Here is a 44,203-nt window from a genome sequence, read left to right on the forward strand (position 1 = left end):
CGCTACGCAGCTTTAGTTAAGCAAAAAGGCGGCAAAGTTATTGTGGCTTGTCATGTCTTGCTGAAGCGTTTATTTGAAGGAATTGCCGGAGTCGATCGAATTGGAGTCAAGCCGAGCGATTTGATTGATTTTCAAGTGCAAGCCCCGCTGCTAAGTTTGCCCAGAATTCTGGGAACTACTTGGGAAAATATACCGGCGAATATTCCTTATTTAGCACCGCCACAGGATTTTAAAATTTATTTAAAGCCGAACAATAAACTCAAAGTAGGTATCGTGTGGGCGGGCGGCCCGCTGCACCGCAACAACCATCGGCGATCGTGTAAATTGAGCGATTTTGTGAAGTTTGTAGATGTTCCTGGAGTGAATTTTTACAGTCTTCAGAAAGATTTGTCAGGGGGCGATATTACTTTATTAAAGCAACACAAAATTGAAGATTTGAGCGAAAATTGCGTCGATTTTGCCGACACAGCAGCAATTATTTCGCAACTCGATTTAGTAATTTGTGTAGATACTTCTGTCGCGCATTTGGCTGGTGCTTTGGGCAAACCAGTCTGGATTTTGTTGTCTTTTGTGCCCGATTGGCGCTGGATGCTGGAACGCGAAGATAGCCCTTGGTATCCCACTGTGCGTCTGTTTAGGCAACAAAAAGCCGGTGATTGGGATGGAGTGTGCGATCGTATAAAAGCAGCCTTGCTAGAGAGGGCGGGCACGGAGGCACCGCCCCTACAATCTACTCGTTACCAAGCTCTGCCTGGTAACGCATATTCAGAGGCTCCGCCTCGGCTTCAACCCCCAGAAACTCCCCCACAAATTACCGGAATGGGCATCAGTTGGCCGATCGGCATCACCAGCGGCTGGGGAATTTACGCCCTGAATTTAACACTACAACTGCGGCAAAATCCTGCCTGGGAAGTTGCACTTTTAACACCGCCATCAATCACCTCAGAATCGATGAATCCGCTGCATAAATCGCTGTTGTTACCTGTCATTGAAAAGCACAAAAGTTTTCAGGAATTAGTAGCAACCAATTCCGACAAACAAATCAGTTGTAATTTTCCCGTACTTTACGCTTTAGGGAATAATTTAGCATCCTCTGGAGTTGACAATCAAATTACCAGCGATTGTCAAATAGGAGTCATATTTTTTGAAGACACGCGAATCACAGCAGAAGCACTAGAAACAGCCAAAAAATATAGCGTGATTGTCGCCGGTTCCAACTGGAATGCCGATGTTTTGAGAAGCTGCGGCTTGACTAATGTGGCGATGGTACATCAAGGAATTGATCCCACAATTTTCCATCCTGCACCCAAATCTAATCTATTTGGCGATCGCTTCGTCATTTTCTCCGGCGGCAAACTGGAATATCGCAAAGGTCAAGATATTGTAATTGCCGCTTTCAAACGATTTCGCGCCAAACATCCAGAGGCTTTGTTACTAACAACATGGCACAACTTCTGGCCTCAGTATATGCTAGGAATCGAACAAACTGGAAACGTTGCGGGACTTCCCAATATCAACCGGGACGGAAGTTTAGGAATTTCGCAATGGTTAGTGGCTAACGGTTTGCCCGTTGACTCTTTTATCGACATAGGCTTAATTCCCAATCACCTCACCGGACAAATTTTGCGAGAAGCCGACTGCGCTGTTTTCACCAACCGCTGTGAAGGCGGTACTAATTTAGTCGCGATGGAAAGTATGGCCTGCGGAATTCCGACTATTTTATCAGCAAATACTGGTCATTTAGACTTGATTTACAGCCACATTTGCTATCCTTTATGGAGTCAAGGACGAGTTAAACTAACTCCTCCTTTTTCCGGTGTAGAAGGTTGGGGAGAGTCTGATGTGGCAGAAGTTGTCGAGGCTTTGGAGCAAGTTTATACTAATCGGCAACAAGCTAAAAGTCGCGGTTTAGCAGCGGCTAATTTCATGCTGGATTGGACTTGGGAAAAACAGGTTAAGCGTTTTTTGGATGTTATATCAAATTCGATTTAACAATCATCTTTTTACGGCGAATAGAATTCGATCCTCCACAAACAAAGTTTGTTTTTGTGGACTCAATAATAAAGAATCATATCATGTCCGATCGATCGCCCATAATACAATTGCCGGGGCGGGTTTGTGAGATTGTCCGTTTTTGGCAAATATTATTGGTGAACCCGCCCCTACAGGAATCAGGGTAATCCACCGGACATGATATCAAGATTAACTTGCGATTAGTTCCAATAGCTTTTCAGCATTATTCACGCTTTCCATATCGTAAAGTTCCCGGTTGTAACAAACAATTTGTGCTACTAATTTGTGATGATATTGTTGAGCTTTTTCATTTCTAGAACCATGAACCTGACGATAATTAAGAACTATTTCTCTCGTTCCAAAAAAAGGAATGCTATGTTTGTGACAATTAACCCAAAATTCCCAATCCTCATAACCTTCTTTCATCTCTGCTTTGTAACCGTTGACCAAATTCCAAACTGATTTGTGATACAATGAAGACGTGCAAATCATATTAGATTGTTTGATATTTTTGGGTGAATATAAATCATAACTGGGTATTGTGTGATTTTCATTGCCGCCAAAAAGTTGATAAGAACCAAATGCTATGCAAGGTACTTTGGATTTTAGACATATTTCTAAAAGACAAATCAAGGCATTGGGATCTAAAATATCATCGGCATCTAAGGGAATTATGTATTCGCCGTTTGCTGCCGATATGCCAGTATTTCTAGCCCTTGATATCCCTTGATTAGCTTGTTCTATTAGCCTAATTTGATGCTGGGGATTTGTTGCTATCAAATTTTTGGCGGCTGTGCTAGTAGTATCTAAGCTGCCATCATTAACAATGATTATTTCCCAATTTTTGTAAGTTTGATTGATAACGCTAGTTACTGCTTGCGACAAAAAATGAGCTTGATTGTAACAGGGAATAATCACAGATATTAAAGGTCGATCTGCCAATTGTGGCGATGCTGAAACTTGTTTGACACTTTCTGATTGTAAATTCTGTGCCGAATTTCTAGCAGCTTGCAAGCTGTAAAAATAAATCTTGGGATGGACGATCGCTAATTGATTCAGCTCGGTATTTTGATACTCATTTACTAACCTCGGATATCCCGGCAAGTATTCTTGTTTAACAAAAATCAAGATATTCTGAGCGTACCAAGGCTCTACTTTGTCATTGTTCCATATTTTTTTTCTCAAGCAATCAATGACTGCATAGCCCTTTTTCTGAAAGTAATAAACCCAATATTCTGGCCACTGTTCGTTAACGTGTTCGACGCCTCCTTGAAATGGTATCGCAGCCGAAAACAGAATCACTGGTGCTAGTTGAGTGAGAGAATTAACAAAGTTTTCGGCACAGGTAGCGGGCAAATGTTCGGCAACTTCCAGAGAAATTGCTAAGTCAAACTTTCTGTTTATTTGCAGCGGTTGCTTTAAATCGGCGGATTGAAACTGATTTAAAGGAATTTGTAAAATAGTGCGATCGACATAATCGCCATCTATTCCCAAACAATCAGCAATTCCCAACTTCTGAAACGCAGCTAACCAGCTTCCCGTACCGCAGCCCACATCCACTACACTTTTAGGTAAAATCGGTTGCAGCAAGTCTAACAGCAGGGGAATAATTTCTCTAGCAGAAGTGCGAGTTCCTTCTCCGATTAATTGGTAAAAATCTCTTGTATAAGATGACTGTTGGTTTTGATGGGTTTGGCTGCCTGTTGGAGAATTAATTGTCTCTAAACTGCTAATATTGTAGCCGTGCAAATGTGCTGGCAACTGCCAGGAAATCTTGGGGTCTGGTTGATGTTTTACTGGCTCGACATTGCCCCGCCAAGCAGCACCCATAATTTGCATTGTTTGATATACTACCGTTTGCCATCCCCTTTGCTTCAAGTAATCTAAACCTTGAGCAACATCGGGAGCGGTTAAATCGTGAAATAAAATTATTGCATCTTCCTCCGCCAATTTTTCACACGCAATGGCATCATTTAACGGCCCATCACCTCCGTGTTCTCCGTCAATAAAAATTAACGACCATTTGCGGTTGAATTGAGCGGAATATTCTTCTACTCGTTGGGGGCTATAGCCCGGTATTAGCTCGACTGATGTTTGAACGCCCGACGCATTTAGAGCACTTTGAATTGAATCGATTACACTTTGTCTGATATCTTCTCTTTCTAACAGCGGATCGACGACATCTAACTCAACTCCTGCGAGGGCTATGTGACAAGCAGACCAACCCAGCCAGCAACCTATTTCTAATGCTTTTTTACCCTTGAATTGCAAAGCAGTATTGTAAAGAATATGTGCTTCGTCGCGATTCAAAAACCCGATAAATGGATAGCGCTTGTCTGCATACCAATTATGCGGAACTTCCCGGCGCAAATAAGGCCAGTTACTCGTATTTGGATCGGCAATAATCATATTGGGGAAATAGGAGTCAGGTATAATTATTTGGAACCCTGGCGAGACATAATCCCCTGGATGTAATAAATTATTTTTGCTAATTTCCGGTTGTTGGTAAGTCATTTTGGGTTTTTGAAATATTTGGACTGCTTCCTGTTTTTTAGGTTGGTAACGGACGCTAATTTCCAGTATATCGCCGTCAGTTGCCATCAATTGTACTCGGTCAAACTGCTGGCGGCCAGCTAAATGCAAAATGCCGATCGCCTCCTGCGGCAAGTACGGCTCCACAAAACAGCCTCGCTGCTTGTCCCAAACCGGAAAACCGTTGAATATCCAATTGCACCAAGCTGGGAGCATTTCAGTGAGATTGAACAATTCGCCACTGTAAACAGCGAGGTTGAGGGCAAATTGATCTGTCATGACACAGCCGGATCTTTGCAATCCTTGATTGATTTTTTCTGCCCAGATTTCCCAGTGCAAAGCATCTTGTCGGAGTGCGAAAACTCCGGCATTTAATATCGGATAAGTGTAGAATTTATTAGCAATTTCTTCACCAAAGTTAGCTTCATATTGTTGATAAACCCACGGCCAAAACTGAGGAAGTTGCCCGTACTGCTGCAAGCTTGCCCTGTGAACTTCGGGAACAATTGCCAGCCCCCGGCGCGATGCTCCTTCAACCAACAAATTAATTGCTCTCCAGTCTTGAACCCAAGCATCTGCATCTATCCAAAGGTATATATCAAAATTGGGAAAGTATTTTCGCAAACAAGGTCTAACTAATAGTCCTTTTAAATGTTCTGGAGATTCATTTCTACCGGGAAAATCAAAATCCCAGTCCGGTTTTTTAATAAAAGTTACTTGCCTTTCTAGCCACTGCAACTGTTCGGGAGTGCAGCCGAGATCGAAAAAGCCGATCGCCACATTTTCACCCTCTGGTTTTTCCCGCACCGATAAAATAGTACCTTGCACCAATTCAAAGTAATTTGCATCGGCGGCCGTGATGATGATAATCTGCATAAATAGTAACGGGTGCATCTCGTTGGGTGGGGCGGGTTTATTTAACCTGTTTGCACCGTTGAGGGGAAGGGGTGAACCCGCCCCTACAGGCTGCTTGAAAAGTCTGATTAAATTATAGAGTAGGGTAGGGTGCGCCGCAGCACCGCAATATTCATAAAACTATACTATCGAGACGATCGAGGAGGAATTGTGAAAAACCATAAAGGGAAAGTTTATCTAGTCGGTGCGGGGCCCGGAGATTGTAACTTGATGACAGTGCGATCGCACAAACTGCTATCCCAGGCCGAAGTCTTAATCTACGATGCCCTCATCGACATCCCGCAACTCGAATTAATCCCAGTAACTTGTCGGAAAATCGAAGTCGGGAAACGCGGAGGCAAACCTTCCACCCAGCAGGAAGAAATTAACCGTTTGCTGGTAGAACATTGCCAACTTGGAAAACAAGTGATCCGCTTAAAAAGTGGCGATCCGTTTATTTTTGGTCGTTCTAGTTCGGAAATTCAAGCATTAATTACAGCGGGCTGCGACTTTGAAGTAATACCCGGAATATCCTCCGCCTTAGCCGCACCTTTACTAGCAGGAATTCCCCTCACAGATCCGGTAATGAGTCGCTGTTTTGCAGTGATGAGCGCCCACGAACCGGATGCTTTGGAATGGGAAGCATTAGTGCAGATAGAAACTTTGGTAATATTGATGGGAGGGCGCAATTTAAGCGAGATAATTTGGCAATTGCAAAAGCACGGACGATCGCCCGAAACTCCGATCGCCATTATCCGAAATTGCGGCCGCCCCGAACAGCAAATTTGGCTAGGCACTCTCTTCAACATTGTACAGCAAACAGCAGGTCAATCTCTGTCGCCTTGCGTAATCGTAATTGGGGAAGTAGTTAGATTGCGCGAATATTTAATCCAGCCAGAAAGCACAAATATGATCGATACACCAGTCACCATTAATAACAGCCAATTGCCGCTAGCAGGAAAAACCATTTTAGTCACGCGATCGGTTTCTCAGTCTGCTGAATTTAGCGATCGACTCCAGCAACAAGGAGCCCGCGCGATCGAAATGCCCGCCTTGGTAATTGGGCCCCCGTCCACTTGGGAACCATTAGACAGTGCGATCGCACAATTGTCAAGCTTTCACTGGTTAATTCTCACTTCCCACAACGCTGTAGACTGCTTTTTTCAAAGATTACAAGCAAAAGGCAAAGACGCCCGCAGCTTGTTTGGTATTAAAATCGCAGTTGTCGGGAAAAAAACAGCAGAAAGTTTGCGATCGCACTCTCTACAACCCGACTTTATTCCCCCCAACTTTGTCGCCGATTCCCTAGTCGAGAACTTCCCCTGGCAGGGCGGGCACGGGGGCACCGCCCCTACAAACTGCAAAATCCTATTTCCGAGAGTAGAAAGCGGCGGCAGAGAAGTTTTAGTTAAAGAATTCACCGCCAAAGGAGCGCAAGTAATAGAAGTGCCAGCTTACCAATCTTGCTGTCCCGAAACTATCGATCCGATCGCCCTATCCGCACTCCAAAACCAAGCCGTAAATATCATAACCTTTGCCAGTTCCAAAACCGTGCATAACTTTTGCAATCTCCTCGAAAAAAGCCCAGAATTATCCCTGTCTAAGGATTGGTTGGAAAACGTTTGCATCGCATCCATCGGGCCGGAAACTTCCAAAAGCTGTCAGAATTTATTGGGTAAGTTAGATGTGGAAGCCAAAGAATATACCTTAGACGGATTGACTGAGGCGATCGTCCAATGGGCACAAGCGAGGTTGTAAAATAGTTGTACGATCATTAGGAGGAAAGAAACATGACCGCAAAAGACCAACTTCTTCAAGAACTAGACCAAGTACCAGAACCCGTGCTGCTGAAAGTGCTTGAATTTGTCCGTTCCTTAAAGACTGAAGAAGAACAACAAAAACTAGAAGCCAAAGCATGGCAGGCATATCTAAATTCCGAACACGAAAGAAAGGAGGTTTACCGTCGCCTTGCCAACTCCTAATTTTGTCAGCAAAAGTATGGTTTTAAGTATCCACGCCAGACAGATAGAGAGGTTTGGCGGCACTCCCGGCGTTAGAGATGAAGGTTTGTTAGAGTCGGCTTTGGCTCAACCGCAAGCAACTTTTGGCGGTCAATTTTTGCATTCAACGATTAGCGAACAAGCTGCCGCCTATCTCTATCACATAGCGATGAATCATCCCTTTATTGACGGCAATAAACGATCGGCTTTTGCAGTGACAGATACCTTTTTGCGTTTGAATGGTGGCGCTTTGAATTTGACCGACGATGAAGTATATGATTTAGTCATGCGAGTCGCGCGGGGAACGATGACTAAGGAAGAACTAACCACCGAGTTGGAGTCATGTATTGTTGAGGTTTAATAAGTAAGTTTGGCAGTGCGCTACATTGAGATTAAGTAAGATGCGCCGATAAGCGCCCTACAGTGAAATAGCGAATCGCGGAACAAAAAAGCGAGTAAAGTTATCACTAAAGAACAAAGCCGAGATCCCTTGCGTCAAGCCAGTAATAAAACTAAACAGAAAATAGCACCAACCGCCGATCGCCCTTCCTCCACCAAATCCCGCTACCCAGCTACTAATTAGCAATAGCCATGAATATAAATTTTTCTCGTTACGACACCTTAACCACCCTGCTAGCAGGAACTACCGCAGCCTTAACCATAGTCATCAGTCAGCCCGCGATCGCCAAAACCCCCCAAGAAGTCGCCAGCATTGCCGGGCCGCTGACAGTACAAATTAACAGTGCTCTCGGAGACGGTTCTGGGGTAATTATTGCCAAAACAGGCAAAACTTACACAGTTTTAACAGTCAACCACGTCGTAGAAAAAGCAGACGTGAAATACACCGTTCGCACGTCTAAAGGCAAAAACTATCAAGCAACCTCCGTCACCCGTTTGCAAACCGCCGAAACTGACCCGGATTTAGCCGTAGTCAAATTTGAAAGCCCCGAAGAATATCCAGTCGCGACGATCGCAGATTCCGATCAAGCCGTCATCGGCACTCAAATCTTCGTTTACGGCTATCCCGCTACCGGCGGACTTTTCGGCGCTGAACGAGAACCCGAACTCTCTCCCGGACTCGTTACCAGCCGCCCCAGCAACCGCCCGGAAGGTTACACTTTGCGGTATCAGGCCGTAACTTGGAGTGGCATGAGTGGCGGCCCAGTTTTTGACTCCGAAGGCCGAGTCATCGGTTTACACGGACAAGGGGAATTCGGTTTTGCTCAAACCAGTTCCGGCGAAGTCGCCCCAATTAAAACCGGATTTAACGCAGCAGTTCCCATCAATACATTTATCGCCAAGCTAGTGGCGGCGGGAATAAACAAATCCGAGTTGAAAGTAGACAATACTCCCGCAACGATCGGCCCGGTATCCACCGCCAATCCCCAAGACGCCCAAGCCTATTATTTTCGAGGACTTTCGCTGTTAGATCAAGGAGATGCTTGGGAGGCGATCGCGGATTTCAACAGAGCACTCGCTTTCAAGCCCAAATATACCCCTGAATTGTATTTTAATATCGGTAATGCCCGCACTTTCATCACCGCCGGCTTAGCCCAACTCGAACCCACACGCGGTTCCAATGCTATTCAAGCATACACCCTGGCGATCGAAGCCAATCCCGGTTTTGCCGACGCTTACTACAACCGAGCTTTAGCTTACCTGGACAACAAAGACCAACCGAAAGCAATTGCCGACTTCCAAAAAGCAGCAGAACTTTACAAGCAAGGCGGCAGAACCAGCGCCTATCAAGACGCGCTCAACAGAATCAAGCAATTGCAGTAGACTTACAAGTTAAGAATTAAGAATTAAAAATGGGATTATTCATTTTTAATTCTTAATCACGTTCATACAAACAGCAGGTAAATAACCATGACTGCTATCACCTTAAACCTCAACTCCCTGATTAAACTAACTTCAGAACAGTTTTATCAACTGTGCGAAGAAAACCCTGACTTGAAACTCGAACGCAACGCCAACGGAGAATTAATCGCCATGCCGCCAACCGGAGGAGAAACAGGGAAACGCAATGTCAAATTGACTACACAATTGGATGTGTGGAACGAACAAACCGAACTCGGCGAAGTGTTTGATTCCTCCACAGGATTTACTCTGCCCAACAAAGCCGATCGATCTCCTGATGTCTCCTGGGTAGAAAAATCCCGCTGGTCAGCTTTGACGCCCGAACAAAGAGAAAAATTCATCCCGCTTTGTCCCGATTTTGTCATTGAATTAGTCTCGCCCAGCGACAGTTTGAAAAAAAGTCAGGAAAAAATGCAAGAATATATGGAAAATGGCTGCCGTTTGGGTTGGCTAATTAACCGCAAAAAACGGGAAGTTGAAATTTATCGCCCCGGTCAAGATGTGGAAGTTTTACAATCTCCTCTCATTCTTTCTGGGGAAAATGTTTTGCCGGGATTTGTTCTCAATTTGCAAAAAATTTGGAATTAGCAGAATTTAATTTTGACTTATATCATCTTCTGTAAAATAACCTTTACCATTTCTTAGGGAGGAATGCCAGTCCGAGCGATTTGGATTAGGACTCTCAGTCCTCATTACAAACCAATTTTGTTATAATCTTTCGAGGGGACATAATATTAGCTGGAAATTGATAAAATTGTAATTACTCATAAAATTAACTGGCTCGAATTATGGTTCAAACAATTCAAGCTAAAAATGTCACATTAGAAGAATTAAAAACAGTTTTTGACCTTCAACTTGTCACAGACGACCAATTTTTCCGAGAATGGCAAGATGAGTTACCAGAAATTACCGACTTTCAAAAACGACAGCTAGATCAGATGAAAGCGGGTTACTTCAACTTGTTAGAGTATCCGCCGATGCTGGAAAAAACCATTAGTTTGTCAATTGTCTCTCCGCTGTTATTTGCAGGCGAGTTTTATCTGCATCCTTTCTACATTAAACCAGAAAAATCCGTCGAATTTTCCGAAGAAGATGAAGGGGTTATCATCAAAGGCAGCATCGACACTTTAGTTTTAAAAGAGCAGTTGTGGCTGATGGTAATAGAATCGAAACTCGTTTCGTTTTCGATCGAAGCGGGATTGGCGCAAATTTTAGCTTATATGCTGGCAAATCCCAACCCGGACAAACCTAGTTACGGCATGATTGCTACAGGCGGCAGTTTCATCTTTGTCAAATTAGTTAACGGAGAATCACCTCGATATAGCACATCTAAGGGGTATCTCACCCGGAACCCCGGCAACGAACTTTATGACGTGCTCCGCATCCTCAAACGGCTGACTCAATTAGTGATTAGTCAGTAGTTATTGGCAATTGGGAATTGGCCCGCGCAGGGAATTAGGCATTAATCTTCCTTCTTCCCTCTTCCTTCTTCCTTCTTCCTTCTTCCTTCTATCTTCAGAATTACCACGGCGAACCGATCATTGTAAAAGCGGCCCAATAATAAGGATGCGACAAATTTCGATCGCCCCTGGCGGCCAACTCCGACGGCAAAGGCAGAGCTTGATTGTTGCCCGATCGTACCAAATAACCATCTTGCAACCGCACTTCACCCCGCAACATCGCCAACTGCGCTTGCCGCAAAGCCTCAGCCTTAATCGGCGCTGTACGCAACTGCTGGTAAAACTCAGTCATCAGCCCCAAAGTACCGACATCGCTGACATACCACAAACTCGCCAAAGCCGATTTTACCCCCGCGTGCACCGCCAACCCCGCAAACCCCAACTCAGCTTGTTCGTCTCCCACCGCCGTAGTACACGCACTCAAAACCAATAACTCCACCTGCGGGTTAGATAACTTCAACTGATCCAACTGATTCAACCGCAACTTAGTATCCCAAAACTGAATGTAAGAATTTTGGGCCCCCCCAGGCTGAAAATCGCCGTGAGTAGCTAAATGAATAATTTTGTATTGCGATTGATTGCGCTTCTGCTTCAAATTTGCCAAAGTAAAAGCTTCATTAAGAAAAGACGAACCAGGCCAAATCTTGCCCACAATTGTCGATATTTCCAACGGCACCGCAGGCAAAGGATTTTGATCGTATTTGGCGGGAAAATTCGACGCACCCATCGCTAAAACTTCAGAACCCTTAACATCGGCATAGCGAGTATCAGTTAAACTCAAACTCGGAATCAGCCCCAAACTGTACTTTTCTACCAAAAACTGCTTGCCGTCGTAAAGAGCAGCTAAAGGCAAAGTTCGCAAACCGGCATCCATCGAAAACACCAAAGTGTCAATCTTGTTAGCCTCCAATTCCGGTTGCAGCGGTGCAATTAACCACTGGTAAAGTTCCTCGGCAGGTTGCTTGTAATCAACAGCATTCAATCTCCTGGGACTTCTGATAGCATTAGTAAATTCTTTAGCAACTTTGAGCACTGTCTCGCGGCTTGCCGGCACACTTTTAAAAACATTTTTGCCGTCTGGCAACAACAACACAAGTTCTAAATGTTTGTCTTTTGCCCATACGTAAAGGATGGCGGGTTTAACCCCAGTCAATTGATTGACACTGCTGAGAGTATCTCGAATACTTTGCTGTGTGACTGACTTTTCAGTCACAGTGCCCCCAAAGTAACGTTCAAAGTCCCGCCCCTGAGTTCTATCCCTTTGCTGCACTGCGTCGATCGGATTTATTTGCGCGATCGAGTTCGATCGAGAAATCTCAGGAACCCTCACATTCCCGATACCTTCTGACGTTACCGCACTCCCCGGCTTCTGTGGAGTTTTTGCCACGCTGGCGTTTTCTGTCACCGCAGGCGCGGGCAAATTGTCTTTTAACACCGACGGCGATCGCACTACCGGGCCGGCAGCAGTCTGGTTAGACTGCGCCTCAACAGACGCAACAGCAGGTTCTGGCGAGACATTTGCGTTACTGAGCTTTGGCGCAGACACTGGGGGGCCGAGACTCACCTGAGTCACAATTTGTTGAGAATTCTCTGTAGTTTGCAGTTCCACAGTGGTAGTTGGTGCCGGAGTCGGCACGATCGCCAGCGGCCCGATCGCAGTTGAGGAAGTGGCAGTATTCGACTTCGAGTTTCCAGTCCCAACAGTCGCCGCCGTGCAGGTTCCCGACGGGCAAGAGCTTTGCAGCAGCGTCTGTGAACCCGATTGAGCCAGCCCTTCTGTAGAAATGCTGACCTGGGCGGGTTCAGCAGCCGTTCCTGTTCCCGGTGGCCGAAATGCTCCCCCAGCCTCGATCGCCACATCGCCGCCGGTATTGCCGCGAGCTTTGATCGAAACAACTTCAACATCTTTCTGGCCAGTAATTTGGCTCGAACCGGCACTTCCCGATTGCGAACTCGAGTTAATCACCCCTGTAACGATCCGGCCCGGCGCAGCAATCGAAATATCTCCCCCGCTTCTGGCACCAAAAGCATCGATATTGCCGGTTTCTACCGCACCGGCGCTGCGAATATTGATAGGGCCCGCCACCCCGGAAGTTGAGCGAGATGAAACCGTACCAGCAGTCAAATTGCCTTGGGTGCTAGTGATATTAATCCCCGCAATCGAGGTAACGTCTCCGACGGCTACAGTACCGCCCATCAGAGAGATCGTGGCGTTATCAGTACCGACGATCGCACCCGTTCCCACGATCGCGCCGGTATCCAACGGCGAGCGAATCGTCATCGGATCTTGAAATGTCACCGCCACTGGCGTGGAATTTGGCGTTGAATTTGGCGTTGGAGAACCAATCGAGATCGCACCGCTACCGTCAGCGCGCCCGATCGTCATCGAAGCAAACCCATTCCGAAAAGTGTTCAATTCAGCAGCAGTCAAGTTCAGAGCTTCTGTATCGCCAGAACCTTGAATTATAATATTTTGACTGGGATCGGCAGGTTGCAGCACCAGATTGCCGTTGCTGGCGATCGAATTTTTGTCACCCGTCAAGTCAATTTCGTTGCCAGTTAAAGTAATATTTCCCGGTGTTTGCGAGCCGCCAGCTTCGATCGCCCCTGCAGTGACTCCATTGCGCCCCGTTAGCGTCACATTCCCCGCGCGATCGCCCCTCGTGTCGATCGCCCCAGCAGTCACCGTACCCTGTGCAGTAACACTCACATCTCCCGCCGAATTGCCTATATCTTCGGGAGGATTGACAGAAGTGTTGATGGTGCGGGCAGTTCCAGTAAGTAGCTGACCGGTTGTGACATTGCCTGCGGTGCTGACGATGCGAATTTCCTGATTGTTGGTAGTGATATTTCCGGTTCTGATATTGCCGTCAGCTTTGAGAGTAATTGAGGCCTTGTCTGCCCCTGTCAGGGAACTTGTAGTAGTGATTGTCCCCAAACCCGCTGGCGATTGAATAATTAGCGGATCGTAAAATGTGAAATCGTTAGCAATCAGAATTGAACCGATACCGTTGCTGCGCCCGATCGTAATTCCAGCAAACCCATTTTCCAAACTTCCGAGGTCGTTTGCGGTCAGATTCAAATAAATATTAGTACCGACATCTCCAGAACCGCCGATCGCAATATTTTGACCAGGACTCCAAGGTTGCAGTACCAAAAAGCCAGTACCGCTGACTGAATTTTTGTCACCTTTAAAATTAATTTCATTACCAGTCAAAGTAATGTTTCCCGAACCCCCTGCGATCGAGCTCACTCCCAGAACATTTCGAGCCGTCACAGTGACATTTCCCGTCGCTTCCGGGCCGCTGGCATCAAGTTTTTGCGCCGTTACATTCAGGCCTTCGAGCAAAATATTTCCGCTGCTGCCAGTGCTGGGATTGGATGAAGAAATCTTGTTGGCAACAGTCGAACCCGGACTAATCAAACTAATATTTCCGCCGTTACTTGACAAATTGCCCGCTGTAATTTGACTTCCCGAAATGGTTATAGCACCGCCAGCCGTGCTAATTGTATCGGCCGCATTCATCGAAAAAGCACCCGCACCATTGCCATCCGCATCTGCTCTAAATGTTACCGAACCAGTAGTTGCTTGAAAGCTCAACTGATTGTCCGCCAAATCAGCAATTGTAATATCATTGAGCGCTTCGAGAACCACATTTGCAGTCGCCGACATACTTTCCAAAGCTCTAGCCGAAATTGTCAGCGAAGGCTCAGAATTGTTTTCCTGTCCTGGTAGCGTTCCTGTTGCCAAAATATTATTGTTAGCAATTATTTCCGCATCGCCCGCAGCTTCTGGGGAATCTGTAATGAAAATATTTTCAGGATCTAACAGCAAAGTCCCCAAACCGTTTGTCCCAGAGGTATCAACAGTACCGTTAAAAATCAATCTTTGCTTACCCGAAACTTCCACAAACCCCCCAACACCTGCGGTTCCCGTTGCAGAAACGCCATTGGCGCTGATGCTGCCCAAAAATGCTGTTGTGTTGTCAGCCCAGACAACAACTCTGCCGCCGTTGCCTGATTCAGTTGCGTTGGCTGCGATCGAACTTTTGCCATCCACGTAAGTCATCCCGGCAGTCGGCACAGTTCCCTCGCCTCGGTAATCTCCCCCGATCCGCACCGTTCCGCCACCGTCCGGGCCCGAAGCCTCAATCTTCGCTCCCAATAGCCCTACCTTGTCACCCAACACGTTGACGCTTCCTCCGACGCCCCCCCTGGCAGACACGTCTGCAGCACCCCCTACCAGAGCATTTCCAGCCCCTGCAGGCACTGTTTGGCCGCCTGTGAGCACCACTTCACCTTGAGCGTTCGTAGTTATACCCGTAGCGTGAGCCACGCCGGGGCCAGAGAGCAGCCGAGGTAAACTCAGCCCAGAGAAGGGAACAGCTTCCGAACCCGACACTGCTGCTGCCGGAGAAACTTCTAAACTCAGCAAAAGTCCGTTTTGACTCAACCGCACCAGATTTTCGCCCGGAACAGCCGCCACAGTAATTTGACCGCCTGGGGCTGAAAGTTGTCCTGTACTGATGACCGTACCGCCCAGCAAAGTCAAATTTTGCCCGGTGCCGACAGCCAAGTTACCGGCATTGACAATACTCCCCGGCTGTGGGCCAAAAGCAAAAGCATTGGGCGTTCCGACGAGGGCCGCGAAGTCGTTCGCCCCAGTACCGTTGAACCAACCGTCGTCAAAACCGATACCGCTAGCGGTGGTAGCCAAAAAAGACCCGGACACGTCGAGTCGGGCATTTGTTCCGAAGATAATGCCTGCGGGATTCATCAGCAACAAATTAGAATTGCCGCCACTAACTTGAATTAGACCATTAATTAAGGAAGCATCGCCCCCGACAACACGGCCGAGGATATTTTTAACGCTTGGGTTGGAGATGAAATTGGCAGTTTCGCCCGAATTCAGATTGAACCGAGTAAAACTGTGGAACAAATTTGCTCCGTCTCTGGAGGTAGTGCCGCCCTGAATGTCGTAGCGAGGAGGCGACGCTGTACGTGGGGCGGTGACATTGGTTCCGGTGCCGTCTGGGGCTGGAGTAATAGATTGTGCCGCAGCAATTTGAGATTGGGGATAAATTGCCACGAGTACCCATCCGTTGCTGTTTTCTTTGAGGAAAACCAGGTTGGGGAAAAAATCTAATATCAAAAATCCAGCAATGGGAATTGCTGCCAAAATCGACCGCACAGCACGTTGAGCATTCATAAGTTTGCCTCGGTCTAGACCTTAATTCGAGTTTAAAATTGAGATTTTAGGTAAAAAAGAGTCGATCGCACCCAATGCTGACACTTCCTAACGCGAACTCTCGATCGCAAATCTTAAAATTTAAGTCTAAATTTGATTGTGTCACCAACATAGCAAAGACTGACAGTAAGTGTCGAAACACAGTTCCGTTTAAACGCCTGAAAATTATGAGCGATCGAATTGTCCGTCTGATCGGTTTAACTGGGGGCATCGCCACCGGTAAAACCGCTATATCTAATTATCTGGCCGATGCCTGTGGATTTCCGATTTTAGATGCCGATATTTTTGCCCGCGAAGCTGTGAACCCCGGTTCGCCAATACTTGACTCTATTGTAAAACGATACGGCGCGGGTATTTTGCTCCCGGACGGCAATTTAAATCGGCCAGAGTTGGGAAGTATTATTTTTTGTAACGCAGACGAGCGGCAGTGGTTGGAACAACAGATTCACCCTTACGTGCGCCGCCGATTAGTTGAGGAAACTCAAAGCTACATTGCTGCATCGAGTTTGGTATCCCAAGACACACAGGATTTAGGTACAAAGACTCAAGAAACCGGCTTGTTTCACCAAAAGCTAGAACGAAGTATTGTGGAAAAAAAATCCGGTTTCTGTGCCAAGGCTGACACGTTGACTTTGGTTTTGGTAGTGCCGCTGCTGTTTGAAGCTAACATGACTGACTTGTGTACCGAAATTTGGGTAGTGTACTGTTCACCCGAAGTGCAGTTAGAACGACTAATGCAGCGAGATGGCTTAAGTTACGATCGAGCTAATGCCCGCATTAACGCCCAGTTGCCGCTAGCTCAAAAGTGTCAACAAGCTGATGTTGTTTTGGACAACTCGTCAACCCTCGACTCGCTATTCCAGCAGGTAGATGTGCAAGTCAGTCGCTGTGAGATTTGAGATGTGAGATTGACTCCGCGATAGCGGTTTTAAAACCATGTTTTTTTAATCCCTGCGCGCCAGTTAGTCCATTTTAGAGGTGAGATTTGAGATTGAATCCACGATTTTGCGAAGGGGCTTTTTTCCCTCAACCGCTTTCGACTCCTCCTTGAGAATGGCGCGTCACCGCTCTTGTCACAAAGCCAGATCAGAAAAGATCCGAAAAAATCAAAGATGCACAATTTATTTAAAAATACAAGAGCAACCATTTATGAAGTTAATGTGAAAATTAGGCATTGCCTCCTTTAAGGAATCTCATTCACCAAGATATTTATATGTAATACCAATTCTCCCAACTCTTGCAACAATTATGAGTTTTTGGTTTGTTTACGCTCACGCTTCAGGTAAGGTTCGTCGCTTGGAGATTGTCGCTCTTTTTTAGGATTGGCAGGTGGCGACGCACCCGGAGCGCTACTGTTGCATGAGTTTTGAGAATTAGTATAACGTCCTGATGGCGCGCCTGGGTACTCTCTTGTTGTGTCTGTAATCCCCGGTTGCCACTTCAACTCAATAAATTATCAAGTTAATCATAAAAGTAGTAAAACTTTACAATTGGCGCTTTTTGTTTCTTTCTTGGAAGACTGTTTCCAGAGGATTCCAGAGGCGATACCATTTTAGATTTTAGATTTTAGATTTTAGATTGGGGAATGATTTATAACTACCAGGGCTGGGAACACGGGCATAGAAGAGTAGCATTTTTTTTGTGAACATGGTCTTGAATTCTGCTGGTTGCCCGCAACTAGCAGAGAACTAGAAATTACCAGCGAAAAAGCGAGCTAGATGAGGGATTTAATCCGCTTTTAACCAAAATTCAAAAAAATTGCAGGTGCCGTCACTTACTAATTGATGATTTCACCACAATTATTTTTTTTATCCTGATAGCAGAGTACAGACTGCGTATCAAGAAGGGAAAATACACCCACCAAAATTTATGATGCGCGTTTACTCTTCCATCCTGATGTCAAGCCTGTTACTGAGTGCTGGCGCAGTTAATGCTCAAAGCTTAGAAACTCGATCGACCTTTTTTGCTCAAGACAACTCTGCTCCCGAAATTTTAACCGCCATAGCCGACTCTCAGACCTTTTACGATAAGGAGCCAGATAATAAGCCGCCACAACGAGGAAGCGGGAGATAAAGCCGAAAAAAGCGATAATTGCAGGGAATTAGGGGGAGAATGGGAGAAAAGAAAATTGGGATAAGAAGAGAAAAATTGAATATTTCGAGCCATTAATTGCGGACTTACGTACTGCGTAGCAAAAAACCGATTTTTCAGCAGTATTTGACGAGTCAAGGCATAATTGTTCGCTATTCCGATTTTTTGGCCAAGCGTCCTCAAGATATCAGACACCACCAACGGGCGGGAAATGTTGCACTCAAAAAAAAAGAAAGGTAAAGCGCGAGTAGGAATCTTACGCTTTACCTTTTTTTTTAAACTTTTGCAGATTTAATCTTCTTCCGCAGCTTCGCCACCAACAACGACATCGCGAATCCGCAAACTCGGGCCGCCGCAGCCCACGGGCAAACCGCTTTGCCCTGCCTTGCCGCAGCCCCCGGATTCATCCCAGTAGAAATCGTCGCCGATCGCCTCAATATCGGCTAAAGTGCTGAAAACATTACCCGAAAGAGTAACATCCCGCACCGGATTGTCTAATTTTCCGTCGCGGATCATCCAAGCTTCGCCGGCACTGAAAGTAAACATTTCGCCGTTAGTCATGCCGCCTTGCCAATTGCGCGCATAAACTCCTTCTTTGATACCAGAAAATAAGTCAGCAACTGGCGTGTCACCCCGTTCGATCCAAGTATTCGTCATGCGAACGATCGGCGGATAATGATAATTCAAACAGCGAGCATTGCCAGTAGGCGTTTCTCCCAACTTGCCCGCCGTTTCCCGCGAGTGCAGTCGCCCGACTAAAGCGCCGTCTTTAATTAACTGAGTAGTAGTCGCGGGAGTGCCTTCGTCGTCGTAGAAATAGCTGCCCCGGTGTCCCTCTGGCGATGCACCGTCGAAAATTTGCAAGTTTTCTGGGCCGAACTGGCGGCCGAGGGTCATAATTTCCAAAATGTCGGGATTTTCGTAGGCCATGTCGGCTTCGGAAAGGTGTCCGAAGGCTTCATGGACAAACAATCCGGTCAAAATCGGGTCGATGACGACGGTGTAGGTGTTGCCTTGGACGGGGGGTAAGGCTAGGGAATCTACGGCTCTCTGGGCGGCGCTGCGAACTTGAATATCGAGATCCGTTAAGTCTTCGTAAGCTTTGCGGGAACCGGTGGTTTCGCGGCCGGTTTGTACGGTTTCCCCGCTGCGGGCTGTGGCGGCAAAGCGCATTTCCATGTCTGCCCAACCTTGTTCGAGCATGGTGCCTTCGGAGGTGGCGAGGATGATCCGCTGGGTGCTGTCGCCGTAGCGCACGGAGATTGTGGCGATGCGCGGGTCAATGCTGCGGAGGATGGCCGCGTAACGATCGCACAATTGCTTTTTGTCAATTAGGGGAACCAGACGGGGGTCTGTTCCTGTCAGCGGCAGCAAGCAAATGTCTTGTACTGGCGTAACTGGCGCCAGGATCGTTTCTTCTTCGCCGATCAGTTTGGCCGCGGCGATGGCTTCTTCGATTCTTTCGGCGAGGGTGGAAAGTCTGTTAAAACTGGCAAAGCCCCAACCACCTTTGTGGCAAGCTCTGACTTGGCCGCCAATTGAGACTCCTTCGCTGAGGGTTTCAATTTTTTCGCCTCGCAGCAGGATGTCGGTGCCTTCGGCTTCTTCCAGTCGAATTGCCAGATAATCGACTTGGTGGCGGTAGCGTGCCATTAAGTCTGACAGCAGATTTTTCGAGTCGGCGATCGAGGTGGGCATAAGGAAAGCACGGTGTTTAACTTACTTCATTTTGCACTGTTGTCAGGGCGATCGTACAAAATACCGCCGCAAGCGCGGAGATTGCGACTTATTGGTACGGTTCTGCCAATATCCTTAGTTGACAAATGTGGATATCCTGTGAGTTAGGAGGAAGGCGCAAGAAATTATGCGGGATTTTTCGATCGTGCTGGTGCTTGACCCAGCCCAAAAACGGATACCGTGCCACGTACTCCTGTCGTGGAAAGATAAAAATTTTAGACCAAAGTTCAATCTCCCAGATTGCATCTGTGGGGTAAATCTAAAATCTAAAATCTAAAATCTAAAATCGACTGACTCCTAACTCCTGAACTTTCCTATACATAAATACTTCACCCTTCATGCCTCCGAAGGTGGGTTTATAACTACTATGAATACTTACTTTTTACCGACAATAAGCGAAATTTTAGCCTCCGAAGGCCAAGAAAATGACCTGAGTCTCTTTGATGCTAAGTTGGCGGGAGGAAACAACCGCCATCGGTGTCCTGCAAGCCGTGGGGCTTCTCGGCTGAAAGCTGAACAGGAATGGTATGGGGCGATCGCAGCTTTGAATCAAATGCTCGACCGGCAAAAAGCAGGACAAAAAACAGATGCCGATCGAGCAAATGGTCGATCGACAATCTCCAATTCCTGTCAGGGATTGGTGTTGTCCGGCCCGTCTTCGGTTTTGACTGACCCCGCTTTGGCCGACGGCTTTGCCAATTGCATTTTTACCAGTATTCCCGACAACGATGCGGCTTTGTGGTCTTTTCGGGCCAGACAAACTTTAGCTTTACTGCCGGCGGCCCAGGTGCAAATATCAGTGCCTGCGGCGGCCCCGGCTTTGGCTTTGGCAAGTGGCGATCCCTTAGCCAACGAGCAGTTTTGTTTGGTTTTAACTGCTAGTTTTAGCCTGGTGATGGTTTTGGGTGAAAATTCTGCGGGAATTCCGGCTTTTCTATTTTCTTTCGATCCGCAAGTAGTCGCCAAAGCTTGGGAAGTTTTGCGGCGCAGGGTGACTGAAAGCGAATGTTTGCTTGCCAATTCTGACGGTAGCTTCAATTTACCAGTTAGCAAATTAACTAATAATTCTACTAAATTAGACGCGCTGTTCCAGCAGTTTTTGCCTGTGGAGCCAAAGTATCAAACTGTGATGCAGTTCAGCCGCTTGCTGTTGCATAATTTGCCAATTGGGAAAGATGAAGCAGGCAGGATCAAGGATGAAAGAATTGATGAGGGTTTGAACCATAGACATCACAAGTTATCTGCTGCAGATATCAACTGCAAATCTTCAATTCCTCTGGCTACTAAAGAGGTGGAATTGCTACAGGCGATCGCCCACGAAGTCCGCACACCTTTGGCTACCATTCGCACGCTGACCCGATTGCTGCTGAAACGTCCCAAACTCGATCCGGTGGTAGTCAAGCGTTTGGAAATGATTGATGCTGAGTGTACCGCTCAGATCGATCGCTTCGGTTTAATTTTCCGCGCCGTGGAATTGGAAATGTCGCAAGCCAAAAATTCCTGCGTCCAGCTAACAGCAATGTCCCTCGGTGAAGTGCTGCTTCATAGCATTCCGCGCTGGCAAAAACAGGCTGCTGTGCGAAACCACACTTTGGAAGTTATTGTGCCGAAAAAGTTGCCTGCGGTAGTCAGCGATCCGACGATGCTGGATCAGGTTTTAACTAATTTAATTGAGAATTTTACTCGAACTTTGCCATCGGGGAGTCGCATTCAGGTGGAGGTGACATTAGCTGGCGATCGGGTCAAGTTGCAGTTGGAATCGGAACATTTACCTGAAGGTAATGGCGCATCGACTTTTGCAGAAGCGGCGAATGCTCCTTTGCGATCGATCGGGCCTTTGTTGATGGTGCAGCCGGAGACGGGAAGTTTGAGTTTAAATTTGAGCGTGACTAAGAATTTATTTCGGGCTGCTGGCGGGAAGTTGGTAATTCGCCAGCGCCCTCAAAAGGGTGAGGTGATGACGGTATTTTTGCCGCTGCAATAGTTATTAGTCATTAGTCATTAGTCAATTAAAATCTCAATGACAAACTCAGTTCCTTCTCCCAGTGCAGAAATACAACAGTCAATGAGTTTGAGTTGTTTAGTCTCAGGATTAATCAGATATAATCTAGTGCCAATCAGATTCTATCGTCCTATCAATACTTAAAAATACAACAAATTTCACAGCCCACGAACAGCTAACAGTTAACTGTTAACAGTTAACTGTTAACCGAATTCATTTAACCTAATTCATTCTGGCTTTCAAGGCATCTCGCGCTTGTTCTCGATCGTCAAAATGGACTTTTTCGGTGCCCAAAATTTGATAATCTTCGTGTCCCTTTCCTGCAATCAGCACACCGTCTCCCGGTTGAGCGTCCATAATAGCAGTGCGAATTGCAGCGGCTCGATCGCACATCACGACGGGCTTTACTGCGGCGGGAATTCCTGCTAAAACATCCTCCAAAATGCGATCGGGATTTTCCGTGCGCGGATTGTCGGAAGTAACAACAGCTAAATCGGCTAATTCTGCAACGATTTTACCCATAATCGGGCGCTTAGTGCGATCGCGATCGCCACCGCAGCCAAACACGCAAATCATCTTACCCGGAATAAACGGCCGCGACGCCTTCAACAAGTTCTCCAAACTGTCGGGAGTGTGCGCGTAATCAACAATAACGCTAATATCTTGTTCCGGGCTAATTTGCACACGTTCCATCCGTCCCGGAACTCCCGAAAACTGAGATAATTTCTCCACAATGGCGGACAAATCTAAACCCAATTCTAAAACAGCACCAACAGCAGCCAACATATTTGATAAATTGAACTGACCGACTAAAGGCAAAGAAAAAGCTGTTTCACCCTTCGGAGTGTGCAGCATTCCCTTAACTCCATTAGGCTGATACTGCAAATCTGAAGCATACAAATCAGCAGTTTTGTCGCTAGTGCTGTAACTCCAAACTAGGTCAGATTTGAGGGTTTCAACTATCCGCTGCCCGTAGGTATCGTCAATATTAATCACAGCGCGATTTGCGAGGTAATCGGAACCAAATAAAAGCGATTTAGCCTCAAAATAATCCTCCATATCGCGGTGATAATCGAGATGGTCTTGAGTCAAATTTGTAAAGACAGCAACTTCAAAACTACACCCCAAAACTCGCTGCTGCGCTAGGGCGTGGGAACTGACTTCCATCACGCCGTGTTTGCATCCGGCGACTACAGCTTCTGCTAATTGCTTTTGCAGGTCAACTGCAAAAGGTGTGGTGTAAAGTGCAGTTTGTTGGAAGCCCGGCCAGCGAGTGTAAAGCGTGCCAAAAATCGCCGTCGGCAACTGCATTTCATTGAGCAAAAATTCGATTAAATGAGTGGTTGTAGTTTTGCCGTTAGTGCCCGTAACGCCGACAAGTTTTAATTTGCTAGCTGGATTGCCGTAAAAAGCAGTGGCTATTTGACCGCAAACTTGAGCCATATCCGCTGCTGCGATGACGCAACTACCCCCGCCTTTGGAAGGTGTTTTCTCGGCTGCTTGGGTGGAAATTATGGCGGCAACTGCACCAGAGTCGATCGCACTTTGCCAAAAATCTCCGCCATCTACCCGAGTTCCCGGCATTCCCAAAAACAAATCGCCCGCCTGACAAGCGTGGGAATTAGTGGATAAACCCTTGACTTCGACATCGAGGGCGGGATGTTGGGCGTCAAAGGAAATGCTGGGAACTGCTGCTAATAATTCTCTCAATTTCATCTGAAAAACTCCTCACTTGGATGTCTTGAATATGACTGGCGGAACACATTGTTTGAGCCACTCTCTACAGGTTTTTGCTGTGGGCGGTGCAAAGCCTAAGTTTTTTTGGTGCGCGGTGTAAAAGCTCTCGCCCTAGAGTAAGCTGCACACCGAGCACCCCGAAGTCAGGATTAAAACCTGAGTTTTTGGGTAAATTGTATTATTGTGACAGATCGATTTGCAAATATTTCTGTAACATTTGCTCCAATTGGGCGACACTACAGCGGGGAGAAGGACGGGGTAAAAGTTCTTCAGGGGAGAATGCAGCCTCGCCAGCAGAATTTGTTGGTTGGGGCTGCGCTTTAAACAAAACTGGAACTTCGTACTGATAAGCTTGAAACCAGTCATCGCGTTCGGTAATATCTCGGACTTCGAGTTGAAACTTCAGGCTTTCAATCTGTTCGAGTTTTTCTTGCAACCCTTCGCACAAGTGGCATCCGGGTTTGGTGTACAAAATCAATCGCATCATAAGAGTACAATTAAACTCGATCTTAAATTATCAAACCTGCGATCGCCATTGGGCTAACTCAACGCGAGTAAGACACAACTCACGGCTTTATTGGTCGCAATGCGCGATCCGATGTTATCTTAGCATTGACGGCAAACCGATTACGGTAATTTGCCATCTCAATGTAAATACAGGTCGATCTATCCATACACTCGGTCAGTAAAAAATGCAAATTACGCCTGAAATTTCTGGGAAAATTAAATTATTACGTCTCCCCCTAATTATTGGGATTGTTACTATTCACTCGTCTATAAATTCTGTGGGATATGCTGACAATTTTTTCCAGACTTTTATTGCGAGCACTTGGGGTGGTTCCTGCGTTTCTTTTTTGTTTGTTATTTCAGGATTTCTTTTTTTCAAAAGTTTTAACTTATCGCTAAATTCTTACCAAGAAAAGCTCAAGTCTCGGTTTTGGACTCTCCTGGTTCCCTATTTATTTTGGAACTTAGCTTTATTGGCAATGGTCTTAATTGTCTTGAACATACCGGCAACAACTTCTATTATTCAAGGTCATTACAAAAAATACATTGAAGACTACAGCTTCGCCAATTTTATAGATTGTTTGACGGGGTACAGAAACGGTTATCCGATCGCATTTCATTTCTGGTATGTCCGGGACTTAATCGCGATGGTGATTCTATCTCCGGTATTTTTACTGGTAGCTAGAAAGATACCCTATCTAGGTTTGGCTTTGTTTGCCGCGCCTTGGTTGCTGAAATTACAACTTGGTTTTATTAAAATCCAGTGGTTGGGGCCACTGTTCTTTTATTTGGGATGTCTGATTGCTGTTCAAAAATTGGATTTAACTTGGATCAATCGACGAAAAAGTTTGATCGTAAGCATATACTTAGCGATGGCTGTTGTGCTGGCAATAATGAAAACATCCGAAATAGAAACTTTCCAACACCTGTTTGAATGCTGCACCAGAGTAGTAGGTACGATGGCGATTTGGTGCGCTGCCGATTTGGTAGGTGGGAAGCTGCAAAAGGTGTGTTTAAATCTTTCGGGTTTGGCATTTTTTGTTTATGCTTCTCACGAACCGACGGTAACAGTTTTGAAGGAAGTTTTTGAGAAATTGTCAAAAACGCCAAATTCGATAACTGTCATGATACACTATTTGTTGATATTGACAATTTCCACTTTACTAACGCTGGCTGCGGGTAGTCTTTTACAAAGGTACACGCCTAAATTTTTCCAAGTGATAACAGGTGCCAGGGGATAATCATACAATTTTAGATTTTAGATTTTAGATTTTAGATTTTAGATTAGGGAGGGATGATTATCATCGTTTCGCTCTTGCCTACAGTAGCATTTTTTGGGGCTACCTAATATCAATTTTAGATTGGGGATTAGAGAGTTTAGATTACTCTCTTTCTGCTCTTCCTCTGTGCCCTCTGCGCCTCTGCGGTAAAAAAATAAATCTAGTTCACCAATGAAAAAGTTAAATTTATTCACACCAACTAATTTTCCAATTACGATTGACTAATAAATCAAGCTTTAGTATAGTATAGAAATAGCCCTACATAAAGGAGGCAGTATGGACTGCACCGAATACGCAGAAGCCAAGCGAAAAGCAGCCAAAAAAATTAGCGGCGACATTCGAGAACGCTGGAACAATCGCATTGTTCAGCGAGAATTGCACTTGATGGGAGAAGCGGGGGCAGTGCAGTATTTAGCTGATTACGGGCGCGGCATCGGTACGGCAAAAGTTATTGGTTTTGCACTGTGCGCGGAGTCGGAAGGATACCCGGAAATGGCGATCGGCTTTTGGAAAAGAGCGTTTGAATTGGAAACAGGAGAAAAGCCGATCGCCCTCAATACTCCAAACAAATCTACCACCAATCTTGCTCCTGCTGCAAAATCAACTACCGCTGCCAGAATAGAGACTGTTAATGACCCCGTAGTTCCCGAATTGCCACCGCATTTGCAGCCGGGAAGGATTGTCACCATGCAGCCGGTGGACGCGCCGAGCGAACGTTCTTATTACATCGAAAATCCCGATTATTGGGGACAGCCAAAGCGCGACGGCAATCGAGTAGTGGTCATCGCGACGCCAGATAAAGCATACTACCAATCGCGATCGACTAACCTGCGGCAACAAGCATCGATTGAAATTGAACAGGCATTAATCGACACAGCCGCTAAAATTGGCACCTTTATTTTAGACGGCGAACTGTATTACAAAAGCTGTACCGGCAGCGAACACCGCACCGGCGCGCAAGCTGCTACAGTTAATATTGAAAGCGGTTTTCCCACAATCCAGCCCAGCGCAATTTATGCCATTTTTAAAAGTTTGTTTTTCAAAGGCAATGATTTAACTACCGTGGCAGAATCCGAACGAATTGCAGCGGGAGTTGAAGTTGGCGAAATTCTGGCAAATATATCCCCAGCCTTTGAAGTTGTACCGACATTTCGCACCACCGCCGAAAAACTCGTCCTGGCAAATCAGCAGGAATCTGAAAATAGAGAAGGCGAAGTTTGGGTGTTGCACAACTGCCAGTATGTCGGCGGCAAAGATGTTAAGAAATATCCGATGGTGAGGACTAAATACTGTCAAGAACACGATTTATTTATTGTGGGTTTGACGGCGACAAAAGTTGCGGGGCGGCCGTTTAGCGCCGTCAAAGTAGCGCAAGAAATTGATGGCAAATTAGTCCCAGTAGGAACCGTGGGAACCGGGTTTAGCGCGGAGGAAATGCAGGAAATTGCCCGACTCTACGAGGCTAACCCCAAAAATGTCAAAATTAAAGTGCGATCGCAGGGTTTGACGGAAAGCGGCAAACTGTGGCACGCCCGATTTCTGGAGTTTTGTTAAATTTGTAGGGAAACTGCAGTGACGTTTCCCAGCCTGGTGTGCGATTATTAACCAATAGTGGTAAATAAAAAGGTTGGAGGAAACATCAATGTTTGTTAGCAAAAATAATTTTTACATCTCCCCAGAAGAGTACCTAGAAGGCGAGCGAGTAAGCCCCATCAAACACGAATACAGACGCGGACACGTTTATGCAATGACGGGGGCAAAAAAGCCTCACATTATTATTGCTAGCAACTTAGTAAGGCGACTGGGAAATCACTTAGATAACACTGACTGCTTAGTTTTATCATCAGATATAAAAGTCCGACTGGAAGAGGCAAATTGCTATTACTATCCTGATGTAGCGGTGACTTGCGACGAAAGGGATACCTCAACTACTGAAGATTTCATTTTATATCCATCTTTAGTAGTTGAGGTATTGTCGCCCTCAACAGCAGCTTTTGACAGGGGGGATAAATTTGTCGATTACCAAACTTCTCCGAGTTTGCAAGAATACGTGTTAATCACTCAATCCGAAATCAAAATTGAATGTTTTAGACTCAATGCTGAGGGGAACTGGGTTTCTCAGATTTACCGACAAGGAGATAGAGTAGAATTTGTTAGTGCGGATTTTAGTTGTGCAATTAGCGAAATTTATCAAAAAGTCCCAGGCATCATATTGTGATGTATGAAAAAAACCTTTCTTAGGTTCGTAGTGAGGAATGCAAGTCCTGATTCTGATGACTTCATATGATGTCCGATCGATTAACCATAATATCTCGGTCGGGGCGGGTTTTGGAGATTGTCAATTATTGGCAGGTATTGTTGGTGAACCCGCCCCTACAAAAATCGATCTCGCTCGACCGGACATGATATCAGTCCTCACTCCGAACCAAAACGATAGCTAACAAATAGAAAAAACAATGATTAAAATCTTACACCTTTCAGATATCCACATGGGCAGCGGCTTTTCCCACGGGCGGATTAATCCAGAAACCGGTTTAAATACGCGGCTGGAAGACTTTGCGGCGACGCTGAGTAAATGTATGGACAGAGCAATTTCTGAACCCGTAGATTTAGTCATATTCGGCGGCGATGCTTTCCCGGATTCGACGCCTCCACCGTTTGTAAAAGAGGCTTTTGCCCGCCAATTCAGCCGCTTGGTGGACGCGCAAATTCCGACGGTTTTGCTAGTAGGAAATCACGACCAACATTCTCAGGGACAAGGCGGCGCGAGTTTGGGAATTTACCGGACTTTGGGGATACCTAAGTTTATTGTAGGCGATCGCCTGGACACTCACCTGATTCAAACCCGCAGCGGGCCCGTACAGGTGGTAACATTGCCTTGGTTGACTCGATCGACCTTAATGACACGTTCCGAGACTGAAAGCCTGTCTATGGGCGATGTTAACCAATTATTAACCGAAAAACTGACGATCGCAATGGAAGGCGAAATCCGCCGCCTCAACCCCGACATACCAACCGTACTTTTAGCGCACTTAATGGCAGATAAAGCAAGTCTGGGCGCCGAACGTTTTTTAGCAGTTGGCAAAGGTTTTAACATTCCCGTTTCCATGCTAACTCGTCCTTGTTTTGATTACGTTGCTCTCGGCCACGTACACAAACACCAAAATCTCAACGCTGACAACAATCCGCCCGTAATTTATCCCGGAAGTATCGAACGAGTTGACTTTAGCGAAGAGAAAGAAGATAAAGGTTTTGTGTTAGTTAATTTGGAACGGGGGAAAGCAGAGTGGGAATTTTGCGCTTTGCCAGTGCGGGTGTTTCAGACGATTAAAGTGAATGTTTCCGAATCGGAAAATCCGCAAGCCGAGTTAGTTAAAGCTATTAGCAAGAAAGAGATACAAGATGCGGTTGTGAGATTAATTTACCAATTGCGATCCGAACAATTAGATTTAATCGACAACGCTGAATTGCACGCACTTCTGGGCGAAGCGCACAGCTATACAATCCAGCCGGAATTAGTCAGTCAGTTAGCAAGGCCGCGTTTACCAGAATTGAATGCTAATAATAGTATAGAACCCTTAGAAGCTTTGAAAACTTATCTGGCAAGTCGCGAAGATTTGAAAGATGTTGCGGAGAGTATGTTAGAGGCGGCGCAGGGTTTGTTGGGTGGTACGGAGGAAGTTTTAGTTGAATTTTAGGTAGAATTTTAGGTAAGATCGGGTATGTAAATTTTCCCTACCACACAATCTCAGAAACCGGGTTTTTTCCTATATTTTTCCTACTCAACCCAAATGATTCGCAGAAACCCGGTTTCTCCCTACCACTCATTTACTTAGGATCGCGAATTAAAGAACTTACAATTTTAATTGTTATTGTGGGATGGGCGTCCCGCCCGTCTTTTTTGGACGGGCGGGACGCCCATCCCACAAACTTGTGGAAGTTATTTAATTCTCATTCCTTAACTTCAACCATCCCAAAAACTTCCCCTACAACCAACCGAGTTCCGTTGGCAAAATCCACTCCCGACTGCACCTTTTTCCCCGCTAACTGCACCTCCCGCAACAATAATAAACCATCACCGGTTTGGACGATCGCCCCCAAGCCCTTCACAACCTTCACAACTTCCCCATTTGCGCCCGACAACTGGGCTAAAACAGGCCATTCGCGTTCCAAAACTCTCAAATCTGCTGGCATTTGCAGCCAATATTCCGGCCCGACGGGCACAGTAGCTATCACCTTCAGAGAATTGCCGCGAAAAGTCGTCGTGCAATCCGGGAAAAAGCCCCTAACTTGATTGTGAAGGGCGATCGCACTTTTCGACCAATCCAGCACATAATCGGCACTCTTAATCATCGGCGCATAAGTCGCCTCAGCATCATCTTGAACAACAGCTTCAATTTTGTCGTCCCTCAATTTCACCAACGTTTCTATCAACAAATCCGCCCCAACTTCCGCCAACCTATCCGCCAAAGAATCAGCATTATCCAACAGCGAAATCCCAGCAAAAGCCTTCAACAGCATCGCCCCAGTATCCATCCCAGCATCCATCAGCATAGTAGTAATTCCTGTTGTCTTTTCCCCGTCAAAAAGACAGCGCTGAATCGGCGCCGCACCGCGATACTTCGGCAAAATTGAACCGTGAACATTAACGCAAGCCAAATTAGGAATATCGAGTATTTCTTGAGAAAGAATCTGGCCGTAAGCTACCACCACAAACACATCCGCCTGCGCTTCTCGCAATTTGGCAATGGTTTCAGCATCTTTCTTGATTCGTTGCGGCTGCAAAACCGGGAGACTGTGATTTAAAGCCACATCTTTTACAGGTGAAGGCATCAATTGATTGCCTCTTCCCCGGCGTTTGTCCGGCTGAGTCACTACACCCACAACCTCAAATTCTGGGTGGCTTAACAAACTGGATAAAGTAGGGACAGCAAAGTCGGGAGTGCCAAAAAAAACAATTTTCATAGATTCTTCGTTATTAGTAAGTAGTCCTCAGTCATTACTCATTAGTCGTCAATTAGGTAATGGCAAAAAACCATAGTATATTATACAGACTATTCAGCGCGTAGCAGCTATGATACAAGCGAGTTTATGAGTATTTTCACTCACCGGACTCGTGTAATATTTATCGATCGGCTAAAACAATAATAGTTTGCTTCTAGATTATACACTTCTATAATTGTTCCGAGTTGTGCGATCGGCAAAAAAAATCTCGATTGATACTCAGGTGCAGCCCAACTCGATCGCTCAAAACCAATGAGTTTTATATACGCAACAACATTTGCATCTATGCTTCCCAAGTTAACTAGAACTGTTTTAGTAAAAATTTTCATATAATCTACATTTTTTACTGCTAATTTCAATTTTAGCATATCTACTAGAACAGGAAAATAATTGTCGAATTTTCTGCTAAAACTCAGCCGCAGCTTATTTGCCTACACCGCCGAACAAGAAAACTTTATTCACGCCGTCACTAATCCCCAAGCTTTTAATTCTGCTATTTTGTGGCTGCAACCACAACCAACATAAAACCCATTTAATCTCGAAATTCCAGTTTCTTGGCAACCCCAATTTGTAGATAGACTAGCCTTAGAATCCCAGCCGGGAAAACATTCCTTACATCAAGCAGAACATTACTACTGTCTCGACTTTTTCTCAATCTTCGCCGCCTCTATCTTATTAACAATACCGCAGCCAATCAAAGTAATATTAGATATGTGCGCCGCCCCCGGAGGAAAAAGTATATTTGCCTGGAAAACATTAAACCCAGAATTGCTGTTGTGCAACGAAGCCATAGGCAAACGCATGGGAATGTCGATCTCTAATTTAAGACGCTGCCAAATTCAACCATCAGCCGCCGCCAACGTCGATTCAAAAATACTTGCCGAAAAAATACCACAAACGGCTAATTTAGTAATAGTAGATGCTCCTTGTATTGGTAAATCACTCTTAGCAAAAAGAGACAAGCACCCGGCTGCTTTCATACAGCACTTTCCAGTGAAGTACAGAGAAACCGGGTTTCTTGAATAAAACCGGTTTCTGGCGAGAAATCCAGAAGAAACCCGGTTTCTGGGGTGTACTTTATAAACCTGGAATCCGCTGTAATGTCACCATCAACAGCAATGCCAATCGCCAAAAAATAATTTTAGCCAATTCTGCTAAAATTGTAGAGCCCCAAAGTTATCTTGCATACATGAGCTGCACTTATTCAACTGCATAAAATGAACAAGTCAGCGAAGGGCAGTTAAGCAAATTCCCCGAATTGGGGCCAGTCACTGTTCCTCATTTAGAAAAATATCGATCGCACCTGACAGAAATTCCTTGCTATCGGATGTGGCCGCAAGATAGACTAGGAGCAGGAGCTTTCACTGTTTTGTTTCAAAACACCTCCGATGGAGAGAGAAATCAGCTACCAGCAGATTTTCGAGATTTAGCTCGTTTTACCAACCTCTAACTATCCGCGTCCATCCCCGTTCATCTGCAGTTAAAAAAGTCTGCTTCCCTGAATCTAAATAAAAAATGATATTCTCCAAATTATCCAAAGCAATTAAAAGACCACTAAAACTAGCGATCTGCATTTTAATTACCTTAAATTTGCTAATATTAAGCGGCTGTCAAAACCGCACAACCCCCGCATCGAAAAACGGCGAACCGATCGAACTCACACTGTGGCACGGCATCAATCCCCCCCCCAATCGCGACGTATTTCAAGCCCTCACAGACAAATTCAACAAAACACATCCCAACATCCAGATCAAACCAATTTACATCGGTCAGCCCGACCAACAACTGCCAAAAATTCTAACAGCAATAGTTGGAAATGCACCGCCGGATTTGCTGTGGAATAGTCCTACAAGTGCCGGAAAACTAGCAGAACTAAACGCAATTGTGCCGTTAGAAAACTGGATCGACAAATCGCCCCGGAAAGCCGAAATCTACCCGGCACTCTTCGAGTCAATGGAACTCGGCGGACACATTTGGTCAGTTCCCCTAGGCACAAACAACGTCGCCATATTTTACCGTCCCAGCTTATTTGCAGCAGCAGGAATCAAAAAAGTGCCCCAGAATTGGGCGCAATTAAAGCAAACAGCCCGATCGCTCACGCGAGACACCAACGGAGACGGCCGCACAGACCAACACGGCATAGTGCTCCCCCTAGGCAAAGGAGAATGGACAGTATTTACCTGGCTGCCATTCATGTTCAGTGCAGGGGGCGAACTCAAAGGCGAAATACCTCAAAATCCTGTACCCCAAATAGATAATCCCGGTTCTCACGCCGCCTTAGAATTGTGGAGCGACTTGTTAAAAGAAGGTTCAGCAATATTGTCAGCACCCGAACGCGGTTACGAACTCGACAATTTCATCGCCGGGAAAGTCGCCATGCAAATCACCGGGCCGTGGACGCTAGCACAGTTGCAGCAAAGCGCGATCGACTACGGAGCAATGCCTTTACCCATCCTCAAACGCCCCGCAGCCGTCGTAGGGGGTGAAAACCTATTTTTAATGAAAACCTCGCCAGAACGAGAGCGAGCAGCCCTAGTATTCTTAGAATACGTTATAGGTGAAGAATTCCAAACAGCATGGGCATTGGGAACAGGTTATTTACCCATTAACTTAAAATCGAGACAGAGCCAAGCTTATCAAAGCTTTGTGGAAAAAAACCCTGTTTTGCAAGTATTTTTAGAACAAATGAACTCAGCTAGAGCGCGACCCATTATATCAGGTTACTCCCGCCTATCAGAAAACCTCGGTCGCGCCATAGAGGCAACCCTTCTCGGCCGCAACCCCCAAGACGCCCTTAAAGAATCTCAAGAGCGTTTGACACTAACCTTAGATATTGCAACAGCCAAAGAGAAATAGACAAAAAATTTTTTTTTGCTGTAATATATCCGCTTTCACTGTATCCAAGCGCAAGACTTGAAGCCTTGATTGATTGGTTAAAAATCTAGTGAAAATAACTACCGCCTGCTGTTCTAATCAGAAACCGTGTTTATTGACCCAAACATACCTAAAAGCAGAGATTTTACGTCTCTGTTATTGGTATTTTAGGTATTTTAGGTATTATCGATCGGGGTGCAAGATGTTAGGGTGCATTGAGTTACGATCGCCCGACACAAAAAGACACCCGCTGTCGCTCGGTAATAAATTTTTAACAAAAACCAAAATTTACAAACCAATTGCTTAGCCATTAGAGATATATTTACAAAAAAGCGATACTCCCGAAATTCATGGGCAGATTTGATCGAACAAAAAAACCGCTCCCTCAACGGCACCACAAAAAGTTAGCTCAAAAGCTTCTCCCAGTACCTACCACCCATGACCTACCATCACCTAATAGAAACATTTTCTCTACCCTGTGCCTGTCCCGTGCCACATACTGAGACCCCAACAACCGTCCACCTTTTCCCCAAACGACCATGCAGACAAAGTTCCTTAACGCAATCAAAGGACATTCCTGGCGGTACTTCCTCGCAGTAGGCGCGATCGCCCTGGTCTACTATTGGGCGTCGCAATTCGCCATTTCCACCCTCACCCTCAGTTCAGAAATTTACCCGATGTGGCCAGCAGCAGGAATTGCCCAAGTCGCCCTGCTGCTGTTTGGGCGGCAACTGTGGCCGGGAATCGCGATCGGAGGCTTCCTGTTCAGCATGAGCGTACCGTCGGCCAACATCGCCACGGCATTGATATCGGCAGGCGCCAGAAGCCTGCAAGCGTGGACGGGAACTTATCTACTCCAAGGCCTTAACTTTAGCGCCGGGCTCGATCGGCTCAAAGACGTTTTAGGAATAGTCGGACTAGCAGCCTTGGGATCTACCCTGATCAGCTCCACCATCGGCAGCATCCTCGTATGCCTGAGTGGTATATCTAGCTGGAGCGATTTTGGCACGATTTGGGGGACTTGGTGGGTCGGAGACGCCATGGGAATTGTGCTCGTCGCCCCGCTGCTACTGACGTGGCAACAATTGCCCAAAGTCCCCACCCATCGCAAACAGATAGCTGAACGAGCGATTTGGCTGCTGCTGCTACTAGCAGTCGGCTGGCTCGTCTTTTGCTCCCGCACCCGCGCCGCCTACGCCCGCTATCCCCTCGAATACCTACCATTTCCCCTAGTAGTTTGGGCTGCCTTTCGATTCGGTCAGCGCTACACCGCCCTCTCCAACTTCATCCTCTGCGGCTTCGCCATCTGGGGTATCGCCCGAGGCAGCGGCCCCTTCCTCAAACACGCCAGCAGTATCCCCCAAGCACTGTTATCCCTGCAAGCCTTCATCGCCGTCATCGCCGTCACCGGCTTAGTCTTAGCTGCCACCGTCGCCGAACGCCACCAAGCAGAAGTCTCCCTGCGCGCCAGCGAAGCCAGCCTCGCTAACGCCCAACGCATCGCCCAGCTAGGCAACTGGGACTTAGACCGCAACGCCCAGCAATTGCGGTGGTCAGAGGAAATTTACCGCATCCTGGGACAGGAACCCGGAACTTTTGAACCCAGCCTGGAAGCCTTCTTGGAATACGTGCACCCGGAAGACAGAGAATTAGTCAGAACCTCGATCGAAGCCGCTTTATTTCAGCAACAGCCTTACAGCATCGACTACAGGCTCATACTCCCCGACGGTAGCAACCGCACCGTCTACGAACAAGCCGCCGTCACCTCCCTCTACATCACCAGCACCGTCCAAGACATCACAGACAGAAAGCAAGCCGAAGCCGCCCTGCGTTCTTCAGAAGAAAGATTTTCCAAAGCCTTTCACGCCTCCCCAGTCGGGATCAGCATCTGCACCCTCACAGATGGATGCTTCCTCGACGCCAACGAAAGCTTTTTGCGCTCATTAGGCTGGCTGCGGCACGAATTTCTCGGCCGCACTCCCAGCGACTTAGGAATATTTGTCAATTCAGAAGACGGGGGGCGGCTCGCCCAGATTTTGCAATCACAAAATTCGATCAGCAACCAAGAAATCAAAATTCGCACCAAAGCCGGCGAAGTGCGCGACTGGCTGCTGTCAGTGGAACTCATCCACCTCGGCAGCACTCAGTGCGTTTTAATCATGACCACCGACATCACCGAACGCTTGCGTTCCGAAGAATTCCGCCGCGCCGCATTAGCCGCCGAAGCTGCAAATAGATCCAAAAGCATTTTTCTCGCCAACATGAGTCACGAACTCAGAACCCCCCTCAACGCCATCATCGGCTACAGCGAGATCCTGCAAGAAGACGCCCGAGACCTAGGTGCCGAAGAGTTCATCGACGACCTCCAGAGAATTAACACGGCCGGCCAGCACCTACTCGCGCTGATTAAAGATATTCTCGACTTGACCAAAATTGAAGCAGGTCGCATCGACTTCGACCTCGAAACCTTCACCATTTCAACTCTGGTTGAGGAAGTAGTTGCCACGATCGCGCCGATGGCAGACAAAAATAGCAATATTGTAGAAATACAATGCCCCGATGATATTGGCTCAATGCAGACCGACTTGACTAAACTCCGGCAGTCTCTGCTCAACATCCTCAGCAATGCCGCGAAATTTACTTGCTCCGGCGCGATTACCTTTGCCGTTACCCGATCCGTCGAACCCCCTGCCGACTCTGCAAAGAAAGGCAAAACACTTGGAGCGTATAGAGGAGGTGGCCAAAATGAAAATAGCTTGTCTCTATTATCTTCCGCTCAAGATTGGATCATTTTTACGGTCAAAGATACCGGCATTGGCATGAGTCCCGAACAGTTAGCCAGAATCTTTGAGCCTTTCACCCAAGCAGATTCCTCAACTACTAAAAAGTACGGCGGCACTGGTTTGGGGCTGACGATTACTAAGAAATTCTGCGAAATGATGGGCGGAGACATTACCGCATTCAGCGAGGTGGACAAAGGTTCTACCTTTACTATTCGGCTGCCAGCTATTTTCACCGAACTTTCCATCTCAACCGAAAAGTCTGACAAATAATAATTTATTGACATTTCTTTTCGAGCGTTGTCGGTTTTATTAGCCTCCGCAATTTGCTGATTATTTCGCTATCACGTATCAAAAAATTCCACATATAGCCAAATCAATAAAGCCATTAGGATATAAATATAATTAGCGCAGTTTGAAAGATTTTGGAGAGCAGAGATGATCCCTCGGCTTCTCAAGAAAACCTGTGATAGACTTCGATCGCGTAGTTTTCCCCTAACCGTATACCTACGTATATATACTATTAATTAAAAAGATATACTGTAGAAAGTTGCCTACAAAGTGCCAGAAAATATGCACCCCCACCTCCAGCGCCAACTCGAACAGCTCGGTTTAGTCGGCGAGTCTCCTCCTCCCACTGCTGAGCAGTGGCAGCTTTTATTAGAGCAGGTAAGTTGTAGCTATGACGGAGTTCAGAATCAGCAAGAACTTCAGCAGCAGGATTGCTTGAACAACGAGACAGTGGCGTTAAAGGATTTAACAGACTCCCCCCAGTCCCCTCAAGACTCTCCAACAGCTTCAGAATTCGATCGACTGCGGGCGAGTGTCAACAGTTGGGGAGCGGGATTGTGTATCCTTGACGCAAAGGGCTGTGTAATCTCGGTGAATCCAGAGGCAGAACGCTTGCTGGGATGGCGAGAGTCGGAACTTGCAGGCGTTTCCCTGCTAGAGCGCATCGGAAAGCAAAACAAAGGCAACAAATCCCAAGTTTTGACGGCTCCGAAACAGTCGGCAAGCAAGAGTGAAGATAGGCCGATCGCACCTACACTAGATTTACAACAGGCGATCGCTTCGGGTCAACCTTGCAACAATTGGGACGACGAGTTTTTGTGTCGCGACGGCAAGATTTTACCAGTTTCCTATTTTTTCCATCCCGCCGTTGAGGGCAGCGAAATATCAGTCTTGGTGTTTTTTGACATTTTTGACATTAGAGAACACAAGCAATCGCTCTCGATACTGCAAGCAGTTCTAAAATCTACAGATGCAGGAATTTTGGCGGTTGACAGAAACGGCAATATATGTAATTATAATCAGAATTTTCTAGAGATGTGGGGTTTGTCCGCCAGCCAAGGAAAGTTGAGCCGATCGACCTTCGGCACAGTCAAAAACACGATCGAAACAGGATTACCCAACGCCCGGGAACAATTACAAGACCCGCAAATATTTCTCGAAAACGCGATTAAAGTGTCGGCAGATTCAGATACTCAAATCAGCGAATTATTAGAATTTAAAGACGGAAAAATTTTTGAATTAAATTCGTTGCCATCAAAAGTCGGATCGAAAACAGTCGGTAGAGTCTGGATCTTTCGAGACGTTACCGAACTCAAAAAAGAAGAACAATCTTTGCAGTATCGAAGAGAATTCGCTCAATTGATTGCCCGTTTGTCAACCCATTTCATCAGCCAGCCCTTATCAGAAATAGACAAAGGCATCGATCAAACCCTAGAAGCGATCGCCACCTTGAGCGGGTTTGACCGCAGTTACATCTACCTGTTATCATTCGACAAAACCCGCGCCGACAAAACCTACGAGTGGTGCGGCGAAAGCATTCCGGCAGTCAAAAACAGCACCGACAAACCAATAGACATCGCACAAATCCCTTGGATTGCAGAAAAGCTCGATCGCGCCGAATGCCTCTATATTCCAGAAATTGGCGAAATCCCGCCCTCAGCAATCGCCGAAATTGCCTATTTTATCGGTAAAAATCCAGCCCAATTCCAGACAGACTCCCCATCCCAAACAGTCAATGAAACAGCAACCGCCTCAATACCTGCAATGGGCGCTTCCATCAATAAATTAGAATCACAAAAACACCTAAAAAATATCCAATCGCTGATAATTATTCCCCTAATTAGTTGTAGTAAAAACCTAGTAGGATTTCTCGGATTCGAGGGCTTAAAGCAAACAGCAGGTCGAGGAACCGAAATATCCACAATATCCACACAGCTAAAAATGGTAGGAGAAATGCTCGCCAATGCCCTAGAGCGCAAGCGAGCAGAAGCAGCCTTGAGACAATCCGAAACAAAATACCGCAGCATCTTTGAAAACGCAGTCGAAGGCATATTCCAGACAACGCCTTCCGGGTACTACCTCAGCGGCAATAGCGCACTAGCTCGAATTTACGGCTACGAATCCAGTACCCAAATGCTTGCCGAACTCACCGATATCAACCATCAATTTTACGTGAACCCCAATCGGCGCGCCGAGTTTATGGCCCAATTGGGCGCGCGCGGCCAAGTGTCAAAATTTGAATCCCAAATATACCGCCGAGACGGTAGCACAATCTGGATTTCCGAAAACGCGCGCAGCATCTGCGACGAAAACGGCAGGGTTTTGTACTACGAAGGCACAGTCCAAGACATCACCGATCGCAAACAAGCAGAATCCGCCATGCAGTTGGCCCTAGAAGCAGCAGAATCAGCCAACCGGGCAAAAAGCACATTTCTCGCCAACATGAGCCACGAACTTCGCACACCCCTCAATGCCATAATCGGCTACAGCGAAATGCTCCAAGAAGAAGCCGAAGAATTGGGCAGTTGCGAATCCGTCCCTGACCTCGAAAAAATCTGCTGCGCCGGCAAACACCTGCTGTCCCTGATTGACGACATCCTAGATATTTCTAAAATTGAAGCAGGCCGAATGGATCTCTACTTAGAAACCTTCGACATTCATAGCTTAATTGAAAGTGCTGTTGCCACGGCCAGGCCGCTGGTCGAGAAAAACGGTAATACCCTAGAAGTTTACTGTCCAGACAACCTCGACACCATGCACGCGGACATGACCAAAGTGCGGCAAGTGCTGCTTAACTTGCTCAGCAACGCTGCTAAGTTCACACAAAACGGGAGAATTGCGATCGGAGTGGAAAGAATTAAAAATGAACAATTAAAAATGAAAAATCAAGAGGAATCTTCCCAAATTTTAATTTCCAACTCCGAATTTTTAAGTTTCCGCGTCGCCGACACCGGCATCGGCATGACAAAAGAGCAATTGCAGCGAGTTTTCCAACCTTTCACCCAAGCTGATGCCTCGACTACTCGCAAGTACGGCGGCACCGGTTTGGGACTAGCAATCAGCCAGCGCTTCTGTCAAATGATGGGCGGCAGCATAGAAGTCAGCAGCACCTTGGGCTCCGGCACCACTTTCACCGTGCTCTTGCCCAAAGCCATCAAACATCCGGAAATCCCCAACAAAGTTCACGACAGCACAAACCCTCCCGACGCCCCCGCTATCGGCACGGTGCTGGTAGTTGACGACGACCCGATCTCGCGGGATTTAATCCAGCGCGCCCTCAGTCGCCAAGGACTGCACGTAGAAGTCGCCGGCGGCGGCGAGCAAGCTCTCCGGCTGGCTAAGCAACTACGGCCAGACGCCATTACCCTGGATGTGATTATGCCCGGAATGGACGGCTGGGCGGTACTCTCAGCGCTGAAGGCAGATCCTGACCTTGCCGAAATTCCCGTAATCCTGCTATCCTTTGTGGGCAACAAAAGCCTCGGCTTTGCATTGGGTGCCTCGGACTACCTCACCAAACCAGTGGACGGCAAACGGCTGGCTGCCTTGTTGAACAAGTACCGACGCGACCAAGACGGCGTTGCAAGTAACAATTTGACCTGTCAGATTCTAATTGTGGAAGACGACGTTGCCACGCGCGAAATACTGCGATGCGTACTAGAAACACAAGGCTGGGCAGTAACGGAAGCTGATAGCGGACGCGCTGCTCTCGATCGGCTAAAAGTTGCTCGCCCGCACCTGATATTACTGGATTTGATGTTGCCAGAAATGGATGGTTTTGAGTTGATCGGGGAAATTCGTAAATCCCATTCGGGAGATCCTATACCGATTGTTGTGATCACGGGGAAAAATTTGACACCGACCGAAAGCCAGCAGCTAAACGGCTACGTCGAGCGGGTGCTACAAAAGGGAGTCTACAGTTGCGATACTTTGTTGCGCGATGTTCGCTCTATAGTCAATGACAGGTTCGATCGCAGGTACGACTCGAAAGGCAAGGAGAACACCAATGGCTAAAATCCTGTTGGTCGAAGATAACGAAATGAACAGGGATATGCTTTCCAGGCGTCTGGCCCGCAAGGGACACGAGGTCTTTATTGCTGTTGACGGTGCTGAGGGGGTGTCGATGGCGCTCGCGAAAGTACCAGATTTGATTCTGATGGATATGAGTCTGCCGGTTCTAGACGGGTGGCAAGCAACGCAGCAAATTAAGGCGGCTCCTGAAACTAGCAGGATTCCGGTGATTGCGCTGACGGCTCACGCAATGGCGGGCGATCGTGAAAAGTGTCTTGCTGCAGGCTGCAATGACTATGACACTAAACCGGTCGAGTTTCCCCGACTTTTGGGTAAAATTGAAACTCTTCTCAAAGAGGCCCTGACATGAAAGGTGACGAGGGCAGCGTGCTGGTTGTTGACGACAATGAGGTAAACCGCGATTTGCTGGCCCGCCGACTTCAGCGTCAAGGCCATGTGGTGACTGTTGCTGAAGATGGTCTCCAAGCTCTGGAAATGTTGCGAAACCATCCTTTTGATTTGGTTCTCCTAGACATTATGATGCCGCAAATGAACGGCTATCAGGTGCTCGAAAGTCTGAAGGCGGACGAAAAGTTGCGCTACATCCCGGTGATTATGATTTCGGCGGTGGACGATATCGACAGTATCGTTCGGTGTATAGAGTTGGGGGCGGAGGATTATCTTTCTAAACCGTTCAATCCGGTATTGCTCAAGGCTCGGATTAGCGCTTGTCTGGAAAAGAAGCGACTGCGGGATAAGGAACAGGCGTATTTACATGAGTTGGCCCAGGAAAAGGAAAAGTCCGAGCGTTTGCTGTTAAATATTTTACCGAGGGCGATCGCGCAGCGCCTCAAACACGGGGAAAGTACGATCGCCGACAGTTTCGCTGAGGTGACAGTGATGTTTGCCGATTTGGTCGGTTTTACTAAGCTTTCGGCTCATTTATCGCCGGCCCAATTGGTGGAGTTGCTCAACGAGATTTTTTCAGCTTTTGACGAGTTGGCCGAGCGCTACGGACTTGAGAAAATTAAGACGATCGGCGATGCTTATATGGTGGTTGGCGGTTTGCCGACGCCCAGCGACGACCACGCCGAGTCGATCGCGGAAATGGCCCTGGAAATTCAAGCAGCAATGACTAAGATGCGTACCAAGGGAGGTCAGCCGCTCAGCATCCGCATCGGCATCCACACAGGCCCCGTGGAAGCTGGGGTAATCGGTACTAAAAAATTTACTTACGATTTGTGGGGAGATACGGTAAATACAGCTTCCCGGATGGAATCTCAAGGCGTCCCCGGCAGCATTCAGGTGACAGTTGCTACCTACGAACGCCTGCGGGGTAAGTACGTTTTTGAGGAGCGCGGCGTGATTCCAGTGAAGGGGAAAGGCGATATGATGACTTATCTGCTTGTGGCCCGAAACGCCTCATGATATTAATTCCGGTTGCACCGGAATAATGGGGGGTGGGGAGTCGGGAGTGGGGAGTCGGGGAATGTGTAATTATTGACTTTGACTCGATCGTGCCCATCCCACGGGAAACGATATGACTAATGACCAAACGACCAATTACCAAATTGACAAATGAGCGTAAATTCTAACCTTTTAATCTACGCCGAATGGGCGGGAATTCTGACAGTAGCTTTAGCTATTCTAACAGTTATAGCATTTATCTTCAAATGGGGTTTTCGCTTCCGATTGGTAGGAGTGACAAGCTTTATGGGTGTGATTGCTGCGAGTATATTTGGTCTGGGTTTGGGACTGTTTTCCCGTACAGAAATTCCGGGTGCGGTGCGCTATTCTTTAGTTTACGATACTGGCGGCGCTCAAACAGTAGTTACTGTGCCACCTACGATCACGGAATCGGAATTAGAAGCAACGATGCAGCAAGCGGCTGCGGACTTGTACTCTCCAGGGCGCTCTGGGCGTGGCAGAGACTACATGACAATCCGGGTTCGTACAGTGGTACATCCTGAACCTGGGCTGTCGCAGCCGCTGTTTTTGGGCGAGGTGAGACGATCGCTCGCGACTCGTTATGATGACAAAATGGCGATCGAAATCTTCCCGGAAAAAGTTGCTATTCTGAAAAAGTATCAAGCTTAAAAATAGGGTGCGGCAGCATTCTTAGGACTTACGCATGGGAGAGCAGAAACCGGGTTTTTTACAAAAATACTTCGTTGTAACGCGCAGATTCGGTAAAAAACCCGGTTTCTTTAGTCGTAGTGCGTAAGTGATGAAAAAATAATTTGGAATCGCTACTACACAAACAAAGTCCGCGCAACGCGAGACTAAGAAACTAATCGTTTCCAAGCAAAGCCTGGTAACGCAGAACCGGAGGATATGGCTGCAACTTTAGGGATTATTTAAACAATGATTGCAACCACCAAACAAAAATTAAAATTTAACGAATTTATTGCTATTTGCCCGGAAGATGGTATTTATGAATTGGTGAACGGAGAGATTGTCAAAATGGCAACTACCAGAAATCCCGATGACGTGGCTGAATTTACAGACAGACAGTTTTATCGAGAGTGCGATCGGCTGAAACTCAACAATGTAGTCAAGCGAGGCATCACGATTAAAACTACCACAAAAGAAGGTATAGAACAAGGACGAGTTCCTGATGTCAGTGTTATCGATCGCACTTTGTGGCGCGATGAACGCAAATCCTATACCGCACTCGAATCGCCGATTCAGTTAGCAGTGGAGGTAGTATCAACTAATTGGGAAGACGATTATGTTGACAAGCTAGATGAATATGAACGCTTGGGGATTGCTGAATACTGGATTATTGATTATTTAGCAATTGGCAAAAGAGAGTATTTGGGAAACCCGAAAAATCCGACGGCATTTGTTTTTTCGCTAGATGCTGAAGGCAAATATCACCGCACTCAGTTTATAGAGAATGAACAAATTGTTTCGCCCACTTTTCCAGAATTAGTGCTGACGGCGGCTCAGGTATTATTAGCCTAGTGGTAGGGTGTGTCGCCATGAAAAATTATTAACTAAATTTCGACAATCTTATAGCGACGCACCTGATAAAATAGTGATTTTAAGGTGCGTCATGGCCGAAATTTTTAACCAATTACTCAAGGATTTATCCCTGATGCACCCTAGGGTTATACTTGAAAAAATAAGAGTTTGATGAAGAGGAATAAATGATGAATATAGAAAACAAACAAACTTTAAATTTCCCACAAAAACAGGAATTGGTGATGATTCAAATTTTGATTAATCTAGAGGGACAAACGCCAGAACAAAAAGCCGAATTGTTTTTTTTACAAGGTGTATTGTATGAATCTGCTCAAGAATATACAGAGGCGATAGCCTCCTACGACAAAGCCTTAGAAATCAAACCAGATTATCACGAATCATGGAACAATCGGGGCAATGCACTGGTTAATTTAGGCAGATTGTCAGAAGCGATAGCCGACTACGACAAAGCCTTAGAAATCAAACCAAATTATCACGAATCCTGGCACAATCGGGGCAATGCACTGGTTAATTTAGGCAGATTGTCAGAAGCGATAGCCGACTACGACAAAGCCTTAGAAATCAAACCAGATAAACACGAATCCTGGTACAATCGGGGCATTGCACTGGATGATTTAGGCAGATTTGAAGAGGAGATAGCCGACTACGACAAAGCCTTAGAAATCAAACCAAATTATCACGAAGCCTGGAACAATCGGGGCATTGCACTGTATAATTTAGGCAGGATTGAAGATGCGATCGCCTCCTGCGACAAAGCCTTAGAATTAAAACCCGATTATCACGAAGCCTGGAACAATCGGGGCGTTGCACTGGGTTGTTTAGGCAGATTTGAAGAGGAGATAGCCGACTACGACAAAGCCTTAGAAATCAAACCAAATTATCACGAAGCCTGGA

32 protein-coding genes (1 of these 32 running past the window's edge) are annotated in these 44,203 nt (G+C 46.5%); 25 read left to right on the plus strand and 7 right to left on the minus strand.

All coding sequences use genetic code 11. The annotated features are described in order from the left end of the window. Positions 1-1,992, plus strand: partial view of a tetratricopeptide repeat protein gene (locus QUB39_RS07170; protein WP_333485041.1) — the 3' portion only. 7,875 nt of this gene lie to the left of the window's left edge; only the last 1,992 of its 9,867 coding nucleotides appear in the window; its start codon lies off the left edge, out of view; the stop codon is at positions 1,990-1,992. A gap of 210 nt (positions 1,993-2,202) precedes the next feature. Here QUB39_RS07170 and QUB39_RS07175 read toward each other — a convergent pair whose 3' ends face one another. Further along, positions 2,203-5,421: a glycosyltransferase gene (locus tag QUB39_RS07175; RefSeq protein ID WP_333485042.1), complete on the minus strand. Its 3,219-nt coding sequence runs from the start codon at positions 5,419-5,421 to the stop codon at positions 2,203-2,205. Positions 5,422-5,610: 189 nt separating this feature from the next. Here QUB39_RS07175 and cobA point away from each other — a divergent pair, with 189 nt between their 5' ends. The 6 genes from cobA to QUB39_RS07205 all read left to right on the plus strand — a co-directional run bounded on the left by cobA (position 5,611) and on the right by QUB39_RS07205 (position 10,720). Beyond that, the gene (gene cobA, locus QUB39_RS07180) at positions 5,611-7,197 is read left to right on the plus strand and encodes a uroporphyrinogen-III C-methyltransferase (protein ID WP_333262253.1); all 1,587 of its coding nucleotides are present in this window, start codon (positions 5,611-5,613) and stop codon (positions 7,195-7,197) included. 32 nt (positions 7,198-7,229) lie between these two features. Next, the gene (locus QUB39_RS07185) at positions 7,230-7,421 is read left to right on the plus strand and encodes a DUF2281 domain-containing protein (RefSeq protein WP_333053201.1); all 192 of its coding nucleotides are present in this window, start codon (positions 7,230-7,232) and stop codon (positions 7,419-7,421) included. Further along, on the plus strand, positions 7,408-7,800 hold the full coding sequence (locus QUB39_RS07190; protein ID WP_333053202.1) for a type II toxin-antitoxin system death-on-curing family toxin: 393 nt from the start codon (positions 7,408-7,410) through the stop codon (positions 7,798-7,800). The genes QUB39_RS07185 and QUB39_RS07190 overlap by 14 nt, the downstream gene beginning before the upstream one ends. A gap of 230 nt (positions 7,801-8,030) precedes the next feature. After that, complete coding sequence (locus QUB39_RS07195) at positions 8,031-9,221, plus strand: tetratricopeptide repeat-containing serine protease family protein (protein WP_333053203.1); 1,191 nt, start codon at positions 8,031-8,033, stop codon at positions 9,219-9,221. Between the two features lie 87 nt (positions 9,222-9,308). Next, a complete protein-coding gene (locus QUB39_RS07200) occupies positions 9,309-9,887 on the plus strand; it encodes a Uma2 family endonuclease (protein WP_333053204.1) in 579 nt (192 codons plus the stop codon). A gap of 200 nt (positions 9,888-10,087) precedes the next feature. Beyond that, positions 10,088-10,720: a restriction endonuclease subunit R gene (locus tag QUB39_RS07205; protein ID WP_333262261.1), complete on the plus strand. Its 633-nt coding sequence runs from the start codon at positions 10,088-10,090 to the stop codon at positions 10,718-10,720. Positions 10,721-10,820: 100 nt separating this feature from the next. Here the strand turns inward: QUB39_RS07205 and QUB39_RS07210 are convergent, their stop codons facing one another. After that, positions 10,821-15,968 carry a CHAT domain-containing protein gene (locus QUB39_RS07210; RefSeq protein ID WP_333208306.1) on the minus strand — a complete coding sequence of 1,716 codons (5,148 nt, stop codon included), beginning with the start codon at positions 15,966-15,968 and terminating at the stop codon, positions 10,821-10,823. A gap of 206 nt (positions 15,969-16,174) precedes the next feature. Here QUB39_RS07210 and coaE point away from each other — a divergent pair, with 206 nt between their 5' ends. Then, entirely contained in the window at positions 16,175-16,906 is a 732-nt protein-coding gene (gene coaE / locus QUB39_RS07215) for a dephospho-CoA kinase (RefSeq protein WP_333208307.1), read from the plus strand. A 970-nt stretch (positions 16,907-17,876) separates the two neighbouring features. After that, positions 17,877-18,080 (plus strand): heterocyst-inhibiting protein PatX, encoded by a 204-nt coding sequence (gene patX, locus QUB39_RS07220; protein ID WP_333208308.1) that lies wholly within the window; start codon positions 17,877-17,879, stop codon positions 18,078-18,080. A gap of 309 nt (positions 18,081-18,389) precedes the next feature. Here patX and QUB39_RS07225 read toward each other — a convergent pair whose 3' ends face one another. Beyond that, a complete protein-coding gene (locus QUB39_RS07225) occupies positions 18,390-19,796 on the minus strand; it encodes a TldD/PmbA family protein (RefSeq protein ID WP_333053209.1) in 1,407 nt (468 codons plus the stop codon). A gap of 406 nt (positions 19,797-20,202) precedes the next feature. Between QUB39_RS07225 and QUB39_RS07230 the strand changes: the two genes are divergently transcribed. Further along, a complete protein-coding gene (locus QUB39_RS07230) occupies positions 20,203-21,819 on the plus strand; it encodes a HAMP domain-containing sensor histidine kinase (RefSeq protein WP_333208309.1) in 1,617 nt (538 codons plus the stop codon). Between the two features lie 240 nt (positions 21,820-22,059). On the opposite strand, the gene QUB39_RS07235 is transcribed toward QUB39_RS07230, so the two are convergent. Further along, on the minus strand, positions 22,060-23,553 hold the full coding sequence (locus QUB39_RS07235) for a UDP-N-acetylmuramoyl-L-alanyl-D-glutamate--2,6-diaminopimelate ligase (RefSeq protein WP_333208310.1): 1,494 nt from the start codon (positions 23,551-23,553) through the stop codon (positions 22,060-22,062). 199 nt (positions 23,554-23,752) lie between these two features. Further along, complete coding sequence (locus QUB39_RS07240; protein ID WP_333053321.1) at positions 23,753-24,058, minus strand: glutaredoxin family protein; 306 nt, start codon at positions 24,056-24,058, stop codon at positions 23,753-23,755. A 208-nt stretch (positions 24,059-24,266) separates the two neighbouring features. On the opposite strand from QUB39_RS07240, the gene QUB39_RS07245 reads away from it, so the two are divergent. The 4 genes from QUB39_RS07245 to QUB39_RS07260 all read left to right on the plus strand — a co-directional run bounded on the left by QUB39_RS07245 (position 24,267) and on the right by QUB39_RS07260 (position 29,059). Beyond that, positions 24,267-25,322, plus strand: coding sequence for an acyltransferase (locus QUB39_RS07245; RefSeq protein ID WP_333053215.1), 1,056 nt, complete (start codon positions 24,267-24,269; stop codon positions 25,320-25,322). A gap of 315 nt (positions 25,323-25,637) precedes the next feature. After that, the gene (locus QUB39_RS07250) at positions 25,638-26,915 is read left to right on the plus strand and encodes an ATP-dependent DNA ligase (protein WP_333208311.1); all 1,278 of its coding nucleotides are present in this window, start codon (positions 25,638-25,640) and stop codon (positions 26,913-26,915) included. Positions 26,916-27,003: 88 nt separating this feature from the next. Continuing rightward, a complete protein-coding gene (locus QUB39_RS07255; RefSeq protein ID WP_333208312.1) occupies positions 27,004-27,579 on the plus strand; it encodes a Uma2 family endonuclease in 576 nt (191 codons plus the stop codon). A gap of 238 nt (positions 27,580-27,817) precedes the next feature. After that, on the plus strand, positions 27,818-29,059 hold the full coding sequence (locus tag QUB39_RS07260; RefSeq protein WP_333208313.1) for an exonuclease SbcCD subunit D: 1,242 nt from the start codon (positions 27,818-27,820) through the stop codon (positions 29,057-29,059). A gap of 253 nt (positions 29,060-29,312) precedes the next feature. On the opposite strand, the gene fmt is transcribed toward QUB39_RS07260, so the two are convergent. Continuing rightward, complete coding sequence (gene fmt, locus QUB39_RS07265) at positions 29,313-30,326, minus strand: methionyl-tRNA formyltransferase (RefSeq protein ID WP_333208314.1); 1,014 nt, start codon at positions 30,324-30,326, stop codon at positions 29,313-29,315. Between the two features lie 140 nt (positions 30,327-30,466). Further along, positions 30,467-30,694, minus strand: a complete 228-nt coding sequence (locus QUB39_RS07270) for a hypothetical protein (RefSeq protein WP_333208315.1) — start codon at positions 30,692-30,694, stop codon at positions 30,467-30,469. A gap of 61 nt (positions 30,695-30,755) precedes the next feature. Here QUB39_RS07270 and QUB39_RS07275 point away from each other — a divergent pair, with 61 nt between their 5' ends. The 11 genes from QUB39_RS07275 to QUB39_RS07325 all read left to right on the plus strand — a co-directional run. After that, positions 30,756-30,890 carry a hypothetical protein gene (locus tag QUB39_RS07275; RefSeq protein WP_333053224.1) on the plus strand — a complete coding sequence of 45 codons (135 nt, stop codon included), beginning with the start codon at positions 30,756-30,758 and terminating at the stop codon, positions 30,888-30,890. 186 nt (positions 30,891-31,076) lie between these two features. After that, positions 31,077-31,391, plus strand: coding sequence for a hypothetical protein (locus QUB39_RS07280; RefSeq protein ID WP_333208316.1), 315 nt, complete (start codon positions 31,077-31,079; stop codon positions 31,389-31,391). Positions 31,392-31,623: 232 nt separating this feature from the next. Continuing rightward, positions 31,624-31,815, plus strand: a complete 192-nt coding sequence (locus QUB39_RS07285; RefSeq protein WP_333053225.1) for a hypothetical protein — start codon at positions 31,624-31,626, stop codon at positions 31,813-31,815. Between the two features lie 65 nt (positions 31,816-31,880). Next, entirely contained in the window at positions 31,881-33,221 is a 1,341-nt protein-coding gene (locus QUB39_RS07290) for an ABC transporter substrate-binding protein (protein WP_333208317.1), read from the plus strand. A gap of 557 nt (positions 33,222-33,778) precedes the next feature. Continuing rightward, on the plus strand, positions 33,779-36,292 hold the full coding sequence (locus QUB39_RS07295) for an MASE1 domain-containing protein (RefSeq protein WP_333053228.1): 2,514 nt from the start codon (positions 33,779-33,781) through the stop codon (positions 36,290-36,292). A 300-nt stretch (positions 36,293-36,592) separates the two neighbouring features. Beyond that, positions 36,593-40,324, plus strand: a complete 3,732-nt coding sequence (locus QUB39_RS07300) for a response regulator (RefSeq protein WP_333208318.1) — start codon at positions 36,593-36,595, stop codon at positions 40,322-40,324. Further along, positions 40,317-40,691 carry a response regulator gene (locus QUB39_RS07305; protein WP_015177895.1) on the plus strand — a complete coding sequence of 125 codons (375 nt, stop codon included), beginning with the start codon at positions 40,317-40,319 and terminating at the stop codon, positions 40,689-40,691. The genes QUB39_RS07300 and QUB39_RS07305 overlap by 8 nt, the downstream gene beginning before the upstream one ends. Beyond that, positions 40,688-41,749 carry an adenylate/guanylate cyclase domain-containing protein gene (locus QUB39_RS07310; protein WP_333208319.1) on the plus strand — a complete coding sequence of 354 codons (1,062 nt, stop codon included), beginning with the start codon at positions 40,688-40,690 and terminating at the stop codon, positions 41,747-41,749. The genes QUB39_RS07305 and QUB39_RS07310 overlap by 4 nt, the downstream gene beginning before the upstream one ends. Before the next feature lie 150 nt (positions 41,750-41,899). Further along, complete coding sequence (locus QUB39_RS07315; RefSeq protein ID WP_333208320.1) at positions 41,900-42,418, plus strand: Ycf51 family protein; 519 nt, start codon at positions 41,900-41,902, stop codon at positions 42,416-42,418. Between the two features lie 267 nt (positions 42,419-42,685). Further along, a complete protein-coding gene (locus tag QUB39_RS07320; RefSeq protein WP_333208321.1) occupies positions 42,686-43,288 on the plus strand; it encodes a Uma2 family endonuclease in 603 nt (200 codons plus the stop codon). Between the two features lie 185 nt (positions 43,289-43,473). Continuing rightward, on the plus strand, positions 43,474-44,203 hold a 730-nt coding region (locus tag QUB39_RS07325), incomplete at its 3' end, for a tetratricopeptide repeat protein (RefSeq protein ID WP_333278470.1).

Source organism: Microcoleus sp. AT8-B5 (assembly GCF_036705565.1).
GTDB lineage: Bacteria > Cyanobacteriota > Cyanobacteriia > Cyanobacteriales > Microcoleaceae > Microcoleus.

Bases quoted from the DNA above. Each gene is read 5' to 3' on its own strand.
- QUB39_RS07270 (WP_333208315.1), bottom strand. From the start codon at position 30,694: ATGAAAATTTTTACTAAAACAGTTCTAGTTAACTTGGGAAGCATAGAT.
- QUB39_RS07240 (WP_333053321.1), bottom strand. From the start codon at position 24,058: ATGCGATTGATTTTGTACACCAAACCCGGATGCCACTTGTGCGAAGGG.
- QUB39_RS07175 (WP_333485042.1), bottom strand. From the start codon at position 5,421: ATGCAGATTATCATCATCACGGCCGCCGATGCAAATTACTTTGAATTG.
- QUB39_RS07290 (WP_333208317.1), top strand. From the start codon at position 31,881: ATGATATTCTCCAAATTATCCAAAGCAATTAAAAGACCACTAAAACTA.
- QUB39_RS07195 (WP_333053203.1), top strand. From the start codon at position 8,031: ATGAATATAAATTTTTCTCGTTACGACACCTTAACCACCCTGCTAGCA.
- QUB39_RS07185 (WP_333053201.1), top strand. From the start codon at position 7,230: ATGACCGCAAAAGACCAACTTCTTCAAGAACTAGACCAAGTACCAGAA.
- QUB39_RS07245 (WP_333053215.1), top strand. From the start codon at position 24,267: ATGCAAATTACGCCTGAAATTTCTGGGAAAATTAAATTATTACGTCTC.
- QUB39_RS07250 (WP_333208311.1), top strand. From the start codon at position 25,638: ATGGACTGCACCGAATACGCAGAAGCCAAGCGAAAAGCAGCCAAAAAA.
- QUB39_RS07230 (WP_333208309.1), top strand. From the start codon at position 20,203: ATGAATACTTACTTTTTACCGACAATAAGCGAAATTTTAGCCTCCGAA.
- QUB39_RS07225 (WP_333053209.1), bottom strand. From the start codon at position 19,796: ATGCCCACCTCGATCGCCGACTCGAAAAATCTGCTGTCAGACTTAATG.
- QUB39_RS07295 (WP_333053228.1), top strand. From the start codon at position 33,779: ATGCAGACAAAGTTCCTTAACGCAATCAAAGGACATTCCTGGCGGTAC.
- QUB39_RS07280 (WP_333208316.1), top strand. From the start codon at position 31,077: ATGTGCGCCGCCCCCGGAGGAAAAAGTATATTTGCCTGGAAAACATTA.
- QUB39_RS07315 (WP_333208320.1), top strand. From the start codon at position 41,900: ATGAGCGTAAATTCTAACCTTTTAATCTACGCCGAATGGGCGGGAATT.
- QUB39_RS07260 (WP_333208313.1), top strand. From the start codon at position 27,818: ATGATTAAAATCTTACACCTTTCAGATATCCACATGGGCAGCGGCTTT.
- QUB39_RS07320 (WP_333208321.1), top strand. From the start codon at position 42,686: ATGATTGCAACCACCAAACAAAAATTAAAATTTAACGAATTTATTGCT.
- QUB39_RS07305 (WP_015177895.1), top strand. From the start codon at position 40,317: ATGGCTAAAATCCTGTTGGTCGAAGATAACGAAATGAACAGGGATATG.
- QUB39_RS07210 (WP_333208306.1), bottom strand. From the start codon at position 15,968: ATGAATGCTCAACGTGCTGTGCGGTCGATTTTGGCAGCAATTCCCATT.
- QUB39_RS07255 (WP_333208312.1), top strand. From the start codon at position 27,004: ATGTTTGTTAGCAAAAATAATTTTTACATCTCCCCAGAAGAGTACCTA.
- QUB39_RS07300 (WP_333208318.1), top strand. From the start codon at position 36,593: ATGCACCCCCACCTCCAGCGCCAACTCGAACAGCTCGGTTTAGTCGGC.
- QUB39_RS07200 (WP_333053204.1), top strand. From the start codon at position 9,309: ATGACTGCTATCACCTTAAACCTCAACTCCCTGATTAAACTAACTTCA.
- fmt (WP_333208314.1), bottom strand. From the start codon at position 30,326: ATGAAAATTGTTTTTTTTGGCACTCCCGACTTTGCTGTCCCTACTTTA.
- QUB39_RS07310 (WP_333208319.1), top strand. From the start codon at position 40,688: ATGAAAGGTGACGAGGGCAGCGTGCTGGTTGTTGACGACAATGAGGTA.
- QUB39_RS07235 (WP_333208310.1), bottom strand. From the start codon at position 23,553: ATGAAATTGAGAGAATTATTAGCAGCAGTTCCCAGCATTTCCTTTGAC.
- coaE (WP_333208307.1), top strand. From the start codon at position 16,175: ATGAGCGATCGAATTGTCCGTCTGATCGGTTTAACTGGGGGCATCGCC.
- patX (WP_333208308.1), top strand. From the start codon at position 17,877: ATGATGCGCGTTTACTCTTCCATCCTGATGTCAAGCCTGTTACTGAGT.
- QUB39_RS07205 (WP_333262261.1), top strand. From the start codon at position 10,088: ATGGTTCAAACAATTCAAGCTAAAAATGTCACATTAGAAGAATTAAAA.